Raw genomic sequence first — 57,671 nt, 5'->3', positions numbered from 1 at the left:
GATGAAACAAGCAGAAGACCTAGGGCTTACAGAGCTCAAGGTTAAACTAGAGGATTTGATTTCAGATGAAACACATCACAAAGAAGAAGTTGAACGTTTACTTGCTGATCCCAGATTTGCTTAATGCAAAAGCGGAAGCGAGGGAAGTCTCGCTAGGAAAACAGGCGCTGGAGCTGGACGTGATCTCTGCTGTCACAGGAATTGAATAGGATATTATAATACCTCCCCTCTTTAAAAGGGCAGCCGAATTGGCTGCCCTTTTTGTTGACTAATAAAATGTGTTTCATACTAACTTTGATTTAATGTAGCCATTGATAAAGGCAATACTAAACAAGCATCCAGCAACAATGAAAACAACAAATCCCAAGTATTCCTGGATCACGATAAATAGCAGCGCATAGATGATAACGTGTACGATACTTAACTGATGGATGATTTTCAGTACTGCATCCCTTTTTGTCGCTGAATCAACTGGATAAAGATCCAACCATATATTCGTTCGGAAATGCTGATATAATGGCATCATTTGGAAGCTACTTAAATAGATAAATAACAGACCAAATAGCACCTTCATCCATTCATTTGGTATCAGATAAATGAACACCCCACCAATTATGATTAATCGAATATACATACCTAAATAATCACCACTACGAATAAACGCTATTCGAAAAAGAAAATCATACGTATGCTTTTTAGCAAATGGAATGCGGTTGGATATTAGTGAAACAAGCCACTGTCGTTTCTTTGTTCGATTTCTTAGATGTGGCACTTCCGCAAACATATTGGCGAAACGATAGAAGGATTGCATTCGATTCTGATCCTTCTCCACAAGTAAGTCCCACGCTATTCCTGCTTGCTTATTAGATGTAGAGAAATCATACAGAAATAACAACACGAATAAAACAGTAATAATGCCGGCAAATAGTAAACTACCTTGAATAATGAAATAAAAAATAGCAATATTTAATACGGTCCGTGCAAATAAATCAATTTGTCTAATTCTCGTTTCCCTTACCTTGAGCATCCACCAATTTGCAATTAAATTTCCGACTTTAAATAAGAGCATAATTGCAAGTATGAGCAAGTATCCCATTCCAGTTCGTTCAGGAAAAGCCGCAAAGTATAGTGGACTGAATGCTGCAACTAATAATAGTATTAAATAAAGCTGGACAACAAAGCTATAAATAATGGAATTACGGAAATAGGCATTCATCTTATCCTCCGCAACGATAATGAATACTAAATCTGGCTCTTGAAGTAATGTTCGTACTGGGCTATAGCTTATTAGTAGTCCTAATGAAACTCCGATTACAAGTGCGGTTGGAAAGTTGTCTGGGAGCTGTTCAAGCCATTGTTGGTAATAAAATGCAGTTGCAGAGATTAGAAAGAACATAACGACAACCATATGACCATTTAAGATATAGCGCATATAGCGTCCTAATTCTTTCATATGTGCAGACAATCGTTTTTTATAAAATTCATGTGAATTAAACATGGCTATCTTCCTTAGTTAGCTGCAAATATAGATCATCCAATGTTGCGTTAGGCATGTTAAAGCTTGTACGTAATTCTCCAAGCGTTCCCATGGCTCGAATTTCCCCATCATGTAAAATGATGAAACGATCACAATAACGTTCTGCAGTCGCCAATATATGGGTAGACATTAGTACACCAGAACCTTTTTCTTTCATTCCTTCCATTAAATTCAAATACGACTGAATCCCTAATGGATCCAAGCCAACAAATGGCTCATCGACAATATATAATGGTGGTTCAATTAAGAACGCACACATAATCATCACCTTCTGCCGCATCCCTTTTGAAAAATGCACCGGAAACCAATTTAGTTTTTTCTCCATGCGAAACTCTTTCAAAAGTGGTGGCAACCGTTTTTCAAAAAGCACTTCAGATATTCCATATGCCATTGCAGTTAGGCGAAGATGCTCCTCAAGGGTTAGCTCATCATATAGGATTGGCATTTCTGGAATATAAGCTATTTGATTTCGATAGTTATTTGGATTTTCTTGGAATGTTTTTCCATTTACGGAGACTGTACCTTTTTTTGCTTGCATTAGACCGATAATATGTTTGATTGTTGTACTCTTACCTGCTCCATTTAAGCCAATAAGACCGACGATTTCCTTTGGATACACATCGAATGAAATTCCGTGCAACACGTTTTTGTGTGTATATCCGCCATAAAGATTATCTATATGTAACAATGTTTCCATCAGGTTACCTCCTCATTATCGTTTAATTTTACCATTTCTAGGGTCTGAAAGCCAAAGTATACTCCATCTGAAACTTTCGACAACATTTTTTGCGGTTTTATTACAAATTTTATTTATTATGCAACATTTGGTTGATAGTTTTTCCATACACGAGTACAACTGAAAAGGCGATAATAAATTAAAAATAATTTTTTTAAAATAAATGTGTATAAATCTTTAACATCTACACATAATAATTTTGAAGACGCAGGGATGCCTCACTACAAAAAATTCTGTGTCAAACATAAATGAGGTGTTAGTGATCGAATATCTAATGTAATTTCGTGTAAATTCACACAAAATGAGGTGTTAGACTTCGGTAATTCACTCTGAATTTAGTGGATAAAACACAAAATGAGGTGTTAGTGTTGGCATACTAATGACAAATAAAACCCTTTTGCCAGAACCCGTCTCATCTCAAATGAGATGCTGACAAAAAGGTTTTTGTAAACCAGCTCGTTGCGATAACGAAATGGTTTACAGTCCCCACATTAGCTTGCAGGCACCCTCGTCTTCTCAAAGCAGGCTAGTTCGCATCATTGCGAGCTAGACCTGCTTCTTAATTATAAAAAGTTATTTAAGCATTCTTAAATGGTATAGAGCGTTTTAGTATGACATACATCGAAAGGCTTTACATTCACCCCTATTCCTTTATACAATTGAGTTACATTAAAAAATAAAATGAGGAGTGGTGAGCAATGAGTCACGAGGATTGTGTTTTTTGCAAAATTATTAATGGAGAGTTACCATCAGCAAAGGTCTATGAGGATGAAGAAGTGTTAGCATTTCTTGATTTAACTCAAGTTACAAAAGGACATACGCTTGTGGTTCCAAAAACCCATACAAAGAATATTTACGAAACATCACCTGAAGTAGCAAAGGAGCTATTTTCCCGAATTCCAGTGATTGCCAATGCAATTAAAGATACATATAAACCTCTTGGAATGAACTTACTGAATAACAATGAGAAAGCGGCAGAGCAATCTGTATTCCATCTGCATGTTCATTTAATCCCGCGTTACGGAGATAGCGATGGCTACACACCAAATTGGACGACACATACGGATGAATACACATCAGAAGATCTACAACAAATCGCGAAAGAGATTCATGCTAATATCAAATAATCATATTATTTTTTCAGTTTCCTTGTAAACAACAAATAGAAAAGCGTGTTTTTGATAATTTTCTGTTCAAAAACACGCTTTTAATATGTTAATGTTTAGTATATGTTTTCAGATGCCTATAGCTCAATAGCTTTCCATCTGTATTGACAACAACTTCATCCTCCCCATCCATATTATGTGCACCATAATATGGATGAACCTTTAACTTGATCTTATACAATCCGCCAACCCCAAATACTTGTTTTATTTCCATGATATCCGTGTCATATGCAGCCCAAGTAAGACCATCTGGTGCATTTTTATCACCTCTATAGATTTCACTGACTGCTTTATTTACTGGTTTTCGGAGACTGCTTATTAGTGCATATTTTAGTGTTTCCGTTAATTCAGTATCCGCTTCATTGATTGTTTTTGCGTATACTACAGGGTTAGTGACAAACAAAAACAAACCTGCCATAAGTATTGCTGCTAACTTCTTCAAAATTATCACCTCATGTTAGCTTTCAGATAACGGAGAGGTTTTATTCAGATATCCTAGCAAATCAAAAAGCTTCTGAAGTTATATATCTATCTGAAAATTACCACTTTTTATTTTCGATGAAATCTGTTATAATGATTTTAGTATTCCGCAGCTGACAATGAGTGTACAGTTGGGAATTAAAAGCTGAGCTTGAGATGAGGAGAGGTAGAAATGAAGATTAGAGTTTTAATTATTTTATCGTTATTGGTGGGAATTGGCACCATCTTGCATGCTGCAATCCCAGGATTATCAATTGCTGGAGTAAAACCAGACCTACTACTGTCCATGATGTTTATCGGTATTTTCCTATTTCCTAAAGCAAAATATGTTTTACTTCTATCACTAGTATCTGGGATAATTTCTGCACTTACAACTAGTGCTCCAGGTGGTCAAATTGCGAATATCATTGATAAACCAATTACAGCCTTTGTTATCATGGCATTATTTTTATTAGTACAGAAAAAAGTAAACACGGCTATTAGTGCTCCTATATTAACCTTTATTGGTACGATCATAAGTGGTTCCATATTTGCTTTTGTCTTATCGTTTATTGCTAGTTTAGGTGAGGGTGGATTTATTGCATTATTCGTAACGGCTATCCTACCTGCCGCAGCATTAAACACGGTTATTATGGTTGTGATTTATCCAATTATCCAAGGGATTATCAAACGAACCAATTTAGTTACTATATCTTAACATTAAACCTGATATGTTATTACAGATAATCCTCTGGCACCACACTGTCAGAGGATTATTTTCTGCCTTCCTTTCTTCCAGTTTGCGTAATTTGTGAAAAATTTTACAAATTGAAAGATGTTTACTCGTAAGCTGAAAAGAGAAAGGGTATAATAAGAGTATAGAAAGGAGCGAATACATTATGGTAAAAGCAAAATCATTCGTGTTAGGTCTTGTCGTTGGGGGAACAGTTAGTGCAGCAGTTACATTATTAAGTGCGCCTTCATCTGGAAGAACTGTTCGTGACCAAGTTAAAGTTCAAGGATTGGAACTCAAACATTTACTAACCAACTTAAAAGCAAACGGATTGCGACTCAAAATGCAATTTAGAGAAAGCTCAAAAGAAGGAGCTGTCCTAATTAAGGAGCTTACGCAAGATATTAGAAAATCAGTGGAAGATTGGAAAGATACCGTTGAACCCCACCAGGAAAATATTCATAAATACCTAGAGCAAATTGAAACAAGTATTAAAGATTTAGAGGAAAAGGTAAAGAAACAATAAGATAAACAAACAGAGCTTTCTCATTTTGAGAAAGCTCTGTTTGTTGTGATTTCTAACTTATTTAACGCCTTCCGTCCATTCAGCAACACGTTCTGGATTTTCCTCAACCCAAGTTGCTGCCGCATCTATAGGATCTGCACCGTCTTGAATAGCTGTCATAACTTCTTCCATTTCTTCCGGTGTCCAATAGAAGTTATCTAGCACTTGATATGCTTCAGGCATATCCTCTTTTAAACCTTCACGAACCATTGTTTTAATAACTTCTTCTTCACCAAATGTACCTTTAGGATCTTCTAGATATTTTAAATCGTATTTTTGGAATTTCCAATGTGGATTCCATCCAGTGACAATAATTTCTTCCTCATTGTCGTACGCTTCACCTAAAGCAGTTGTCATCGCACCACCCGAAGAAGTTTGGACTGTCCATCCTTCTAGATTGTCATACTCTTCAACTGCGCGTTCTGCTCCTGCAACAACACCAGCACCTGGTTCAATTCCAGTAATCGTCATATCTGCTTCATCCGTTAAATCAGCAATTGAATTTACGTTCATATAGGATGGAACTACTAATCCAATTTTAGCACCTTCTAAATTCTCTCCCAGGTCAACTACACGGTCACCATACTCCTCAAATTGAGCAGCATGTGTACCTGGCATCCAAGCTGCAACCATTCCATCCGCTTCACCACTTGCTACAGCTTCCCACATGACAGCATTATCTAAAGGTGTTACTTTAACGTCATATCCTAAATCTTCCAATACTTTACCTACTACATGTGTAGAAGCTCGCTCTGTATCCCATTCAACGTACGCTAATGTTATTTCTTGATTATCTGCTACAGCATCTTCACCACTTCTTGAGTCTGATTCCTCATTTGATCCACAAGCTGCAATAAACAAAATCAATAACAGACCTGTTATCAATGCCACATATTTCCGATTGAACTTAAACATACAATCAATCTCCCCTTCAATAAATTATTTATATTAGAATTTTCCTTTAGGAAATTACCAATCATTAGTTTTTCTTCTTATTCAAATTTTGTGTAAAGCGATCAATAATAATCGCCAATATTACAATTCCTATACCAGCAACGAAACCTGGTCCTACTTGTGCACGTTGTAAGGATGATAGAACTTCTTTTCCTAGACCTGGTGCACCGATCATTGACGCAATTACAACCATCGATAACGCAAGCATTACCGTCTGATTTATTCCAGCCATGATCGTCGGTCCTGCCATTGGCAGTTCAACCTTGAATAATTTCTGAGTACCTGTACTACCAAATGCATCCGCCGCTTCAACTAAATCCTTCGATACTTGGCGAATACCTAAGTTCGTAAATCTCACTGTCGGTGGCGTTGCAAAAATTAAGGATGCAAATACCCCTGGTACCATACCAATTCCAAAAAACGCAACCGCGGGAATTAAATATACAAATGCAGGCATGGTTTGCATAAAATCTAAAATCGGCGTTATGATCGCATTTGCTATCTTACTTTTCGACATTAAGATGCCTATTGGAACACCGATAATTATCGATAATAAACTCGCTAGAATTACGAGTGTTACAGTATTCATTAAATCTTCCCAGTGACCTTGATTATAAATCAGCCAAAGCCCTACAATAGAAAAGGCTGCTAATCCAAATTTCTTTCCAGTTATTAAGAATGCAAGAATAGCAACAATCAAGATAAAAATAACGGGTGGAATGTTCATTAGTAAATCCTCTGAGACAAATTCCATAAAGTAACCAAAGTATTCCTTAATTGGATCAAATAAAAATGCAAACGTATCTGTTAACCATCTTGTGGTGCTTTTTGTCGCCTCAGCGATTGGTATCTTTGGTACGAAATCTAATAAGTTATCAAGCATTTTCTAAATTCACCTCACCGTCTCCAGAAAGTGCTGCAATGACAGCGCCACGTACAATAATTCCCAGAAGTTTACCATTTTCAACAACAGCAACTGGAACTTGCGAGTCATGAATAATTGCAAAAATATCATGTAGTGCTGTATCCTTTTCCACCTTTGGAATATCTGTTTTTATAATTTTTTTCAAATCACTAATGTCATTTTTGATTGCATTTGAAGCATCATCTGCCGTAATATACCCCTGTAAATTACGTCTATTATCAATAACAAAAATGCTTGATATCCCAGTCTCACGCATTCTTTCCAATGCAACACGTGGTCCGTGCTTTTCAATATAGATTGCCTCTGGACGCTTCATAATGTGCTGTGCCGTTAAGATTTTCGAACGATCAACATCTTCCACAAACTTCTCCACATAATCATTTGCCGGGTTAACAAGAATTTCTTCTGGTGTACCAATCTGAACGATGACACCATCCTTCATCAAAGCAATGCGATCACCAAGACGCAATGCCTCATCTAAATCATGAGAAATAAATAGAATTGTTTTTTGCATTGTTGATTGTAAATCGAGGAGTTCATCTTGCATATCTTTGCGAATAAGCGGATCTAACGCAGAAAATGCCTCATCCATTAATAATATTTTTGGATCATTTGCTAATGCTCGTGCAAGTCCTACACGTTGTTGCATTCCTCCTGAAAGTTGACCTGGCTTCTGATTAAGGTAACCACCTAGTCCAACTAACTCCAGTGCTTCTTTCGCCTTCTTCTGCCGTTCTTCTTTTGGAACACCTTGTATTTCCAATCCGTATTCCGCGTTTTCTTGGATTGTTCGATGTGGGAACAAAGCAAATTGCTGGAATACCATACTCAATTTTTGTCTTCGAACATTACGAAGTGCTTTTTTATCCATTTTTGATAAATCTTCACCATCGATTAAAATACTTCCCTCTGTTGGTTCAATTAATCGATTAATCAAGCGAATCAAGGTTGATTTACCGCTTCCAGACAAGCCCATTATGACAAATATCTCGCCTTCTTTAACACTAAATGTGGCCCGATTAACCCCAACACTATTTCCTGTTTCTTTTAATATGGCTTCCTTTGTTAAGCCTTTATCAAGAAGCCTTAGCGCTTGCTTCGTATTTTTCCCAAATACTTTTGTTAGATTTTTTACTTCTATTACTGCCACATTTTTTCACCTCTTTGATTATTATTTTCAAATGTGATAACCGGGATAAACAATCCACTTCATAAGTGTAAACTTTGTATATATTAATTTCAAACTTTATATTCGGTCATATACGTATGTATTTTACGTACAGTTTGAACTGTACGTAAAATACATACGTCATCCTTTGATTTCCTCACAAATGCTCCACTATTCGGCTTAATTGTCCATTTTTATTAAAATAAGAATTAGTGTACTCTTAATATAGATAAGATTGGGAGGATACTATGGTTACACCAGACAATACAAACATAACAGACACAATAATCATTGAATTTTCTAAGACAATAGAAATGTTTGGGTTAACTCCTCTAGAGGCACGTTTATTTACCTACCTCTATCTTTCAGGAGAGGCCTTAACATTGGATGAAATGAGTGAAGCATTAGGGAAGAGCAAGACTTCCATGAGTACAAATATCCGAAGTCTTTCGGAGCTAAATCTTGTTACACGCGTATGGAGGAAGGGAATAAGGAAGGATTTATATAAAGCAAATTCACAATTATTCAAGACATTTATGAATTCCTATATTAGTAGATGGCTTGAAGCGACAAATCAGCAGCATGATGGTCTCGAAGATATTAAACAACAGATTGAAGTAGAATGCAAAGAGAATTCTATTACCAGCGAACAAAAACAGTTAATCAATCGCTTGGATAATATTCTCTATTTTCATACACAAATAGAGAAGCTATTTAATGAAATGAATCAAAATATAAACAAATAATCTTTTATCCTCGTTTATATTTTGACTCATCACGTTCAATAATTTCAATAAAAGTATCCATTAAAGAAGGAAAGTACCCTTCTTTTTTTAATGCCTCAATGGTTTGATCCGGATTTAACTTTTCATTCAACATTCCCGCAAAGCGAACGAGTAGAATCGTGAAATCCATGAGCCCTTCTTCTTTCTGTTCTGCAAATTCCCTATTTAATTTATGTAGAAATGCCATCAATTCTTTATATTCTTCAAATGTAATATTATTCTCGATGATTAACTTGATAAATGGATACTCGTCCATATCAATAATTTTAGAAAGTAAATGAATATGAAATGAAGTTGGATCATTTTTCTTTATTTCTTTCAATCCAATCCCCCCAAAAAACCTAAATTAGTTTATTAATCTCGTTGTAAAACGCTTTATTTCTTGCTGCAGTGAACCTATTCTATATATGTACTAAATTTTACACGTAATTATTGAAAAAGCTATTGATTTTTACTCGCAAACGGACTATTATTCTTCAAGTGGCATTATTATATTTCATAAATTTTCGTGGAGGATCGTCATGAATTGCTGGAAATCAGTAAGCTCAACAAAAGAATTTGGACATAATCGTCTATTTATTTCATCATCATTAGTAGCTATCTTAACTTTTATGCTGCTCTACGTCCCATACTCCATTATTCATGGGGTACATTATGTGGACGAAGCTGGAACCATACCATTTATTATCACACTTTGCATGTTACCATTATTGCATATGTCTATGCATATTCTACCATTAATTGTAATGAAGAAACGAGTAAAACTTACTTTCAATCAATCAAAAGTAATCGGATTACCGATTAACTATTATGTAAAATCGTTTTTAACAAAGAAAACAGCCATTATCGTAGCAATTTCACCGACGATTTTCTTAACTTTACCAGGTCTTATTTCAAGTTTCTACTTTTCAGACTACTATGTATATATTTTGCTTGTTACCTGTCTCCATATCGGTATTTCTTTTATCGACTTTTGGTATATCAAGCAAATTATCCAAGCTCCAAAGACTGCCTATATCGAAAAGGGGCATGATGGGCTGGATATATTAATGAAGACTAACTAAGGATCTGGAGTATTTCAGATCTTTTTTTGTTGGCAGTTAACAAGTAGAAAAACTTTCTTGACGAATCAGGGCAACTTAGATTGCCGTGTAATAGCAGGTGATATTCAAGTTTTATAAGAGAATGTGGCAGAATAAAGGTATTTTTAAGGAAAACAGTATCTGACTATTTATTTTATATTAAAGTATGGTATATTAATCAGTGTGAAAATAGAAGTACGAAACAGATTAGGAGTGTTAATGGATGAAGAAACTAATTATCGCTGCAGCGTTATCAGCAAGTGTATTAACTTTAGGTGCTTGTAGTTCAAATGACGAAGTTGTCGTCGAAACAAGTGCTGGAAATATAACGCAGGATGAATTTTATAATGAATTAAAAACAAGATACGGTGAAGGCATGCTTCAAGAAATGGTTACCGTAAAAGTATTAGAAGATAATTATGAAGTAAAAGAAGAAGATATCGATAAAGAAATCCAAGCTATGAAAGATATGTACGGTGAACAGTATGATATGTTAATCACACAACAATTTGGTGATGAAGATACATTACGTAATATTATCAAGATATCTCTTCTACAAGAACAAGCAGCAGCTGAGGATGTTGAAGTAACGGATGAAGAACTACAAGAACTATATGATAAGAAGAATAAAGAAGTAGATGCATCCCATATACTAGTTGCAGATGAAGAAACAGCAAAAGAAGTAAAAGCAAAGCTTGATAAAGGCGGAGATTTTGCTGAACTTGCTGCAGAATATTCAACAGATGGCACAGCTGAGGATGGCGGTAACTTAGGTTATTTCTCTACAGGACAAATGGTTCCTGAATTTGAAGACGCGGCATTTAGTATGAAGCCTGGAGACATCAGTGATCCTGTTCAAACACAACACGGTTTCCATATTATTAAAGTAAATGACGTTCGTGAAAAAGAAGAGAGCATTGGCAAATTCGAAGATGTAAAAGATGAACTTCGTCGTGAGCTAGTTGCTGGTAAAGTAGATCAAACACAACTACAAGAAAAAGTAACAGGCTTAATTGAAGATGCAAATGTTGATGTAAAAATCGCAGAATTTAAAGATTTATTTAAACCTGCTGAAAAAGTAGAAACTGATAAAGATACTACTACTGAAGATGATGCAGCAAAAGATGCTGAAAGCTCAGATACTAGCGAGAAAGCAAATACTGATGAAAAAGCAGAGTAATAATTGAAAAATAAGAGGCCGTCCAATGGACGGCCTCTTATTTTTTGGTAGCTTATAGTTCAAAATTAGCTGTTTTTCCTTTTGAGATATCTTTCGCATCTTGATTTTTAAAAGGTCCAATTTCTATTTCAAACGCTTTATCTTTCCAAATCTTATCGTATTGTTCCTTATCCAAAGTATATATTTGCAATAACTCCCCAGATTTCCCTGCTTCAATTAAATCATCGTAGCTATAGTCAAGAAGCATTCCTTCCTCCAGCATATACTGTGCACCATCATTCACCGTTAACCTTGAAGGCGTAGAAGTTAAACCAATTGCTTCTGATCCTTTATTATCTAAATTAAACTTCACGGTTAAAAGTACAATTCCATTTGTAAAATTCTCAAATCGTGGAGCTTCTACTTCATTAGGAGTAAACTCTGTGAATTGATAGCCATCAAGAGTAACATTAACATCTCCTATAGCTTCACTTTTATTAATATCATCAGCTTCTTCCAGCATCGTTTTTTCACCCATATCTTCTGCTGTTACTCTATCTTGATAAAATGCAGCATTAGCAGCAACCTTTTCAGCACCAGCTTCATTTAAGCTTAATGTGAACTTACCAGCTTTCCCGAATGAAGTACTGAGGTCCCCTTTTTCTAATAGTGGTTCTGGAACCGCCACCGTTGCAGTAGAAACATCTAAAACAGTAGTTAAATCCTCTTTACCAAATGGATAAGTATAATACCCTGTAACAGATTCGCCGGCTTTCAATAAATAATCATTTTCTGGCGCTAACATTGTAGGTAGTTGTCCCTCAAGAGGTAATAAATCGCGATAATTATTATAATCCTTTGGTGCACCCGTAAAGGACATATATAATGCAGGCATGTAATATACATCCACGTCCTTATTATTTGTCACAGTATACTGGGCCATGATAACACCGCCATCTGTCTCATCATTAAATGGAATACTGAAATCGGTATGGAAATCATTTAGTTCAACTAATGTATATGCATCTAGCGAAACCGATACATCTTCCATTGTATGTATTTGAGGTTCAGCATTTTCAAACATCACGTTCGCTGTACCCTCCGTTTCTTTTTCCATATATGATATTAGTTCTGAGAAAACAGTTGTAGCTACCTCCGTACTACTAATCTCATCAGCCTGATCTTCCGAATCCTCTTTTACTTCTTCTAGTTCTTCAGCCAGCTCTTCTTCTGGTTCTTCCTCTGCCTGCGTTACCTTTTCTTTATTATCCGCTTCCGAAGCATTTGCTGGTTCTTTTTCCTTTTCACTTCCACAGGCACTTAAAATCAGTGCGGTTACTATCATTGTAGTAAGTAACATGATTAACTTTCTCAAAATTTCTCCCCCCATTTCTCAAAACTGTAATTATTCTAACATATTAAACAGTGTGCTAGTATCAGCTAAAAGTAGGAGAATGATTAGGTATAAATACTAGTTTAGGTATTTATATTCATATTATCCTTATATATTGCTAATTCGAGATATAATTTTCTCTTTATGAAGCTCGAACTAAGTACCTAGAAAGATCTCGGTCTCAGCATCTTCGTTGTTCCCGCGGAAAGCGTAGTGTATTTCTGGAGCGACTTGCCTGAGAGCACCCATCACTTCAACTAGCTCGCAGTTTATTTAAATTATGCAATTAATTATAAAAGAACCGCTGGACTTAATTTTCATTAGGTCCAGCGGTTCATAACTCATTATCTATTACACTAAATTCTATCAGTATTCGTTCCAAGCGAAATATTAATTCGATATTTCCCTTTTTCTATTTTCTCTTGCTTCCCGTTCACTTTCAATCCGTTCAATGTAGATTCTTCCCTCACGTTCAATGAATTGTTGTTCCAATCTACTTTCAGCAACTCTTGCCTTAAATGACATATATGCACTGACAAAAATTAATGCAACAACAACGATAACCCACCAAGGCATTCCAGCAATCATTCTCTAGCCTCCTTGTCCAACTATCTATACTAAACTATATGAACAAAGGATGAAAATTATCACTGTTGGTTAGTTTTCTTCGAAGGTTGGTTTATAGAATGCTCGATTATCCATCGCAAATAATCGTTCTGTAAACTCGCCTGGTTTCACTTTATTTAATGCCGAATTTAGCATATTCATTTTTGCATCAATTAAATCAATGAAGTGTAAGAGTTCTGCCTCACGAACGAGTGGTGGTGTCGGACTGCCCCACTCTGCTTTCCCATGATGGCTTAACACCAAATGTTGGAGAATTAATACTTCTTCTCCTTCAATTTTTAAATCTTTTGCCATCATCCCGATTTCCTCAACCATAATTGGAATATGACCAAGTAGTTTCCCTTCCAACGTATAGCTAGTGGAAACAATTCCTGATAGCTCTTTAATTTTGCCAATATCATGCAAGATAATTCCTGCATATAATAGATCCTTATTTATTTGCGGATATAGCTTATGTAACTCCCTAGCAATTTGCAGCATGCTAACAATATGGTGTGCCAGACCAGATGAGTATGCATGATGGTTTCTAGTTGCAGCAGGGTATACGAGTAGCTCTTCTTGATATTTTTTAATAAAAGCCCGAACAATCCGTTGTATCGTTGGGTTTTCCATTTCAAATACCGCTTCCGTTAGCTTCTCAGATAAAACCTCCTTATCAATCGGGGCTTTCTCAATAAAGTCAGAAACCTGGACACCATCTGTAACTTGCGCAGGTCGAATAGAGATAATTTTAAGCTGTAACCTTCCACGAAATTGATTTACGTCACCAGTTACTTTGATAATTTGCTCGGGTACGAATAATTCTTCATCCTCTTTCGATACATCCCAAAGCTTAGCTTCAATTTCTCCCGTAGCATCTCTTAATATCAACGTTAGAAATGCTTTCCCATTACTTGCTGTACCCTTTGTTGCATCCTTGATTAATATAAAATCATCGAAGGTTTCACCAATCGATGTATAACCTATGCCTTTCTTCATCCTTTTCCCCTCCCTATAGTGGAATTGAAATTAATAGCAATCAAGCTACAGTGCTTGTCGATTTCAATTCGGTATCCAATTATTGATTTTTAGGTATATAGTTAAAGATTTCTCCCGATGCCATAACCGTGATAAATTTCATTAACCAATCATAATAATTTTTAGCATAATGAAGTTTCTCTAAATCCTGCTTTATTCTGTTCTTTAATTGTTCATCCTCTGTTTCCTGAAGTAAATGCTCCAGCTTCTCAATCGATTCTTCCGCTTCATCAATATTCGTTTCAGTCTGCTTCCGCCAACGGTTGCCAAATAATGAAGTAAAGGATTTATACCAATCCTCTTCCGATTGATAAAGATCTTTGCGAATACCTTTTTTAAAAGTAGATTCCACCATTTTCATATCAGATAGTGTGCGTACACCTGTTGACATACTTGTTTTGCTCATCGATAATGCTTCACGCATATCATCTAATGTCATTGGATCTTCCGAAAAATATAAGACACCGTATAATCGTCCAATCGATGGTGTGATCCCATATAAGTTCATGTTTTTTGCAATTACTTGGATAAACCTGTCAATGGTTTCTTCATATAAATCCCAGTTTTCTTTTTCTTTGTTGTCTGGCAATTTGGTGCCCTCCACCTAATTATAATTTGCAAATAGTTTATCACTATTTGCGAGGAAATGCGAACATCAATCATGCATACCACAGCTACTAAGCAGGGTTCAGCTTATTTTAGATAACGGAATCATTGTAGTTACGTCAGAGGCTTTCACAACTTCCTGTTTGCACGTAAAGACAATTACCTGCTGTTCTGCCGCAATGGCTTCAATGATCCGCATCATTCGCTTCGTTCGTACCGAATCAAAATGGACAAATGCGTCATCAATAATAAATGGCAGCCGATGGTTTTCACTTAAAATCAAACTTGTTGCAAGTCTCAGGGCAACATATAATTGATCGATTGTCCCTTGTGATAGCTCATGAATCGAAAAGCGAATTCCACTCTCCTGTTCTACCTGAAACGGCTTGTCATCATTTGGTGCATATACGCGCCGATACGTGTTCCCTGTTAATTCTTGGAAGTAGAGCGAGGTCTTCTCGATTACTTTCGGCAAATATTTATTGCGGTATGCTTGTTTTGTCTCAACAAGCATTTCCTTTGCAATCTTTAATATCGACCATTCTTTTGCTAGTTTATTCAGCTGTTCCTTCTCCATCTCAAAATGATAGATGCTATCGGAATAGGATTCAGACGATTCCATAATTGCGATCGATGCCTGGATCGCTGCTAGTTCCTTGCGTGCAGTATCTATTTCTTGCTCGATATGTTTGATTCTTTCATTCGTCCTCACTCGTTCTACTTCTAGTGTGTGTACATCCTGATTGTCTTCAGCATATTGTTTCCATGCTTGCTTTGAGAAGATTAGTTGTAGTTGATTGATCGTCCTTTCGATTAACCGCTCGATTTCTGCCTTTTCTTTGCGTTGTGCAGCCTTTTGATAGAAGGCTTCTTCCGTCTTTACTCCAGAAACTTCAAATAATATCTCAATTTCCTTTTCATAGGTTGCTAGTTTTTGTAGCATCTCCTGTTGTTTCTCATCATTTTCTTTAAGTATATGATAATACTGTTTCATCTGCCTTGCTATTTCTTGTTCGCTTTCTATAAAGGACTCCAAGATTTCAAGTTTCGTTCGTAATGTATAATTAGTTTTCATTTCCCAATTATTTTCCGCAAAAAATTGATCGACTTCATCTTCAAACTTATGCAGATTATCATTTAGTTGTATATGCTTCTCTTCTGCTTGTCCATATTCCCTTACCATATTAAACAGATGCTTCAAGCTATGAAAGAGCTCTGGCCAATAGGCAATTTTAACTTGTCTAAGAAATGGATAGGCCACATATTCATCCTCGATACGATTACGGAATCTTGCTTCCTTATCCTCAAATGCACGCCTTCGATTAGCAAATTTCAAACGGTTGATTTCATTTTCCTTAGCCTTAGCTTCAAGTGATTCGATCTCTCTTAGAGCATTGTGGTGCATCGATAGTAGCTGTTCTGTCTCTACTCTTTCTTCTTCTGTATGCTGCCCACTTTCAGATGAATCGCTTTCGCCATTCATCAGCTGCTCGATTTCCTTCATCGTATACTTTCTAAATCCCCATTGTAAACCACCAATAAGAAGGAAAGTAAGCATGACATACATGGGCCACACACTATCCGTGATAACTCCAGTCACTGCCGCTAAACATGCAAGAACAACACAGACAAAGAGGAGATGGTTCATTTTCTTTGTCCTCACTTTCTTCGTCCGCTGCCATTCTTGTCGTTTTATATTTGAGTCGGTTCGTAACTTTTGTATTAAGTCGTTTTCTTTATGCGAATGAATGATGTGCTGTAGTTCATGAACCCTTTCTTCAGATAAGCGCTCACCTTCAAGCATTTGGAGTTGGTTTAATATATAGTTTCGTTCTTGTTTCAACTGAATTTCTTCTAAATGTAGCTGCTCTTTTTCGCCGATGAGCTGATTTACATTATTTTTTAGTTCTATCCATGTATTCTCAACATGAAATGGGAATGAGAATTGCGTGACTTCCTCCTGAGTGATGCCAATATTCAACCGGTTTATTTCCGCTTCTATTTGTGCAGTCAATTTTTGAAGATTGGCTTCGGTATCCTCTAACGCTTTGCCATATGCTAAGACAGATTCTCTATCCGCTAAAATCTCCTGTGCAGCTTGATATATAGCTTCTGATCTTTCTTGTTCGAGCTGCTGAAGCAACTGCTTATGTTGCATCTCATTTCCCTCTAATACTGCTTGTTGACTTTGTAATGGAAGCATCGCTTCTTTTACTTTTTCTAAACGTTCAATCCCTTTCTCTGGAAAAGTGATTTCCTCTGGATAGGAAGCAAATGTTGCTACATACTTTTGATAATCATTTATAATCGGCAATGCCTGCTGTTGTCTTTCGATGCTATATCGTTTGGCTTTCTCATCTTGTAAGGATGTTTGCAACTGTTCCATCTGCTCTGTTAATTGCTCAATCATGATTTTCTTATCGCGGTAAGTTTCCTCATTCGATTGAAAGCTTCGTAATGCATGCATTCGTGCGTCTAATGCTTCCAATTGCTTATTAATCGCAGGTTTCTTCCCTGTTGGCCTAAATAATTCTACCATCTTGCTTTCTAACTGCTTCTCCAGATTATGTATCGTAGCGGATCCCGTCAAACCAATACTTAAAAGCATATCGCTCAAGTCTGCTTCCTTCATTTCTTTAATTGCACTTAAATCGATTGCTGAAAATGAGAAAATCGACTGATACGTTTGAAGTGTCATCCCACTTAGTCTTTCCTGCAGCCATGCCTGATCATATTCTTCCCCATTCTCGGTATAGCAGATTGCCGCTCCATTTCTCACCGCATCCTGGCGCTCAATCGTATATTCTCCGATGTCAGCATCATATACCGTCAGTCTTCCTCCCATTTTCCCGCTATCTTTTGGCTGATAGAAAGAACGCTGCTTTGGTGGTAAACCAAATAACATAAATACGATAAAACGCTGAATTGTTGATTTCCCAGATTCATTCTCACCATAGATAATTGCGAGTTCCTTCGTGAAGTCAATCGAATAATCGACCCATTTTCCGAATCCATAAATCGTCGCATTGATGAATTTCAATCACTTCACCCCTTCAAAAGCTCATTCACTAATAATTGCTTTGCTTGTGATTTTAACCATTGATCCTCTTCATCTGATAGTGGATCTAAATATTTTCTAGCTTGCTTATGATGGTATAGCTCCTTTAGAAATGGATAGTTCTCTACTTCATCCGCATAGCGAAATAATTCACCGATAAAATGCTCCCCATCCTGAAAATCGGTTGCTTCTGAAGTGTACAGTGTTACAGATAGATTGAAAAAATAATACCAATTTCGTTGATTGATCATTGTTTCATTCATTAACTCGATTATTTCCTCTAATAGCTTATCACTTTCCCACTGCTTCACAATCGCTTGATTACTTGTTAGGTTTAAATCAATGAGCTGTGGTGTTGTTGCTACTCGTTGGTCTAGCTTTGCTTGTATAATCGTTTCGATTTGATCTATTGTCACGCACTCGGAAACATCAATCTTCATGGTAACAAATTCGATTGCATGTAGTGGGAGGAAAGACATTTCCGTATTCGACTCAGTTAGGACTACATGGTAGCAGCCCTTTTCCCCTGTTTCTTTGCGGTTTCTACCTTGAATATTTCCTGGATAGACAATGTTTGGCGCTTCCTTCAAGATTTCCCGTTTATGAATATGACCTAATGCCCAATAATCGAAGTTTTCCTCCCGCAAATCACCTAATTGAAATGGTGCATATACATCATGCTCTGTATTGCTTTGAATACTGCCATGGAGCATTGCAATATGAAATGGAATATGTGGATGATTAATTTTATACTCTGTTGCCTTGGAATCCAATACAGCCCGATTTTCATAACTGAACCCATATATTTCAGCAATTGATACCCCATCTTTTTCGTAGATGAAGGACGCTACCTTCTCATCCGGAAAAATATATACATTCTCAGGGTATTCAATCGGATAGCGATTCCCATTAATAAAATCATGATTTCCATAGGATAGGTAAACGTTTATACCATGATGATTCAATTTTTCAAACGCTCTCCTTAACCGAACTTGTGCCTTCAGACTTTGCTTTTCATTATCAAATAAATCACCAACAACAAGAACAAAGTCTACCTGTTTATCAATTGCGGCTGTCGCTAGACGTTCCATTGCAGTAAAGGTGCTTTCTCTAATCTCTTTAAAGATCCCCTCTGGTGTACTTGTTAATCCTTTAAATGGGCTATCTAAATGCAAATCCGCCGCATGTATGAATGATATTTGCCTTCCCATGCTTTCACCCTCAATCATATAAAACTGTTATCTCTATTTTAGCAAACTCATAGGTAGAATGCACGTTCTATTGGAAACAAATTGAAGCATTAGCTATCGTATACTAAAATGAATTTATCTAAATAATGCAATAAAATGGAATTATCCCTGATAAAATGAAGCTAATTATCATTATTATCCGTATAATTTAGAATAGGAACTCGATCATTACAATGGAGGTTTCAAAACGATGCAAACGAAATATAGAAAATTAATAGTGCTATTTATTATCCTTTTTATTGGCTTTGCTTTAGTTGGATGTCAAGAGGCAGCAGAAGATACTAATGAGGAATTAACATTAAACGAGAATGTCACCCTCAAGAATCTAGAAAAGATTGAATTAGGAGACCCAGATTCAGGTAATGGTGGAATGACATATGAGGAAGTCATGTCTCTAATGGGTGATATCTCACCTCAATTTCATTCAGAACTAGAGGAAAACGGGGTTACGAAGGTTGAAGCAAATTGGTGGCGATATAGTCGATCCCATAACTATGGCACTGATTTAATAGGCGTGAAATTTGTTGATGGAAAAGCAGTAAGCAAATTTCAAGAGGGTCTGGAATGAATACTAGATATGTAAAGCAAAACTTCTAATACTTTTGATTAGAGAGTTTTGCTTTTTTTATCTTCTAAGAAATAACAAAATTTGAATGCTGTGGGTATCTTAATTACTGAGAATAGCCAGCTCCAGCGCTAAAGCTGTAGCGAGAATTCCCTCACCTCCTAAAGGAAGCTCAGTTAAAAACGCGACATCCTGTGGGGCGCAGTCCGTACGCAGCTCAAACGGGCGCTTGCGCTTTTGTTCTTTATTGGATTAATTGATTAGAAAATCTTTGTAGTAAATGAAAGATGCTATTCCAGCGATTACTGTGTAGCTTAAAGCAACATAAAATGAAGTTGTAGGTCGGAAACTCCTTTTTTGTCTATCAATTTTTGTCCGCACTTCAATGGCAGCCCATTGTTCATCATTATTCGCACTTTGTAGCCTTGAATCAGCCAAATCGGACATAAATCCACCAGATGAGTTAAAGAAACCAATGAAAATTGTTGCTGCAAGTCCTGTTAAAAATGACCACTCGATAAAATTACTATTAAACATTATAGCTGAACTCCAATTTACTATAAGAATTATTCCTAAAGTAATGATAACCCAAACAATTTTCTTCATTAATGGTCATCTTCCTTCATTCAACATAATTAACTTATATCAAATATTTTTATGTTATTTCTATTTAACAACTAGACTAACTTATTGTATCCTTCCCATTATTTTTCCTTCTTCGATAATTGGATTGCCTTCATCATACTTTTTAATGGATTAGCACTGCTATACATTAGTACCCCACCCTTGTATACCCTGGCACCGAGTAATCCAAGGATAATTATCGTCGCAATTAAAATACCAATCGACATTGCAATCTCCCAAAATGGTACATCAAGCATCCCAACCCTTAACAGCATAACCATAGGAGTGAAAAATGGGATAAACGATGTAACCGTAATGAAGCTTGAATCCGGCATTGTTAGACCAAACATTGCAATTAAGAACGCAATCACAATTAACATCATTAATGGTGTGACTGCTTGGTTCGCTTCTTCTGATCGACTCACTAGAGATCCCAACATTGCCGCAAGGGTTGCGTACAATAAATAGCCAAGTAAAAAGAATAGAATTCCGTATACAATTAATGATGTCGGAGTATCTAGGAACCCGAACACATCTAAAAATCCACCTACTAATTCATCCTTTTGTGAGGAAATAACGCCGACTGCTACTGCAACGATAATTCCAATTTGAGTTAACCCTACCAGTGCGATTCCGATTATTTTTGCGAACATATGGGTTACTGGGGATGCACTCGATATTAATAATTCCATCACCCGAGAGGATTTTTCCGTTGCCACATCAGTTGCAATCATCGTTCCATACATTATAACAACGATATACATGAGAAATACCATAATGTATACAACACCTTGTGCTTGGAACATTTCTTCTAATGTTTTTGCGTTTTCATCAAGTGCAACCGTATGAAAGGATACTGCCTCATTAATCGATAATACGAGTGCTTCATCAAATCCTGCTTGTTCAATCGCAATTCCAACCTTTATTTGTTGTAGTTGTTCTTGGATTGCTTGCTGTAATCCCGTATTCGCAATATCATTCGTAAAATAAGTTGCATCTGGAAGACCCTCATCGTTTAATGATAATGTAAGTGCAGCTTCATATTCTCCATCTTGAACAGCTGTCTTTACGTCTTCTTCTGTACCATCATATGCAACGATTTCTACATCTTCATTTACATTCTCGATCCCTAATTTTAATGGTGCAAGTAAGCCTTCTGTTTGATCAATAACCGCTATCTGATTTTTACTTTCATCGGAGAATAGTGCAACAATGTTTTGAATATTAACTGACCCAATAACTAGTAATACAAAAAGTGCAGTTGTAATAATAAATGTTCTTGATTTAATTTTATTCAAATATGTGTGCGCAAATATAATCCAAAACTTATTCATAAGAAGCACCCACTTTCTCGATAAAAATATCATTTAATGAAGGTTCTTCAAGCTCAAATTTACGGATGAAACCTCGGCCTTGTAGTGCCTGTAAAATTTCCTGCGACACTTCTTCATCTTTGATTTGTAATTTACAGCCGTCCATCACTTTCTTATAACTTACGACACCCGGAAATTCCTTTAAGAAGTCTAATGATCCATCTGCATGTACAATTAAGTTTTTCTTGCCAAATGAGCGCTTAATTTCTCGTAATGCGCCTTGGACAACCGGTTTTCCCTTTTGTAAAATACATAAATGCTCACACATTTCCTCAACATGATCCATTTGATGTGAGGAGAACACAATTGATGTCCCACTATCTTTCACATCAAGGACCGCCTCTTTTAGCATTTCAACATTGACTGGATCAAGCCCAGAGAATGGTTCATCCAATATCAATAGCTTCGGTTTATGTATCACTGCAGAAATAAACTGGATTTTCTGCTGATTTCCTTTTGATAATTCTTCCACTTTCTTATCCATGTATTCCGGAACCTTAAACCGTTCTAGCCATTTTTCTAATTCCGATACGATTTCTTGCTTTCCCATGCCACGCAATCGACCTAAATAGATAATCTGTTCTTTGACCTTCAGCTTTGGATATAGCCCTCTTTCTTCAGGTAAGTAGCCAATCATATTACTTTTTCCATAATTAATTTGCTCCCCATTCCAAGAGATATTGCCTGCTGATTTATCCAACAGTCCAAGAATCATTCGAAAAGTTGTTGTCTTTCCAGCACCATTTCCTCCTAGAAAACCAAATATTTCCTTTCCCGGAATCTCAAGTGATAGATTATTAACCGCAGTATGTTCACCAAAGCGTTTCGTAACGTTTTCTAATAATAATGTCAAATTATTCTCCCCTTCCCATTAATTCATACGTTAGAACTGGTAAATAGTTTCATTTTATATTTATTATAACTTCGAGTTGAATAATATAAGTATACAATAAATATTCAAAACTAAATTTACAATATATTCCCATAATGGTCAAGTAACCTTAAATCCATTTCATTTCACTATATGTATTGTATGAATTATAATTATTAAATAAAGCGATTTCATTTTAGAGAGGAGCTAATATAATGGCAAAGTACTTTTTAACAGTATTCGATCAAACTGGAAAAAATTTATATGATGCTTCATTTACTGCTGCTAATAATATTGGAGCAAAGGAGATTGGCTTAAAGAAATTAGAGGAGCTAAATTATAGTAAGCATACCCATCGTTGTGTCACTGCAGATGGTAAATTAGTCTTGTTTCAACGCTAATGGAATGATTCATTTTGCGGCTGCCAATTGGGGCTCAAAATATAGAAAATCCGGAACAAAAGCGGAAGCGCCCGTTTGAGCTGTGTACGGACTGCGCCCCACAGGACGTGGGGTGGTTCGACGTTGCCACACGAAGTGGCGAACTTAGTCGAACTTCTCCTTGCCTTTTGAGATAAAGGAAACTCTTTGGGAGCGTAAGCGGTTGACTTAGATTACGGAGGTGAGGGAAGTCTCGCTAACGCTTAAGCGCTGGAGCTGGACGTGGCTATTCTCGGTAATTAAGTTATCCACAGCATCAAATTTTATTGTATCCTATGCGATAAAAAGGTGAGCGTAGCAACGAATGCTAAGCCCACCTTTTATTACTTTTACAAAATTGTTTGTCAAGGCACAATGAATAAGTGGGTAGTAAAAGAGCAATTTATTCTGCCTTGAACAAAAGGTGTAAATGCGAAAGAAAGTCGAATGAGAGTGTATGACGTGAACAAGTCCAATTTTGGAGTCTAGCATTAGACTACGCCCTTCTGTATTCATTTTGGCTTCTGCTATTTGAACCTTTATTGACATCATGTTAAGTAAAGAATTTCTATATGTTCTATTTCAGATTGATTAATTTAAATTATTTGGATTGCCATATAGATCTTCCAGTGGACTTGTAATAATTCTGCTAATTTCATTGATCAACTCATTTACATGCTGTTCTTCTGCCATTAACGTAGAAATATCTTGATTTGCTTGAACTTGCTCTACAACTTTACGAGCAGTTTCAATTTCTTCTTCCGTTATTTCTAAGCCTTGCATTTGTTTTTCTTGTAATCTAATTTGTGTATCGCGGAACTCATCAAACATTTGCTTTGTTTCAGAGTTTTTCATTACCGTTTCAAAAGCTGTTTTTAAATTCTGAAATTCTTCACTCTCGCGGATTGCTTTTTCTAAACTATGTGCATTATCATGAATATTAGACATGATCTTACCTCCTTGGTTTTAAACTATAGGTTTAATATAGCAAATGAAAGAAAATATGTATAGCGTTTGCTAAAAGTCCAAAGACGATAAAGGATGACAATAAACCAATTTTTACATGCATTTTCAGCTAAGAATCAGATTTCACGTACGTTTAACTTATGAAAAGGAGTTTTTCAATGATAAAAGATCTAAGGAAAATTTTTCCTAGTTTATTTACTCTTAAAGATAACATTATTGATATTCCAGATAATTACCAGTGGTTTATTACACCGGATCAGGAAATTATTGGGATTGATGTACAAGAACTGACGAAACACGACACAGCACTTTTATCAACGCTGCTATCTCCCTATACCATTACTATTCCAAAGCCAACTCCAGAGGAGCAGTTATGGATACATAGGCTAAAGAAAAATGAAAACGATGAGACTGTCTCACCATTTCGCCTCGTCTATTTCAAAATGACCAAAAACCAAATGAAACCGTTACAATTTAAGGAAGCAATCCAGGATTTCTTCACAAAATCAGTCCCCATCATCTGGGAAAACCAGCATGAAGGAATAATCATCGAAGAGCTCAGCGATACAATTGAGGAATTTATCTCCTATGAACAGATTATTGATATATTAATGAGTGATCTATATGTAAATATTAAATTTTTCGTTGGTCCTACTTTAGATAATCTTCAACATTTGCAGCAGTTGTATGCTAATTTTATCACAAGTAGTACGCAGGCATTTTCCTTTTCTGAAAAACCTGTTATTACCTATACTGACGCAATTATTCATGGCTTTATTGAGCAAACAGATAAACGCTTCCGCGATGAGATTATTATGGTAATTTTTAAAGATTTAGTTACGGATAAAGAGTTGCTTCATACGTTACAAACATTTATTGAAAATAATTTAAATGCGTCCGTTACCGCAAAAATATTACATATGCATCGCAATAGCCTGCAGTACCGATTAGATAAATTCAAAGATAAAACCGGAATCGATATTCGGCGATTTGACCAGGCAATCATCGTTTATTTAGGTTTATTGTCAATCATGCACAGTGATTAAGCATATATTTGTGCACCTTGTCCATTACCCATTTCCAAAATTTGATATACAATAAATAAAACGCTTACATAAATGGAGGGAATAGTAATGGCTGAGTTAGTTCTAGAGAATATCCAAAAAAGATACGATAAAGATGTAATTGCAGTAGATGATTTTAATTTACATATTCAGGATAAGGAGTTCATCGTTTTCGTTGGACCATCTGGATGTGGTAAATCAACAACCCTTAGAATGATTGCAGGGCTTGAGGAAATTTCCGATGGTGCATTATATATCGATGATAAGAAAATGAATGATGTCGCACCAAAGGACCGCGATATTGCGATGGTTTTCCAAAACTACGCACTCTATCCGCATATGAATGTTTATGATAACATGGCATTTGGATTAAAATTACGCAAATTCAAAAAAGAAGAAATCGATCAACGCGTAAATAATGCTGCAAAAATCTTAGGTCTTGAATCTTACTTAGATCGTAAACCAAAAGCCTTATCTGGTGGTCAACGTCAGCGTGTTGCACTTGGACGTGCCATTGTCCGGGACGCAAAAGTATTCTTAATGGATGAACCGTTATCTAACTTGGATGCAAAATTAAGGGTACAAATGCGCTCAGAAATTCAAAAACTTCATCAACGATTACAAACAACAACGATTTACGTAACCCATGATCAAACAGAAGCAATGACGATGGCCACAAGACTTGTTGTCATGAAGGATGGTTTAATTCAGCAAATTGGTGCACCAAAGGATGTCTACGATTTTCCAGATAATGTTTTTGTTGGCGGTTTCATCGGTTCCCCTTCCATGAACTTCTTAAATGGAAAACTTGATGAAAACCATTTTGTAATGGGTCAGATAAAAGTAGAAGTACCAGAAGGAAAATTAAAAGTCCTTCGCGCAAATGGATATATTGGCAAGGACATCATTTTAGGAATTCGTCCAGAGGATATTCATGATGAACAGCTGTTTATCGATGCGAATCCAGACACAAAAATAACGGCAAAGATTGATGTCGCCGAGCTAATGGGTGCAGAATCATATCTTTATACTTCTATTGATAGTCAAGATTTTATTGCAAGAGTGGATTCAAGATCCGATATTAAAGGTGGCGAGAATCTAGACCTTGCATTCGATATGAATAAAGTGCATTTCTTCGATTCCGAAACAGAGTTGCGAATTAAGTAATTGTTCGAGAGGCGGTAGTAACGACCGCCTCTTTTTCTACGTTTATATGTACATATTATTGAGGATAGGAACTGTGCCCTATCCTCTAAGCCATATTTATTTAGTATTGACCACCATTAAGTTGTTGTTGTGCAGTCGCTACTAGACGTTTCGTGATTTCTCCGCCTACAGATCCATTCGCACGAGAAGTTGAATCAGGACCTAAGTTAACACCAAATTCTTGAGCAATTTCATATTTCATTTGATCAAGTGCTTGTTGCACTCCTGGTACTAATAATTGGTTTGAATTACTATTAGCCATGTGTTTCTCACCTCCTTCTGTAATACTATTGTTCACCGTATAGAAAATCTTATTACTAAAAACTACTGGTAAATTGTAGATAGAATTCCAATTCGTTATCTAACAAAGCATGACGTTTCGGATTAGCGATTTAGAGAGGCGACATAAGCTCCACAGTATCTTTTGCTTTAGGATACGGTTGATCACCATCCTCATTTTATTATTTCTTAAACGCAAAGAAACTCACGAATTTTTCGCGAGTTTCTTTGTATATAGCTAGTAATGGCTTATTTTGGATAGGTCATTTCCTCTGGTTTCACGTATGCATCGAATTCTGCTTCTGTTAATAGTTCTAATTTTACTGCCGCTTCTTTTAATGTTGAGTTATCAATAAATGCCTTTTTCGCAATCTTAGCAGCATTTTCATAGCCAATATGCGGATTTAATGCTGTAACCAACATGAGTGATCCATGTAGATTTTTATCAATCTGTTCATAATTCGGTTCGATCCCCTGTGCACATCTTTCATCAAAAGAACGAATGCTATCCGCTAGTAATTGAGACGATTGTAGGAAGTTATACGCAATGACAGGCTTAAAGACGTTCAACTCAAAATTCCCTTGACTAGCCGCAAAGCCAATCGTTGCATCATTTCCCATTACTTGTGCAGCTACCATTGTCACGGCTTCACTTTGAGTAGGATTTACCTTCCCAGGCATGATAGAGCTACCTGGCTCATTGGCAGGAATCGTGATTTCGCCAATACCAGAACGTGGTCCACTTGCTAACCAACGAACATCATTCGCGATTTTCATCATGTCTGCTGCAAGAGCTTTTAGCGCACCATGTGCATATACTGATTCGTCATAGCTCGTTAGAGAGTGGAATTTATTCGCAGCAGAAATGAAATCTTTCTTAGTAAATTCACTAATTGCTTTGGCAACCAGATCAGAAAACTCTGGATGTGCATTTAATCCTGTACCAACCGCCGTTCCACCAAGCGCTAATTCCTTTAAGTGCTGTACACTTTCATTGATGTATAGCTCTGATTTTTCAAGCATTCGATGCCAGCCGCTAATTTCTTGCCCCAGTGTTAACGGTGTTGCATCTTGAAGATGTGTACGACCGATTTTCACTACATCCTGAAATGCATCGCATTTTTGCTTCAGCGTATTTCTTAATTCAGTGATCGCTGGTAACATGGTATCCTCAAGCTTTAGAACAAAGGCAATATGCATTGCCGTTGGGTACGTATCATTGGAGCTTTGTGATTTATTTACATCATCATTTGGATGAAGAACTAAATTACTTCCCTCTTCCTGTAACCATTTATTTCCTACGAAAGCTAATACTTCATTTACATTCATATTCGACTGTGTGCCGCTCCCTGTTTGCCAGACAACTAATGGAAAATGATCATTAAGTTTATTCGCTAATATTTGGTCAGCAGCGAAGGTAATCGCTTCAGCTTTTTTACTATCTAATAAACCTAGCTCCTGATTTACTTTTGCAGCACTTTTCTTAAGAATAGCAAACGCATCAATAATTTCTTTTGGCATTTTCTCATTGCCAATTGGAAAGTTCTGTTTGCTCCGTTCGGTTTGTGCCCCCCAAAACTTGTCAGCAGGTACATTTATTTCCCCTAATGTATCTCTTTCAACACGAAAATCCATTCTCTCTTCCTCCCCTATGTATCGGTAAACTACCTTTCCATTGTAACAAATTTCTCATAAAGTGAAACTTCATTAAGTGGGGTAATATCCGCCCCCACTTAATGTTAGTTGAACAGAATCGGGATTTTGACTTTCTGTTGATCCTCCACTTACAATTCTTGATTTTTCTCGTATTCTTGAAGGGGGGTCTTACAGCCAGTTAATTCGGATAAATATTGATCGAATTTCTATCCCATTTCACAAAAAGCCTCACCATAATAGTAAGGCTTACAAACCCTTGAACAATTACTCCCAGATATAGTTTCTGTATTCATCACTTAACTGTAGAAATGCCTCTTTATTACCATATTCGATCGCATGATCTATCTCTGTTATTAATTTTGCTTTATTCCAATTGAAACATAATTCATCTAGTATCATTCTAGATGTCAATATAATTTCAAATGGTATTTCACGTCTTGCATAAAGGACTTCACCATCATAGCGATAAAAACGGTAAACTAATTTCTCCTTTTTCATGGAACACAACCCCCTTTGTTCCTTTTTTCTATTATCGCTAACTTTTAGAACAATTGCAATTTAAATGATTTGATAATGGAAAAGTTAAGTTTTTCCCCCGCTAAACAAACTTAGCAATCGTCAATACATATACCTTCAACCTCTTATTTTTCTCTAGACCCACTAGCATTTCATTTGTTAGACTAGCAATACTGCTAATAAAAATTTAGCAAACATACCTTCTTACATACCAAAAAAATTAATTACAAGAGTGCTTGTTTGAACTTGAATTGGGGAACAGGTTTGCCTAAGCTAACAACATTAACGATAATCAAATAAGGTGGAGGAGCCATATGAATCATCGAGAGAATTTAAAAATGGGAGAGAAAGGTGCATGGATCAGCATTATTGCATATGTTTTCTTGTCTATAATGAAATTATTCATTGCACAGATCGGTAATTCAGATGCATTACGTGCAGATGGATTAAATAATGCAACAGATGTTGTTGCATCCATAGCTATATTAGTCGGATTAAAGATTTCCAGAAAGCCGCCTGATAAAGATCATCATTATGGACATTACCGTGCCGAGACAATTGCATCCTTATTTGCTGCATTTATTATGATGGTTGTAGGCATCCAAGTAATTATTGATACCTTCCAAAAAATCATTAGTGGCGAAGTTTCACAACCGAATTTATTAACCGCTTGGACGGCTTTAGGTGCTGCTCTTATTATGTTTGTTGTGTATCGATACAATCTAAATCTTTCTAAAAAGGTGGATAGCCGGGCATTATATGTAGCTGCCCAAGATAATCGTTCCGATGCGCTCGTAAGTATTGGTGCCTTTATCGGAATTATAGGTGCGCAGTTTGGCTTAAGTTGGTTGGACCCACTGGCTGGATTAATCGTTGGTGTGATTATCTGTATCACCGCTTGGGATATTTTCAAAGAGGCAACCTATGCACTTACAGATGGTTTCGACGAAAAGCAAATTGATAAGATTACAGAAAGTATTCTCAAAGATCGAGATGTGAAAGAGGTAGTCGATGTGAAAGGAAGGCTTCATGGAAACCAAACTTTAGTTGATGTGACGATCCTAGTTGAGCCATCCCTGAATGTTGAAGAGAGCCATGAAATTACAGAACGAATTGAAAATCATTTAGCAAATAAACATAATATATATCATGCACAAATCCATATTGAGCCATATTCGCAACATAAAAGCTGAGCATGCTCGGCTTTTTTAACGTTATTCTGCAATAAATGCATAAGTAGATAAAGGTGGTATCTTGTATAATAATGAAGCTTCCAACAATTGAATAGACAATATTTCAATAAATATGCTGTTGACAAATAAAGTGATGTGGTTGTATAGTCTATACTAACATATTATTACATAGTGAAATCCAAGAATGCATAGTAGATTATTTTTGAGCAGCGGTTAGAGACAAAGTAGTTGGTGAAAGCTTTGGCAGAAGATAATTGAATTACACATTTCGTTTGATGGATTGTATCGATAAGTGGGTGAAAAGGTTGCTTTTCATCAACTAGGGTGGTAACGCGGAGTTAAGCTTCGTCCCTTTTCATAGGGGCGAGGCTTTTTTATTGCTTAGGAAACTATAAAATTGCACGCTATGGATAACTTAATTGCCGAGAACAGCCACGTCCAGCTCCAGCGCTAAAGCTGTAGCGAGACTTCCGCTTTTGTTCTGTACATATTATCTAATTTTTAGAGGAGGTTCATTCATGTTTCCAATTAAACCAAAACATCATCCAGAAGTAAGTGAGTCCTTAATATTCTTTATCATCATCGTTGGTTTAATTAGTTATTTCATCATTGGCTTGGAGGCTGTTCCACATATTCCAATATTACTAGGAATCCTCCTGTTAATTGCTTATGGCGTTATGCGCAAAATTTCGTTTAAAGCTTTAGAAGAAGCAATGGTTGCTGGGGCAAGCTCTGGTATGGGGGCTGTTTTTCTCTTCTTTCTGATTGGTGTGCTCATTAGTAGCTGGATGATTAGTGGGACTGTTCCTGCCTTAATAAATGCTGGCTTTTCCATCATTGGTGGGACATGGTTTTACGGCATTGTTTTTGCGACGACTGCAATTATTGGCATTTCGCTAGGAAGCTCGTTGACAACAACAGCAACGGTAGGAGTCGCTTTTATCGGTATTGCGAATGCAATGGATGCTTCACTTGCTATAACGGCGGGTGCCATTGTATCTGGTGCATTTTTCGGTGATAAAATGTCACCATTATCTGATACAACGAGCCTTGCTTCCAATATCGTTGGTGTTGATTTATTTGAACACATTAAACATATTAGCTTGACAACGATTCCTGCATTCATTATTTCATTTATTATTTATGTCATCCTTTCACCAGATCAAACGGCATCGCCGCAAAGTGTGCAAGAATATCAGGATGCATTGCTCTCAACCAATTTAATTAATTGGACGTCATGGACTCCATTACTCATTCTCGTATGCTGTACCATTTTCAAATTATCTGGCTTTATCTCGTTAGCGATTAGCAGCTTATCAGCAACGATTCTGGCTTGGAGTGTGAATGGATTTAGTTGGCCAGAAATCTGGTCCATTTGGTTTAATGGCTATGTTGGTATAACAGATTTCCAACCCGTTAATGAGCTGCTGACCAAAGGTGGTATAAGTAGCATGCTCTTTACCATTTCACTTGTCATATTAGCACTAGGATTTGGTGGATTATTATTTGTTACGGGAATCATCCCAAGCATCCTTTCTTCCTTCCATGAGAAGCTGAGAAAGGTACGATCGATTATTATTTCAACGGCAGCAACAGCAATTGGGATTAATGTGTTGATTGGGGAGCAATATTTGTCGATCTTATTGACAGGTGAAACGTATAAAGGAATTTATGAGAAGGCCGGGCTTCCAAATAAAGCATTGTCACGAACCTTAGAGGATGCTGGAACTGTAATTAATCCGCTTGTTCCTTGGAGTGTCTGTGGCGTATTCATTGCCGATGTGCTTGGTATTGCAGTACTGGATTACTTACCTTTTGCTTTCTTCTGCTTATTGAGTCCAGTGATTACAATATTATTTGGTGGAAGAAAGGCTAGTAAATAATGGCTCATTTCGGTAAATATATCTTGCTGCTGAATTAAATTATGTCCAGGAACCATTACTACTTAATAAAAGGAGGCTATCTTAACCGGATAGCCTCCTTTTACCTTGTTCTTTATTCTTTATCTTGGTCAGTAATAATCAATGGACCGTCTTTTGTTATCGCAATTTGATGTTCATATTGTGCAGAACGTCCTTTGTCGATTGTTCTTGCTGTCCAGCCATTATCGTCCATTTTACTTTCCCATGCACCTTCATTAATCATCGGTTCAATTGTGATAACCATACCCTCTTTCAAGCGCAATCCTTTATTCGGTAATCCATAATGAGGAATATGTGGATCTTCATGGATGGTTGGTCCGATTCCATGACCAGTGAAATCACGAACAACGGAGAACCCTTCTCCCTCTGCATATGTTTGAATTGCATGGCCAATGTCGCCAATCCGATTGCCAATTTGTGCTTGCTCAATTCCTTTATACAGTGATTTCTTTGTTACTTCCATTAACCGTTTACCAGCATCATCAATCTCACCTACAGCATATGTCCAAGCAGAGTCTGCAAGACCGCCATGTAAATTGACAACAATATCAATGGTTACTAAATCCCCATCTTTTAAATGTTCATCACGGGGAAAACCGTGGCATATTTCATCATTTATCGATGCACATATTGAACCTGGGAAACCATTATACCCCTTTTGTTCAGGGATTGCATTATGCTTTGCTAGAAATTCCTCAACAAATGCATCAATTTCCATTGTTGTAATACCTGGTTTAATCATCTTTGCAATTTCTTTATGGCATTTTACAAGTAAATCTCCTGCCGCAAGCATTTGATCAATCTCACGTTTACTCTTTCGTGTAATCATCTAATTACTTCCTTTCCATTACTCAGAAAACTAGGATTTAGCCCAACCATTCATTTTGCTTATGCAGTGAGAAGGTGATATTACATTTCCCCTTTGCTAAACAGAAAAACCTATACCCTTTATTCTATGTCCATTTCATTAATTCATTAATAGCCACCCTTAAGTTTATCATATTTTAACCTTTAATGCAGAGATGGAAGGTCGAGTTCGCTTTTAGAAGACTTGGTTGCACTTATGTAGTGAGAAATGATGACATATGAAAGAAGCAGCGGAGATTACCCCACTGCTTCTTTGTTACATATTAATAATATCCCCCACCGTAACCGCCTGTATAAGCAGTTCCGATGATAATTAACAAAATAAACAATACGACTAAAAGCGCAAAGCCACCTGAGCCGTAACCTACACCACCATCTTTACCCATTACATTCCCTCCTTATTATAAAGGCTACTTTACTCTATTCCAACAGGAGGGAATTGGGAAGGGCGTTTTGCTCATATATTTCTTGCAGTACAGTACTCGGAATTTTTATATCGGTTAGATTTTTTTATCTACCGGGATAGATCACGCCTAGCGCAAGCTCTAAAAAGTTAGTGGGTCTTACCTCGCTAAACGGGCGCTTCCGTTATTGTTCTTTTATTTATTCACCATTTGCCAGTAATATACTAATGTTTCCATCCCTTTATCAAAGCTGTCTAGTGGGAAGCTTTCATTTGGTGAATGTAAACGATCCTCAGGTGTACCGAAACCTAATAATACAATTGGAATATCATAAATTGCTTCGATCCATTCAACTACAGGAATCGAACCACCCATACGGATATAGATTGTTTCCTTGCCAAATGCTTTTGTATAGCTTTCTGCTGCTTTTGTAATTAATGGATGATTTGGTTCAACTTTATATGCTTTTGATGAGAGCTTTTCTTTCTTCACATTAACTGTTACTCCTGCTGGCGCAACCTTGTTTACATGTGTTTCCAATAAATCCTGAATTTTCTCTGGATCTTGTCCTGGAACAAGACGACATGTGATTTTCGCTATTGCAGAAGATGGGATAATTGTTTTCGTTCCTTCTCCTTGGTAACCGCCGTAAATACCATTAACTTCAAATGTTGGGCGCCCCATAGTATGTTCCTTTGCAGTGTAGCCCTTTTCAGATACGGTTGCAGGTGCACCAGTTGATGCTACGAAATCCTCGCCAGGCGCTTGCTCCATTAATTTTCTTTCCTCATCTGTAATTGGTTCGACATCATCATAAAAACCATCAACAGTAATCACTTCATCTTCATTCTTCATTGATGCAAGAATTTGACTTAAAGCCATAATCGGATTACGAATCGCGCCACCATACATTCCTGAATGCAAGTCATGATCTGGGCCTGTAACTGTAATTTCAATTCCTGTAAAGCCTTTTAGTCCATAAAGGATTGTCGGCTGATTCGTTTCAGCCATACCAGAATCAGAAATCACTGCAAAGTCGGCCTTGAATTGCTCCTTCTTATCATGCAAAATGTCATATAAATTTTCACTGCCAATTTCTTCTTCCCCTTCAATACAAACCTTGACATTAAGTGGAAGCTTTCCTTCTGTTTTCATATAGGCTTCAAATACTGCAAGATGCATAAATACTTGTCCCTTGTCATCACTTGTCCCACGTCCATAAAGTCTGCCATCTCTTACTTCTGGTTTAAATGGATCACTTACCCACTCGTTAATCGGATCAGCAGGCTGCACATCATAATGGCCGTAGAATAAAACGGTTGGTGCATCCGGTCCTGCTTGATTATATTCTGCATATACGAGCGGATGTCCAGCAGTTGCTTGTTTCTCAACATTTTCAAATCCAATGTCATTTAAATATGTAACAATAAAATCTGCAGCAGCTTGTACATCTTGTTTATTTGCACTATCCGTACTTACACTTGGAATCGATAGGAATTCCGTTAGTTTTGCTAACAGTTCCTCTCTATTATCTTTCAAATATGCTAATGCTTTTTCACTCATTTAGTCTACCTCCAATTTGAATTGTAATTAAATTTCCTATTTAGCTTTGAAGAATCATATCTCGCTCCACTAATTGTTACTTTTCTTTTTTTCAGTATAGCATAAAGTGTAACATCATTCAGAATGGAGGATTTCTAATATTCCTCACTTAAATATCATTATATTCTGGTGTGAAGTTGCTCGGTTTAATTTTTCTGTCACTCGATTTATTGTTTTGTCGCTCGATATGAAATTTTTCTACCAAAAGAAAAAGGACCGCTAGCAGCCGTCCTTTCCTTTGTTTATCTTAATGCTTGCTCTAAGTCCTCAATTAAATCGTCTACATCCTCAATTCCAACAGAAACACGGATAAGGCCATCCGTAATTCCTAGCTCTTTTCTTCTATCTTCAGGGATTGATGCATGCGTCATTTTTGCTGGAACAGAGATTAGACTTTCAACGGCACCAAGACTTTCTGCTAAAATAAAATAATTCACTTTACCAAGTACTTGTTCTGCCATTTCCTCACTACCAACATCGAAAGAAATCATTCCACCAAATCCGGATGCTTGTCTTTTCGCAAGCTCATGCCCTGCATGGCTTTCGAGTCCAGGGTAATAAATCTTTGAGACCTTCTTATGCCCTTGTAAAAATTCTACAATTTTCTTTGTATTAGCTTCAATTGCTTCCATTCGTAATGCTAATGTCTTAATCCCACGCATTAATAACCAAGAGTCCTGTGGCCCTAAGACAGCACCTACAGAATTCTGGATGAAATGGACTTTTTCGGCTAGCTCTTTTGATTTGACGACAACTAAACCAGAAACAACATCACTATGTCCACCAATATATTTCGTTGCACTGTGCAACACAATATCTGCCCCGTGATCTAATGGCTGTTGCCAGTATGGAGTTGCAAATGTATTATCAACAATTAACAATAAATCATGCTGCTTCGCTATCGTTGCCATCTTCTCTAAATCGGTTATTTTCAATAAAGGGTTTGTTGGTGTCTCAATATAAATTGCCTTCGTATTTTCTTGTATCGCCGCTTCCACTGTCTCCGGATTACTTGTATCAACAAAAGTATGGTCAAGGTGATATCGATTTAACACCTTCGTCATTAATCGGTAGGACCCACCATATACATCATCTGTCATCACTACATGATCATGTGAATTAAGCAGCATCATTACCGATGTAATTGCTGCCATTCCTGAACCAAATGCAAATCCAGCTTCCCCATTTTCCAAGTCCGCTATGACTGTCTCAAGTGCATGTCTTGTCGGGTTACCTGTCCGTGAATATTCATATCCGCGATGGTTTCCCACACCATCTTGTTTGTACGTACTTACTTGATAAATCGGCACGGATACTGCACCTGTTTTTTCATCATTCGTAATTCCACCATGAATCATTTTTGTCTTTGCTCGCATCTTGGGTTCCCTCCACTTTTCTATCCATAGATATTTTTGCTTAAATAACGATCACTGCCATCAGGAAAAATCGTTACGACTGTAGTACCTGGTTTTGAATTTCTTGCCTCTTGCAATGCTGCAAACATAGCCGATCCTGAAGAGCTACCAACAAGCAATCCTTCTTTTTCAGCTAATTGCTTTACGAATTGAAATGCATCCATATCGGCAACAGTGTAAATCCCATCAAATAAAGTTTGATCCACAAAGTCTGGGATAAATTCCATGCCAATTCCCTCCGTACGATGGGGACCTGCTTCACCACCCGCGATAATCGATCCCTCTGGCTCGACAATAACTGTCCGGATAGCTGGATTTTTTTCCTTCAAAAATGCAGCAGTTCCAGTGAACGTTCCACCAGACCCCGCACCAGCAACAAAAATATCGACTTCTCCTGCTAAATCATCCCAAATTTCTGGCCCTAAGGTTTTATAATATGTCCTTGGATTTGCCGGATTTGCAAACTGCTGCGGTGAGAAACTATTCGGAATCTCCTGCAGTAATTGCGTTGTTTTTTTAATTGCTCCAACCATCCCCTCTACTTTTGGAGTATGCACAATTGTTGCACCAAGCGCTTTCATGATTTGCTGCTTTTCCAAACTAAATTGCTCTGGTACGCAAAAGAGCACATTTACGTTTTTATCTAAGGCAGCTAACGCTAATCCAATCCCAGTATTTCCAGCTGTCGGCTCGATTATCGTTCCCCCTTCTTTTAGCTTGCCGCTTGCTAATGCATCATTGATTAGCTCTGCACCAAGTCGATCCTTCACACTGCCACCAGGATTTAAATATTCAAGTTTCGCAAGTAAACGGACCCCAGCTGGAAGTGAGAATTTCGTTATTTCCAATAATGGAGTATTACCAATTAACGCATGTATCGAATTATATATGGCCATCCCATATCCCCTCTTTACATTTTAAAACTATTCGTTCATTTTTTTTATTGCTGTCAAAATCCATACAAAGTTATTCATCTGTTTGAACGCCACATCAAAACCATGTGTTGAAAATATTGTCTCCATTGTATTGATGATGGGATAATATTCCCGTTGTAAATCTTCTGCTAATGCAGAAAATCCCTTATCCTCCGCATCACGAATCATTGCTTGCTTAGATTGTTCCGATGCAAACATCGTATCTCCAAAGACAACTCTTCCATTATGCTGAAGCACTTCTTGGAATTGTCTAACAGCAGTTGCCTTTTCATCATCTGTTAAATGATGAAATGCGTACGTACTTACAATTGTATTGATCGGCACCTCAACAGCTGGATAGGTTAGAAAGTCACCTTCCAATAATGTAAGTTCCGGCAGTTTTCGCTTTGCAATATCAAGCATTGCTCTTGATGGCTCGATACCAATAACATCCAAGCCCGCTTGCATTAGTTTTTCAGATAAATTACCTGTGCCAACACCGAATTCAAGAACTGTACCTGTCGATTGTGCTACAACTTGATTTAAAATTCCATCATAGTTCAAAAAAACCTCGCTATATTGTGGGTCCAAGCCAGCTACACTTTCATCATAATCCTTTGCCCAATCTTCAAAGATCTCAATAAATTCTCGTCCCATTTTCTTTCAACTCCATTCATATTATAACCTTAGTAAATAGCTTTGATTAATATGAATTATATGTATTACCATACCATATGTTCCAATTTTTGACTAGAAAAATTATTGTATTTATCGAGTAAACGTTTGGGATTGGGGAGATATTTTTTCCGAAGTAAAATTGCGTATTCTGTGGTTCTGCTAATAGAAATAGATTTTTTTGGTGAATTATTTATGTCCTGATAATAGAAGTATTCTTTAGCTAATATTTCTGTGCTCCTGGTGATATTTCTGTTCTACCGTTGATACCCATTTTCTCGGAGCAATATCCATGCTTTCCCAAGAAATCGACATTCCGAACAAAAAAGAGCGCCCCCATATTGAGGGCACCCTTCCTATCTTATCGTTTGTTTTGTGGAAATAGTCGTTCAACCATATTACCAAATTGATCAAAGAATCCTTCAACAGGATGTCCATTTCTTACATCTTCCGCATATCTATTCGTTAGGTCAAAGAAATCTGGATCTGTGGAAACATATACATTGTCAATATTCTTATCAACAGATTTAACGATTTTACTTATTTCATGCTTCACATCATCTGTCAATTCGGCACCATCATTACGATGATTACGATCATTATTAATATTGTTGTTAACATTTTTGTTAATATTGGTATTTTTTAAGCCTGCAGCAACATATGCAGTACGATCTGATGTGAATACATATGCACGATCGATTTCCTTGACATCTTTAACGATTTTATCTGCTGCCTCTTTTGCTACATGGTAGCGAGTTTCATTATGATTAGTGTTGTGATTGATGTTTTCACCTGTTCGATTATTTATATTTCTGTAATAATCATCATTCACATTATTACGATTGTTGTAACCATCATTCGTGTAATTACGAACATTAGTCATTCCCTCTCCAGCATTATTGTAGTACCTTGTCTGTTCTACTGGATTTCCATCCCTATTTAATGCACCTTCGTGTGTTCCATTTGTATTTGAGCAACCAACCAAAGCCAATGCAATCACTGCAACAGTACTATATTTTTTCCATGTCATTGTTTTTCCTCCTTAACTGTTTGCTAGTAGTATGTTTCGCTAAGGCTGATTTATGCTTTATATTACTTAACCTTTTATTGGTAATCACACCAGCTTTGGTCCTGACATTTAATATTAAATTAGGGGATAATATATGGTGTAAGCAATTGAAAAAATATAAGGAAAGGCTCTTAACCCTTATCTAAGGAGGGGGAAAAATGGTTCCAGATTATGACAAGGCTCTTTACTTCACACTTTGGGGACAATGGGATGATTTACTTGTTCTAATGGTCCGTACCAACGATGATATATTGTCAAAAAGGATTCATCACTTTCTACACGCTTACAATTACTCATTAGATGAGCAAAAGATTATTGAATCTCACGACAATCTTCTTTACTATATAGACCATGCGATGAAGCATATTCCTGCATTAACGATGGAAATTTAAAGTAAAACTTCATCAAGTGGAAGTCTTAATACTAGTTAATTCGGGATAAAATGAGGCGAAGCTCTTTTTATTAAGAGCTTCGCCTCTCCATTTCATTTATCACGCTTTCGTTTGTTTCATTAATTTTTTCTCTTATCCACATCCTTAAGATAATCCTTTAAGTAAATAAAATCCTCACTTAAAATAATAAAAATCGCTAAAATAAACTTTCTATTTCGTTCCAACGTTTTCTTACTAACCTCTACTTTATTTACTAAATCTTTAATTGGCAGTTTCCGCTTTCTATAAACGTATTCACTTAACTTCGGATCCTCATAAAGAATTCTTGCTGTTCTTATTGCAGACTCCCTTGCATCTTTATGCTTCGGTGAAACCCTGATAAGTTCCGAAAACGTCAATTTATATTGATGTAATTTCTCTTTATACTCCATAATTTCTTCTCTACAACGAATCCTATCTTGCTCAAATTGGTATAACTTCTTTGTAACAATCACTTCAACCGGATTCTCCATCTGTTCCTCATCATATTTTTCATCCAATGAAATGGGATGTGGTCTTCGACTATTGACGCGAATATAATCTATAATTTTCCGCTTTATTACAATTTTTGCAAAGGACAGGAAGGTACTTCCACGGCTAGCACAATAAGAAAACATCGCATCGTTAAATCCAGATAGACCAATACTGTACTCGTCATCACGCTTTGGATTAATATAACGTTTACAAACCTCAGATGCACATTTCGCAATAAAAGGCTGATAAGACTGCAATAAATAATTCTGTGCATCAATATCACCGTTCTGAACAGAATTAATCATTTCTTCCAGGGGTATCTCTTCCATCAGGCTACTTGCTAGCATACTATTCGACCCCCAAACGTCATATCATTCGTTTTAAAATAAGTATTTTTGGCTGTATTTTTATGTTCTAGTTTATATGTTATTACTATCATAAATCCACCATTTCTATTTTTTATTCATATGGTTTCTGCTCTATGTATTAGCATACTTCACTCTACTATATACTTCATCTTATCTCACTGTTGTATCAGTTGCTATCACAAACCAATTACAATTCGTTTAAATATCCATGACTTAATGCAAAAGGATTGTAATATTAGTAAACTTAGGTGCACTTATATAGTAAGAAAATCGCTATAATTTATTATTTACTAAAAAACGCCCTCTGTATCAACTAAATTACAGAGGGCATTGGCTTATACTTTTATTGGTGAACAGTGTTTAAAATTTGCTTTTTATTTTCGAATATTTTATTCGGGTTCAAAGCTTCTACCGTATCTTTGACATAAATATCCTTCTCTAGCCAATCAATCGAGTTTATATCGTCAATATGATATACATGGTATTTAATTTCAACGAAGTGCGTACTACGAACAACGAGATACGGTATCTTCCAATATTCATCATCGTAAATTAAGTCAACAATCTCGCCAATTTTGCCATCACTGCCATGAACCTTCAGGCCAATCGCTTCCTCTACACTTCGTAAATCTAACGAATTCATTTCCTCTTGCGTATTATCATAAGCTATCGGCTCTTCCTCTGGTCTCGCATCCTTAAAGCTTGCTAAAGGGATCTTATCTGCACTCCACAGAACTTCTCCAGCCCAGTATCTTCCCCAGCCATAATAATCAAAGAGAGAATCTTCTACATCTCTAGTCAAAATTGTATCTTCATGAACAGGTGGACTATTCCGCACTTTCTCTTTATCATATTCGATTTCAACATTTTCACTCAATTCGTTTACCATAACAAATGACGCTGGTGATAAAAGCACCTTTCTTCCCGGTAGCCATTTTCTAGTATCAACTGCTGCATAGCGAATTTGCCATTTATTATCGTCAAAATATAGATCTCTTATTTTTCCCATTTCCCCGTCTGTTGCCTCAATATTATAGGTCTTTAATTTTGATGTGTAATGTAACATGAATATCGCCTCCAAAGTCGATTACATGTTATATACCCATAATGGATTTATTTAAAACCAAGCCCGCTTTTTAGAGGATTGTTGCTATTTTAAAAATACAGGCTGTCACCTTGTTTCAAAGTAACAGCCCTAATCGCGCTAATCTAGTTAGAAAGCCTTACTATATTTATCATCAAAGTGCTTACTTGATGTAAAGTGCGGACTAGTTTAATGTGCTTAAGGGTTCTCAGTCCAGTCGCTCCAGAAATACACAAAGCTTTGCGCCTAACTTAGTCCGCAGTTTATCAAATAAAGAAAAAAAAGATATGAAACGAGCGAAGGATAATCACTCCGAATGGTATTGATAGTAAAGGCTAATTGGTATGAAGAGCCCTACCCTTCCATATGTATCATGATTCAATGTAGCGAAAATTATGCCAATTACTTCCCCATCTTGATTTAAAATTGGACTTCCACTATTCCCTCTATATACTGGCGCTTCTATCATGATAACCGCTTCATCCCAACTGGATAATTGCATATAGTGGATAATATTTCCCTCGTTTGCGATTCCATTAAATTTTAAAGGATTACCAATAAAGGAGATTGCCTTTCCTGATTCATACGTTGGATTTTTTGCTAAAGGTAAGTAAGGCAAATCCTCTCCATCTACTTCTATCACCGCTAAATCAATCGTTGGGTAGGTTTCGATTACTTTCGCTTGAAAGAGACCATCTTCAGGAAATGCGACCGTCAGTGCATTTTTGTCTTCAATCACATGATAATTCGTTAGGATGATGCCATCACTGGAAATTGCAAAACCTGTCCCTTTGCTATTTTCAGTCTCGATTACAACAACAGCCTGCTTTTGTTGTTGGACAGTTTCACTTGTGGATAATGCTGCTGATGTTTTTAAGAATTCAATCGCAGGAATGGAAAAGGTTTGCGGCAGTAGTGCAAATACATTAAAGAACATTGCAATAGCAATAAGCCAAAACGCCCATTTAGGAAATGGCCGTTTTGGTTTTTTCTCTTTATCATTTTTTTCTTTTAATAGTACTTTCTGGCGTTCTGCTTCAACAAGTTCATAGAGCTCTTCATCATCGAATTCTTCATATAGATCATTATCAATCATATCGTGTTTATCTTGTTCATTTTTGTCCATCCGACATGTCACCTCATAAGTCGATAATCCTTTAATCTATACAGCCGCTTTTACTTTTCCTTGTTGCATCTTATACATTTGATAATATAATCCTTTTTCTGTAATAAGCTGTTCGTGATTACCCTGTTCTTTAATTGTACCATGTTCAAGGACAAAAATAGTATCTGCTTGTTGAATTGTTGATAAACGATGGGCAATCACAAGTGTCGTTCTTCCTTGCTTTAATACGTCTAATGCACGTTGGATCACCATTTCCGTTTCGGTATCAATATTTGCCGTTGCCTCATCTAAAATTAAAATAGCTGGATTAAATGCTAGTGCACGAGCGAACGAGATTAATTGTCTCTCCCCTAACGAGTATGTTGTCCCGCCTTCTGTAACAACCTCTTCGTAAGATTTCGGGAGCTTTTCAATAAATCGGTCAGCACCAACAGCCTTTAATGCTTCGATTGCTCTTTCCTTTGAAATCTTTGGATCATTCATTGTTACATTGGAAAGAATCGTACCAGAGAAGAGAAACGGATCCTGCAGGACAATCCCCATGTAACTCCTAACCTGCTGCCGTGACCATTCCTTCGTGCTAAATCCGTCAATTGTAATTTTCCCTTTTTGCGGGTCATAAAATCGGAATAGTATATTCATGATCGAACTTTTTCCTGAGCCTGTATGACCAACAAATGCGACCGTTTCGCCTGATTTAATTTCAAAGGAGATATCCTTTAGAACATACTCGTCTTCCTTATATGCAAATGATACATGATCAAAAATAATATTTCCTTCGTACTTATTAACCTTATCTAGAACAACTTCTTCACCGTCCATATCCATTAATTCAAATACACGGTTTCCTGCAACTCTAGCCTGCTCCAGTAATGGCAATTGATTAACAATATCTGTTACTGGTTCAAATAAGCGGGTGATATAATCCACGAATGCATAAAGCATTCCAATAGAAATTACACTTGTTAAATCTAATGAAGCACCACCAAAGTACCAAATAAAGCCGACAAAAGTTAAATTTCGAATAACAGTAACTAAGTTATACTGTGTGAGTGCTTGTAATTTCAGCAGCTTCCTTTGATACTTATAATGACGTTCATTCAAGATTTCAAATTCCTCTTGCGTTTTCTTTTCACGATTGAATGCTTGAATAATCGGCATTCCTTGAATCGCTTCATTAATGTTCCCATTAATTTCACTATTTGTTGCGCGAATTACTGTATTATACTTCGTTCCGAAATTTTTATAGACTTTCATCCAAATATAGAGCAAAGGAATAATTGCCAAGCACATTACAGCAAGCTTTATATCTAGAATAAAGAGTGCGACAAATATTCCCGCCATATAGACGGCACTTGTGACAATGATCGATAATACACGTTCATATAGATCTCGTATTGCCTCCGTATCATTCGTAATTCTAGCTAAAATTGTTCCTGCTGGACGGTCAACAAAATAATCTATTGGCACGCGCTGGGTATGGGCGAACAAATCATTTCGCATCTTCTTCACAATCTGGTTAGCAGATTTTTGTAATAAAAACGTTTTGAAGAATTGAAAAAAACCTGCAATTACAATCAAGAACATATATAAGCCCAGCAATAATAAAATAGGCAGTTGCTCTGGTTTATAAAAGGCTGTAACTTCAGATAGAGAGAGTCTTTCCCCACCGAAAGTCAGCGTTTCGTTACCGGTATCAATCGAAATGACACCATCTGCCACACTACGTTTTCCCTCTAATGGGACTTCCTCATCAATTAAATAATAGGTCATACCGATTTGTAAAAGAGTGCTAGCACTTCCTAAATTTCCTTCCTCTGGCGTTAGGCGATCTACACGCTTATACAACAATTCATGATACGAAACCGCGTCTTTGTTTTCTGTGCCAGACACTTCCTGCCAATAACCTTCCACCCCAAGAATGTGATCATCAATGATAGTCTTCGCAATTAATGGACCAGCAAGCTCCAGTGCTACAGCAACCATTAAACAGATTAAACCAATGATGATTCCTTTTTTAAATTGTAATGCATATTGAAATAGTCGTTTTTCTGTTGTCGGCTTCATTCGCTCGCCACCTCCCCATCTTCAAGCTGTTGTGCATTGTATTGCTCTTTATACCACCCATTAAACGCAATTAATGCTTCATGGGTACCTTCTTCGATAATTTTCCCATTTTCCAGCACAATTATATGATCTGCATGCGTAACTGCCGACAATCGATGTGAGGCAATGAAGGTCGTTTTATTTTTACGTTCCCTTCTTAAATGTTCAATTATTTTGGCTTCCGTTTTTCCGTCAACGGCAGACATGGAATCATCTAAAATTAGTATTTCAGGATTTTTAATAAATGCTCTTGCCAGTGCAACTCGTTGCTTCTGTCCGCCAGATAATGTAATTCCCGTTTCTCCAACTTGTGTATCAAGACCATTTGGCAATTGTTTAATATCATCAAGAAAATGCGCGAGATCCATCACTCGGAAAATTTCTTCATCCGTTGCCTCCGTTTTTCCGAACTGAATATTTTCCCGTATTGTTTTTGAAAACATGATTTGATCCTGTGGTACATACCCAATCCAAGATCTGATTTGTTCTAAGCTGATATTCAATAAATCAACATTAGAAATGCTAATTTGACCTGTTAGGCCTGCATACTGTCTGAGTAATAATTTAAATAATGTTGACTTTCCTGCACCCGTTTTTCCAACGATACCAATTGTTTGCCCCTTCTTTACCAACAATGATATATCTGTCAATTGGTTCATCTCTGTACCTGGATAAGAGAAGTTGACATGCGCAAACTGAATAGAGTCAACCTTATTTACGGTTTGAAGTTTCTCAGCATCTTTCACATCTGCTTCGTAATCTAATGTATTATTAACACGATCCAGTGAAGCATTTCCTCGCTGTAAAATATTTATTAATTCCCCAACAGCAAACATTGGCCAAATTAACATCCCAAGGTACACATTAAATGTCACCAAATCACCTAGAGTAATCTTATTTCCAAAGACGAGGAAAGCACCATATCCCAGTCCAATTGCATAGGATAGCCCAACAAGGATTTTCATTGTTGGTTCAAAAAGTGCATCAATCTTAGCAACTTCAATGTTCTTGCTATAGACATTCTCAGTCATATTTTCAAATCTTTCGGCATCCTGTTTCTCCTGAACAAATGCACGAATTACTCGGACACCACGAATCGATTCGAGTACCTCATTATTCATCTCACCAAAGGCTGCTTGTGCTTTAGTAAATCGCGAATGGATTGCTGCACCATATTTATTCATCACAACAGCCATGATTGGTAAAGGAATTAACGCTGCTATCGTCAATTGCCAACTAATGGTGAAGCCCATCACCAGTATGATCATCAACATAAAAATACTTGAATCCACAAGAGTTAATACACCATACCCTGCAGTAAGATTGATTGCTTTAAGATCATTGGTTGATCTTGCCATTAAATCTCCAGTTCGATATTTCCCATAAAAGGTTGGTGTCATTTTTAGAAAGTGGGACATTAAATTGCTTCGAACCCATTTTTCTAAAATTACAGCACCACCGAAAAGCGTGTAATCCCATAAAAACGATATGGTGTAATGAACAACGATAAGTGCTAAATACCCGAGTATTATGCTGGTTAAAAATTGAGTTGTTAGCGAATTAAATTGGATTTGGTCGATTGTAAATCCAACAAGTTTTGGCGGAATTAGCCCAATCGCACTCGCCGTAATAAGTGCTAGTATTGCAAATGTATATCGCTTCCAATAATGTTTAAAAAACCAATCCAATTTCTTAAAAACCTGAAACACTTACCCCACCTTCTCTCTCTGTTTATTTTAAGCACAAAAAAAAGCACACGTCTCTAACGTATGCAATCAAAAAATAGGCTATTCCAAAACCCCTATTTCTCCCAATTACAAAAAGTCACAGACAATTGTGACCTGAAAAGGAAGAAGAATTATCTCTAGTAGAGAATGTCATTCTTACCGATCGAGGTCACACTATTTATGAAATTAATTATCTGAATACGATATACCTTTTCCATAGTAGTAACCTCCCTTCTTTTTATGCTTCTCAATTATTATAGTATTTAGAAAACGGAGAGTCAATAATTTTTTGCAAATTGCTTTACAAATTCTTACAACTAGCCGAATATAATACTATAGTCCTGATCTTATTAAATTACCGGGGGAAGAAAAATGCGAAAAGCAAATAAAATAAAAACACTTGAAGAACAGTTGCATGTAGCACAACAGAAAATAGCTTTATTGGAGCAAGAAAAGTTAAATATCAAACAAGAGCATCAACAATTTCTAAGTGAATTTGAAACAAATTTATTACATACGATTAAGCAACAAGAGCAGGTAAATGGGCAACATCATAATTTAGAGGATCTCGTGATACAGATAAAACATCAATTTGAAGAGATTCAATCCCTTGGTGAACAATCCAATCAACATTCTGAGGAGTTAGTTGTGAAGGGCAATGAAATTGTAAACAATTATGAGAAACTAGCTTCACATACGGGATATTACCTACAAATTGTCGAGCAAAATAAATTATTAATGGATAACCTTGAATTACAAATGGGCAATACTGCAGCAAGGATGCGGGAGCTTGGTGAACATTCCAAGACGATTAGGGAGATTGTTCAAGTTATTAGTGACATTGCGAATCAAACAAACCTACTCGCATTGAATGCTTCCATTGAAGCTGCCCGTGCTGGTGAACATGGAAAAGGCTTTGCGGTGGTTGCTGCTGAGGTTGGTAAGCTTGCGGAAAGCACGAGAGAGAGTACATCAACGATTGATGAAGTTGCAACTACGATTCAAGAACAGATTAAAGATGCAGAACAAGGAACAATTGAGAATCAAGAAACCGTACAAAACTCTACAACATTTAATAATAAGACCGTCGAAATGCTAAGTGAAATGAATACAATTGTAGAAAATTCGAAGGAAATCACAATTAATGTATTAGAGGATATTACGAGTCAGAATAATCTTACAAGTAAAATGGTCAATGAAATCAATCGTACAAATGATTCTTTTGCAACCATTAAACAAACATTACTTCAACATATTAATGACGCTAAAATAGTCGATCAACAATTAGCAGCGGGTATTACTGGAATTAATGAGAAGGTTCATTAATTCTGGCATGCATGCCTTGTTCCGCCATTTACCAAATAGAAGAGAACATGCATCTGGTACAAGTTATTCTCTTCTATTTATCCATATTCAATAGAAGAACAACGTCAATATGTCACATCTTCTATATTTCTTTTGTAACTGTGTCCCAAGTCTACTAGCTTTGCTACCTTTTCAATCGGAACACTAGTGAATTGTGCTATCTCTTCAATTGAAACAAGAGGATTTTTATAAATGAAATTTTGAACATTATTGTTATCATTTAAACATGTAGGACACATGCTAAATGGGCTACTATTCATTGGTAGTTCACATAAACGACAATTCCGAACAAAATCTTCCATTTCTATTCCCCCTTCTTAAAACTGTAATGCTATTATATGCTAAAATTTTGATCGAATCAATAATACTTTTGAATTATTTAGAAAATTTAACAAGCCGTGACTCTTCTCCCATTATACATCTCTTTTCTATCAAAAAACGGGAAATTTTTCTCTATAACACACTTAAGAATACCTAACTATTTAGTCGTAATTTGTCAATAACCTTTCATTTTTTACAATCTTTTGATATAGTTTTTAGATAATATAAAAAAGGAGTTGGTTAGATGCATTTAGAAGAAATGCTGGCATTTAATGAAAAATTTGTTGAGGATAAGCAGTATGAGCAATACAAAACAGATAAATATCCAAATAAAAAAATGGTCATCTTTACTTGTATGGAATCGCGATTAGTTGAATTATTGCAGCGCGCATTAAATATCCGAAATGGTGACGTTAAAATGGTTAAAAATGCTGGTGCAATTATTAGAAAACCTTTCGACAGCATCATGAAGAGTATTCTTGTTGCAGTGTTTACACTAAAAGCTGACGAGGTTGTTGTAATCGGTCATCATGATTGCGGTATGTCACATGTTGATACAGACTCATTAACTGTCAGTATGACTGAGCGTGGAATCCCTCAAGAAACAATTGATACCCTCACACATGGCGGTATTAATTTACATGAAGAATTTCATGGATTTGATACGGTGGAAGAATCAATCATGCAAAGCTTACAAATCATCCGCAATCATCCACTCCTTCCAAAAGAAATCAAAGTTCATGGCCTCGTTATTGATCCTGGCACTGGAAAAGTTGATATCGTTTCAAAAGAAGATTAAAGATTCTCCTTAAATGGTGAATCTTTTTTTTGTAGATAAGAAAATTGTGCTGAAATACTTCTTATGCTGAAACAGCCACATCCAGCTCCAGCACCGTGCTTCTAGCGAGAAATACTTCTTCTCTTGACAATCTAAATCAACAATACACATTCTATCTTCTCATTTCGAAAATAAATAATCTCTCTTAACATACATAATCTTCCACATTATCAACCATAATAATCGTAACTGGTTGAGTATACATGGAGGTTCATATGCGAAAGAGATTTAGATCGAATAAACAAAGCGATAATGTATTTCCGATAGCTATTGATGAACTTAAACAGTTAGTACAAGATAACTTTCCAAATAATCCTGATTTGGCATTTTCTATATATCATCATAACGGAAAGAAAATGGCTGTATTTTTTATTTCATACATGGTTGAAAATGACAAAATTGAAAAATACATATTGGGACCATCATTAACAATGGAAAAGGAATGGTCCACACAAACGCTATTAAACGAAATTCCTTTAAGCGTAGGAAAGACAAGTACCTCAATCGAGGATGTATTATATGGCTTATTATTAGGAAAGGTATTCATTTACATTGAGCAAGAGAAAGAGATTATTGAATATATTTTGCTAAATAAAGAGAAACGCAGTCTAGAAAAGGCGGAAACAGAGTCACTTGTACTTGGTCCCAAAATCGCATTTACAGAATCGCTCATCACGAATCTGAATATTATTCGCTGGCGTATCCGTTCTACCGATTTAGTATTAGAGGAAATTATGGTTGGGAAATCAATCAAACGTGAAGTCCGAATGATTTATATGAAATCCATCGCAAATGAAACAGATGTCAATACAATGCGACAGCGATTACTGGATTTAGATGTGGATGAAGTTGAGGATAGTGCGGTATTAAGTCAATATATTGAAGACTCTTCATCTAATTTATTTCCACAATTTGATACTACAGAATTACCGGATCGATTCACATATGCGATTACAAAGGGTAAAGTCGGATTGCTCCTTGAAAATAGTCCATCTGGCATCATTGCTCCAGCGTCATTATTTAGCTTCTTAGAATCGACCGAAGATTTGTATATGAGATGGCAAACGGGATCCTTTTTACGACTTGCCCGTTTTCTAGCAATGTTTTTCTCAATGATAGTTACTCCTACATATGTTGCAGTCATTACGTATCACTTTGAGATTATCCCTACTCAATTATTACTATCGGTTGGTGAATCCCGTGCTTCAGTCCCCTTTCCACCACTAATAGAAGCCCTCTTGATCGAGTTTATGCTTGAATTATTACGTGAAGCTGGTGCAAGGCTACCAACGAAGGTTGGGCAAACCATGGGTATTGTAGGTGGTATCGTCATTGGACAGGCAGCAGTGCAGGCAGGAATAACGAGTAATATTCTCATTATTGTAGCGGCAATGAGTTCACTTGCTTCTTTTACTGCACCAAGCTACTTGCTAGGAACGACCGTTCGACTTATCCGCTTTCCATTAATATTATTATCCGGCATTCTTGGATTTATTGGCTTGATGTTCGGAATTTGTCTATTAATTATTCATCTATTACGCTTAACATCATTAGGCACACCTTATCTTGCCCCACTGTATCCTTTAAGTTTACAAGACTTTAATAATGTTTTTTATCGTCTCCCATTTAATATGGAGAACAACCGAGCGAAATTCAATCGACCAAAAGATTTAGTTCGATATAGTGCAAAGGAAGCGAGAAAAAAACAAGATATTGATGAATAGGTGATCACATGGAAATAAACAGCAATGTAAAATCTCGCTTGCAGTTCCCTGCTTTTTATTTATTTTTTATTATGTATGGTGCGCAAACCGGAGTTGGCATAATGGGGGTTCCAAAATATATCTTTAAAGAGGCTAAGCAAGATTCATGGATCTCGATTTTACTGGCATATATTTTGTTAATAACGATTGTGTCTGTTATGCTTGTCATTTTAAAACAGTATGAGAATGCTGATATTTTTGGTATACAAGTAGATATATTTGGAAAATGGATTGGAAAATTATTTGGAACCATTTATATCCTATATTTCTTTTTTACCCTACTATCTATTTTATTGAATTACATTGAAGTAATCAAAGTCTATCTATTCCCTACTATCTCCTCCTTTTCTATGGGGTTATTATTTATCATCTTAATCATCTATTGTGTGCTCGGTGGTATTCGAACGATTGTCGGCCTAACCTTTTTTTTCGTTATATTATCCTCATGGATACTGTTCCCACTATATGATCCGATTACAAGAATGGATTGGGATCATTTCGTCCCGATGTTCCATGCTACTGTTCCTGAACTTTTAAAGGGAACGAAAGCAACAACCTATTCTATTACTGGGTTTGAACTGTTATTCGTTATATATCCATTCATTCAAAACAAAGAAAAAATAAAACTGCCTTTGTTTCTAGGACTAGGTTATACCATTATTAGTATCCTAATCGTGACAGTAATTTCTATTGGTTATTTCAGTCCATTGGATCTTGCAGACATCGACTGGGCAACATTAAACTTATTCAAAAATGTTTCCTACTCATTTATTGAGCGATTGGATAATCTGATTATCTTTGAGTGGATGATGGTCATTTTACCAAATCTAGTTCTGCACATGTGGGGAATGACCTATGGAATGAAGAGACTTTATAAAATTTCACAAAAGACCACATTATATACTGCTTCTATTATCACCCTGATTTTCATTAGTTTTATTAAACATGATAAGGATGTCACCATGCTTACCGATTCAATTGCACAAATTGGATTTTGGCTACTTTTTGTTTATCCATTAATCCTTCTACCAATTGTACTGGTTAAGAAGAAGATGCGAAGACCACGAGCGGAGGTTAAGAAATGAAATTAATTCAATGTTCGCTATTAATCATGGTTAGCCTAACCCTTGTTAGTTGTATTCCTACTAAGGAAATCGAGAGAATAGGGGTAATTACGAGTCGTGGCACCGATCAGATAGAAGATGGTGAAATCGAAACTACACTGATGATTTACCAGTTTACAAAGAAAAATGGTATGGTTGCAATGCCTGTATTTGGAAAAGGAACAACAATAAAAGGCGCACTAGAGAATGCAAAACTAGAATCAAATTTTGATTTAGTTGAAGGGAAAATACAACTAGAATTATATGGAATGGAACTAGCAAAGAAGGGAATTTTTCCGTATCTTGATACATTGAATCGAGACGCAAGACTCCCTGATTCCATGTATTTAGCAATTAGTGTTCCCACCGCAAAAGAAATATTAACGAAAGATGAACAAAGTATTTCAAATAACGTTGGCGAACATTTACATGGAATAATAGAAGAGAATGCACCTGACCATCCAATTCCCCCTCGCATAACGTTACAAAGCTTCTTAACTAAATATTATGATATTGGTATTGATCCTACCTTACCAATTATTGGAATAGAAGATAATATACCTAAAATAAAATCAATTGCAATTTTTCGTAATGATAAATTGGTCGGGGAAATTGAATCGAAATATCTTTTACTTTTTAAAATACTAGAACAAACGGTTAAAAACGATAAGTTTCAATTGTCACTACCAATGAAACCATTTGAAAAATATCTAAAGGGCTATAGAAAACCATCGCAAATTAAAGATGGATTACATATTGCCTTAGGGTTAGTTAAATCGAAAGAACACTCATCATTAGTTGATAAGCAAAATAAACTCTTTCAGACGAATATTACTTTAGATGTAAATCTATTAGAAATATCAGAGTCAATAGATTTAAGTGATGAGAAATCTCTGACATTATTAGAAAAAGAAATGGGTAAGAAAATTGAAAAGCGTGCGCAGGAAATTTTTGCTCGGCTTCAAGAAATGAATGCAGATTCATTTGGATACGGAAAAATCTATCGCATGAAGCAAAAGAATGGAAAGCTAACAGAAAAAGAATGGCGTGAAATATATCCAAACATCAAGGTAGAGTTCAACGTAAAAACCACAATTTCACGACATGGTTCCGTTGACTGAGGATATTTGTTGAATGATTGCTTGTAAACTTTTGAAAATCCCATTGCATCCTAAAAACAATGGGATTTTCCACATAGCAATTATTTGCCAATTTCTTCTAATATCTCGATGACACGGTCACGGGATTTCTCACTTTTGTATGCTTTCATATGATCGGTCATCATCGGTGCATATTCCTTTAGTTGTATAAGTTCGTGAATCAATGTTTCCTTTGTTAATCCTTCTTCCTGTAATACACGTGCATAACGCTTTTCAACAAAAGAGTTCGCATTAATGATTTGATCACCACGACTCGCTTCCTTCGATAACGGAATTAGCAGCATTGGAATACGTAGTGCAAGGAATTCGAAAATTGCATTCGAACCCGCTCGTGACAGAACATAATCGGTTGCAGCAAATATATCCTTCAGTTCTTCATTAACATACTCAAATTGGACATAGCCTTTTTCATGGATAGACGTGTCGACCTTATCCTTTCCACAAATATGAATGATTTGGAATGATGATAAAAGCTCCGGCAAACTGGCCCTAACCGTTTCATTCATTTTATAGGAGCCACCACTTCCACCCATGACTAGCAGTACGGGTTTTTCTTTAGTCAAACCGGAAATTGCTAACCCCTTCTCTTTCTTTCCTTGAAAAAGTTCATCCCGAATAACAGCACCAACATATTCTGCTTTCTTCTCTGGTAAGAAGTTCATCGTTTCAGGGAATGTTGCGAGTACCTTTTTCGCAAATGGAATCGAAAGTTTATTGGCAAGTCCTGGTGTATAGTCTGACTCATGAATAGCTACTGGAACACCACGTAGTTTCGCGGCCATCACAACAGGAACCGACACAAATCCGCCTTTTGAAAAGATGATGGATGGTTTACGTTTTCCTATAATCCGAAACGCTTGCATCGTTCCCTTCATCACTTTAAACGGATCCTTCAGATTTTCCTTTGATAAATACCGACGGAGCTTCCCAGTTGAAATCGGGTGATATGTAACATCATCAAACTGACCAATTAGCTCCCGTTCAATTCCATTATGTGAACCGATATAATCAATTTCCCAACCTTTTTTTTGATAGACTGGTATTAATGCGAGGTTAACGATAACATGGCCTGCTGTTCCACCACCAGTGAAGAGAATTCGTTTCTTTTTCATAAGTTAAACTTCCTTTCTATCACAAATCCTATATTATTAGAAATAATAATCTTTATGCTAATGGATTGCTCTCTCTATCCTATTAGAAAATAATAAAAAAAGGAAGAGCATTATGTACGAAACTGTGGGGATCAAAAGAAATTGCTTTACTATAGAGAATGATCTACATACAGAAAAAATTGAAGCAACCATGACAATATTCCACGCAACCTGATATGTTGCAGAAAAAGCGAGGGATCATCTCCCTCGCTTTTTTCATTTTATAGGAAAAGTCCTACAATTGTAGCAGATAAAATTGATGTCAGTATCCCGCTAATTAGCAGTTTCAAGCCAAATCCTGATACAATCCCTGCTTTCTTATCATCAATCCCCTTCACTGTGCCTGCGATAATTCCAATTGATGAAAAGTTAGCAAAGCTCGTTAAGAATACCGTTAAAATCCCAATTGTTTTTTCAGACAATGTATCAAGTAATGGTTGGAGCTCAAGCATTGCAACAAACTCGTTTGTCACAATTTTTGTCCCCATAATGGAACCAGCTTGTAATACTTCATTAGGAGCAATCCCCATTAACAAACCAAACGGCGCAAAGATATAGCCGAGGATTTGCTGTAATGTTACACCAGCGAACACAAGCTGAATTAGCCAGTTTACCAATTCTAACGATGCAATAAACGCGATGAGCATCGCGGCAACAATTAGTGCAATTTTTCCACCTTCAAGCGCACCATTCCCCATTGCTTCAAAGAGACTCTTATCATTTGAAACATCACTAATATCTACTTCGTCCTCTTCTTTTGGTACCCGAACTGGCGCGATTACGGATGCAACCATCAAAGCACTAAACATATTTAATGGTAATGCCACTAAAATATAGTTTGCAGGTAACATTTGCAAATAAGAACCAACAATAGAGGCTGAAACTGAGTTCATTGCCGACGCACTTACAATGAATAATCGATTGGCATTTAAGTGATGAAACTGGGACTGGATGGCAATCATTGCCTCCGATTGTCCAAAGAAAATACTATTAACCCCATTAAATGATTCGATTTTCGGTAAACCTGTAATTTTTGAAACAAGTCCACCGATATACTTAATAACCAACGGGAGAATTTTCAAATACGTTAATACGGAAAGCAGTGTGGCAAAGAAGATAATCAACAGCAGTACATTGAAGAAAAACACGCCGCCTTCATTTGTGACAACTCCTCCGAGTACAAAGTCAATCCCTACTCTGCCAAACTCAATTAATTTATTAAATAATGCGGAAATACCGTTTATAATTGTTTGTCCAATCGTTGTTGAAAACATAAACCATGTAATTAATAGCTGCAATACCAGCATGATTCCAAGACTTTTAAAGTTAACATTTTTCTTGTCATTTGAGAGCAAATACGCAATTGCTAATGTGACAATTATCGCTAGTGCTCCTAATAGAATACCCAAGCATTTAGCCTCCCTGTATTTCGAACATAGATTCAATTCAAGTGTTATGTAATGTAGTTTAGTTATACCCTATTCAGCCAATTATTAACATAAGGATGATTCATTTAGCTCATCGGGAAGAAAATCATTTGAATGATAAAAATGATTGCAAATATATATAATATCCAGTGTACTTCTTTCCCTCTTCCAGTTACTAATTTCAATATTGGATAGGTGATAAATCCAAGAGCAATTCCTGTTGAAATACTAGAAGTAAGCGGCATAGTAAGGATAACAATAAAAGCAGGAAACGCTTCATCAAATGCTTTCCAATTAATTTTGGCTAAGCCTTGCATCATAAAGCTACCGACAATAATTAGAACTGGTGCTGTAATTGCTGGTACATTTGCAATTACACTAATAATTGGCGTGAAGAAAATCGAAAGTCCGAATAGAACCGCGACTACTACAGAGGTTAATCCTGTTCTACCACCGGCTGCAACACCTGATGTCGATTCAATATATGCAGTAGATGGGCTAGTACCAAACATTGAACCAACTGTAGTTGCAGTTGCATCTGCAAGTAATGCCTGTTTCGCACGTGGCATTTTGCCATCCTTCATATATCCAGCTTGTTCAGCTACACCAATCATCGTCCCTGTCGTATCAAATAAAGTGACTAATAAAAAGGCGATAATAACGGTATATAGTCCATTTGTGAACACGCCAGCAATATCCATATCAAAGAAAACAGGCGCTGGTGGTGTTGAAACAATACCATCAAAGTGAAGCTGTCCAGTGAAGAGGGCAATAATCGCTGTTACAAGCATTCCGAAAAATAATGCTCCTTTAATGTTTAACACATATAAGATTAACGTAATAAATAGGCCAACAATCGTGAGGACGATCATCGGATCTGTGATAGCACCTAAACCAACAATATTTGCTTCATTCGGAACGACTAATCCTGAATTTTTTAATCCAACAAAGGCAATAAATAAACCAATTCCAGCCGTAATCCCATATTTGAGTGATGCAGGAATAGAAAGGATAAGCAACTCCCGTAATTTAGTAAAACTTAATAATAAAAATATAACCCCTGCTAGAAAAACCGCTCCTAAAACAACTTGATAAGAGAGACCTTGTGCAGCAACAACACTTGCAAAATATGCATTCAAGCCCATACCTGGAGCAATCGCGATTGGATAATTTGCGAATAACCCCATCATTAATGTTCCAACAACAGCAGAAATAACGGTTGCCATAAATACTTGGTCAAATGGAACACCCGCACCAGACAATATTGCTGGGTTAACGAAAACAATATACACCATTGTCATAAATGTAGTTAGCCCCGCTGTAAGTTCTGTTCGGATATTCGTATTATTTTCTTTTAATTTAAAGAATTCTTTCATGTTAAACACCATGCTTTCCGAATTAAAATAATCAACCTTATCTATATTATTCGTTTTACTTATGTTTTGCAATGGAAGAGTTTTTAAATCAGGAAATTACTTTTGCAATTTTACAGCTAAGCTAAGGTTGAAGTATCTTTCGTTAGGAGCAATGCATCTGAAAGGTGATTTATCTAGGAAAAGGCAAATAAAAAGAGAACCTCAATTTGTATCTTGCAAATTGAGGTTCTCTCATATTGGCTAATTATTAACCTTCTAATAATAAATCGGTAGGGTCTTCTAGCATTTGCTTAATTCGTACTAAGAAACTAACTGCTTCTTTTCCATCAACAATTCGGTGGTCATACGAAACTGCCAAGTACATCATCGGACGTACTTCGATAGAGTCATCTGGCATTACGACTGCTCGTTTGACAATATTATGCATTCCAAGAATCCCAACCTGTGGTGCATTTAAAATTGGTGTAGACATCATTGATCCAAATGTACCACCATTAGTAATCGTAAATGACCCACCTTGTAAATCACTTAATGCAAGTTTATTATCACGGGCTTTTTCACCGAGGGTAGCGATTTCCTTCTCTACACCAGCGAATGTAAGACGATCTGCATCACGTACTACTGGGACAACTAAACCATCATCCGTTGATACCGCAATCCCAATATCATAGAATTTCTTAATGACTAGCTCCGAACCTTGAATTTCGGCATTAAGAAGTGGGAATTCTTTCAGTGCGCCCACAACCGCTTTTGTAAAGAAGGACATAAATCCAAGCTTCACACCATGTTTTTTGGTGAAATTCTCTTTTCTCTCACTACGTAACTTCATGATTGCCGACATATCTACTTCATTAAAAGTTGTTAGCATCGCAGCCTCTTGTTGTACACTTACTAAGTTCTTCGCGATGGTTTGACGTCTACGTGTCATTTTCACGCGTTCAACAGGCTTTTCGAATTCTGTACGTGCGGGATTCGCTTCTTCCTTTTTAACTTGCTTCGTTTCTTTTTTATTACTTGCAGCAGATGCATGT

Annotated in this window: 56 protein-coding genes (2 of these 56 running past the window's edge); 19 read left to right on the top strand and 37 right to left on the bottom strand. The window is 36.6% G+C overall.

Annotated features, from left to right (window positions below; all coding sequences use genetic code 11):
- A protein-coding gene (locus CWR48_RS11500) for a ferritin-like domain-containing protein (RefSeq protein WP_115773378.1) crosses the window boundary here: on the top strand, window positions 1-124 show its final stretch. 311 nt of this gene lie to the left of the window's left edge; 124 of the gene's 435 nt are visible here — the last part of the coding sequence; its start codon lies beyond the left edge, outside the window; it ends in the stop codon at window positions 122-124.
- A 159-nt stretch (window positions 125-283) separates the two neighbouring features.
- Here the strand turns inward: CWR48_RS11500 and CWR48_RS11495 are convergent, their stop codons facing one another.
- Window positions 284-1,498 (bottom strand): ABC transporter permease, encoded by a 1,215-nt coding sequence (locus CWR48_RS11495; protein ID WP_115773377.1) that lies wholly within the window; start codon window positions 1,496-1,498, stop codon window positions 284-286.
- Window positions 1,491-2,234 carry an ABC transporter ATP-binding protein gene (locus CWR48_RS11490; protein ID WP_115773376.1) on the bottom strand — a complete coding sequence of 248 codons (744 nt, stop codon included), beginning with the start codon at window positions 2,232-2,234 and terminating at the stop codon, window positions 1,491-1,493. Before CWR48_RS11490 ends, CWR48_RS11495 begins: the two co-directional genes overlap by 8 nt.
- Before the next feature lie 737 nt (window positions 2,235-2,971).
- On the opposite strand from CWR48_RS11490, the gene CWR48_RS11485 reads away from it, so the two are divergent.
- On the top strand, window positions 2,972-3,400 hold the full coding sequence (locus CWR48_RS11485; protein ID WP_115773375.1) for an HIT family protein: 429 nt from the start codon (window positions 2,972-2,974) through the stop codon (window positions 3,398-3,400).
- An 88-nt stretch (window positions 3,401-3,488) separates the two neighbouring features.
- On the opposite strand, the gene CWR48_RS11480 is transcribed toward CWR48_RS11485, so the two are convergent.
- The gene (locus CWR48_RS11480) at window positions 3,489-3,881 is read right to left on the bottom strand and encodes a DUF3888 domain-containing protein (protein ID WP_115773374.1); all 393 of its coding nucleotides are present in this window, start codon (window positions 3,879-3,881) and stop codon (window positions 3,489-3,491) included.
- Between the two features lie 210 nt (window positions 3,882-4,091).
- On the opposite strand from CWR48_RS11480, the gene CWR48_RS11475 reads away from it, so the two are divergent.
- Together CWR48_RS11475 and CWR48_RS11470 are read left to right on the top strand one after the other, a co-directional pair.
- Entirely contained in the window at window positions 4,092-4,616 is a 525-nt protein-coding gene (locus CWR48_RS11475; RefSeq protein ID WP_115773373.1) for a tryptophan transporter, read from the top strand.
- A 181-nt stretch (window positions 4,617-4,797) separates the two neighbouring features.
- Window positions 4,798-5,157: a YtxH domain-containing protein gene (locus tag CWR48_RS11470; RefSeq protein ID WP_115773372.1), complete on the top strand. Its 360-nt coding sequence runs from the start codon at window positions 4,798-4,800 to the stop codon at window positions 5,155-5,157.
- 57 nt (window positions 5,158-5,214) lie between these two features.
- Here CWR48_RS11470 and CWR48_RS11465 read toward each other — a convergent pair whose 3' ends face one another.
- From CWR48_RS11465 to CWR48_RS11455, 3 genes are all read right to left on the bottom strand, one after another.
- Complete coding sequence (locus CWR48_RS11465) at window positions 5,215-6,111, bottom strand: glycine betaine ABC transporter substrate-binding protein (RefSeq protein WP_115773371.1); 897 nt, start codon at window positions 6,109-6,111, stop codon at window positions 5,215-5,217.
- 64 nt (window positions 6,112-6,175) lie between these two features.
- Window positions 6,176-7,033 (bottom strand): ABC transporter permease, encoded by an 858-nt coding sequence (locus CWR48_RS11460; protein ID WP_115773370.1) that lies wholly within the window; start codon window positions 7,031-7,033, stop codon window positions 6,176-6,178.
- The gene (locus CWR48_RS11455; protein ID WP_115773369.1) at window positions 7,026-8,225 is read right to left on the bottom strand and encodes a quaternary amine ABC transporter ATP-binding protein; all 1,200 of its coding nucleotides are present in this window, start codon (window positions 8,223-8,225) and stop codon (window positions 7,026-7,028) included. Before CWR48_RS11455 ends, CWR48_RS11460 begins: the two co-directional genes overlap by 8 nt.
- Before the next feature lie 266 nt (window positions 8,226-8,491).
- Between CWR48_RS11455 and CWR48_RS11450 the strand changes: the two genes are divergently transcribed.
- Window positions 8,492-8,989, top strand: coding sequence for a GbsR/MarR family transcriptional regulator (locus CWR48_RS11450; RefSeq protein WP_115773368.1), 498 nt, complete (start codon window positions 8,492-8,494; stop codon window positions 8,987-8,989).
- Between the two features lie 4 nt (window positions 8,990-8,993).
- On the opposite strand, the gene CWR48_RS11445 is transcribed toward CWR48_RS11450, so the two are convergent.
- The gene (locus tag CWR48_RS11445) at window positions 8,994-9,350 is read right to left on the bottom strand and encodes a DUF1878 family protein (protein WP_245976788.1); all 357 of its coding nucleotides are present in this window, start codon (window positions 9,348-9,350) and stop codon (window positions 8,994-8,996) included.
- A 199-nt stretch (window positions 9,351-9,549) separates the two neighbouring features.
- Here CWR48_RS11445 and CWR48_RS11440 point away from each other — a divergent pair, with 199 nt between their 5' ends.
- On the top strand, window positions 9,550-10,092 hold the full coding sequence (locus tag CWR48_RS11440) for a DUF3267 domain-containing protein (protein ID WP_115773367.1): 543 nt from the start codon (window positions 9,550-9,552) through the stop codon (window positions 10,090-10,092).
- 241 nt (window positions 10,093-10,333) lie between these two features.
- On the top strand, window positions 10,334-11,290 hold the full coding sequence (locus CWR48_RS11435) for a peptidylprolyl isomerase (RefSeq protein WP_115773366.1): 957 nt from the start codon (window positions 10,334-10,336) through the stop codon (window positions 11,288-11,290).
- Window positions 11,291-11,342: 52 nt separating this feature from the next.
- Here CWR48_RS11435 and CWR48_RS11430 read toward each other — a convergent pair whose 3' ends face one another.
- The 6 genes from CWR48_RS11430 to CWR48_RS11405 form a co-directional block, all read right to left on the bottom strand.
- Window positions 11,343-12,647, bottom strand: coding sequence for a DUF5068 domain-containing protein (locus tag CWR48_RS11430; RefSeq protein WP_115773684.1), 1,305 nt, complete (start codon window positions 12,645-12,647; stop codon window positions 11,343-11,345).
- 405 nt (window positions 12,648-13,052) lie between these two features.
- A complete protein-coding gene (locus tag CWR48_RS11425) occupies window positions 13,053-13,250 on the bottom strand; it encodes a sporulation YhaL family protein (RefSeq protein ID WP_115773365.1) in 198 nt (65 codons plus the stop codon).
- 69 nt (window positions 13,251-13,319) lie between these two features.
- Complete coding sequence (gene yhaM, locus CWR48_RS11420; RefSeq protein ID WP_115773364.1) at window positions 13,320-14,267, bottom strand: 3'-5' exoribonuclease YhaM; 948 nt, start codon at window positions 14,265-14,267, stop codon at window positions 13,320-13,322.
- A 79-nt stretch (window positions 14,268-14,346) separates the two neighbouring features.
- On the bottom strand, window positions 14,347-14,895 hold the full coding sequence (locus tag CWR48_RS11415) for a GbsR/MarR family transcriptional regulator (protein ID WP_115773363.1): 549 nt from the start codon (window positions 14,893-14,895) through the stop codon (window positions 14,347-14,349).
- 99 nt (window positions 14,896-14,994) lie between these two features.
- A complete protein-coding gene (locus CWR48_RS11410) occupies window positions 14,995-17,952 on the bottom strand; it encodes an ATP-binding protein (RefSeq protein WP_115773362.1) in 2,958 nt (985 codons plus the stop codon).
- Between the two features lie 5 nt (window positions 17,953-17,957).
- Entirely contained in the window at window positions 17,958-19,181 is a 1,224-nt protein-coding gene (locus CWR48_RS11405; RefSeq protein WP_115773361.1) for a metallophosphoesterase family protein, read from the bottom strand.
- Window positions 19,182-19,410: 229 nt separating this feature from the next.
- Between CWR48_RS11405 and CWR48_RS11400 the strand changes: the two genes are divergently transcribed.
- The gene (locus CWR48_RS11400; protein WP_115773360.1) at window positions 19,411-19,788 is read left to right on the top strand and encodes a hypothetical protein; all 378 of its coding nucleotides are present in this window, start codon (window positions 19,411-19,413) and stop codon (window positions 19,786-19,788) included.
- Window positions 19,789-20,037: 249 nt separating this feature from the next.
- Here the strand turns inward: CWR48_RS11400 and CWR48_RS11395 are convergent, their stop codons facing one another.
- From CWR48_RS11395 to CWR48_RS11385, 3 genes are all read right to left on the bottom strand, one after another.
- Window positions 20,038-20,322: a hypothetical protein gene (locus CWR48_RS11395; RefSeq protein ID WP_147294884.1), complete on the bottom strand. Its 285-nt coding sequence runs from the start codon at window positions 20,320-20,322 to the stop codon at window positions 20,038-20,040.
- 167 nt (window positions 20,323-20,489) lie between these two features.
- Complete coding sequence (locus CWR48_RS11390) at window positions 20,490-21,743, bottom strand: ABC transporter permease (protein WP_115773358.1); 1,254 nt, start codon at window positions 21,741-21,743, stop codon at window positions 20,490-20,492.
- Window positions 21,736-22,635, bottom strand: coding sequence for an ABC transporter ATP-binding protein (locus CWR48_RS11385; RefSeq protein WP_115773357.1), 900 nt, complete (start codon window positions 22,633-22,635; stop codon window positions 21,736-21,738). Before CWR48_RS11385 ends, CWR48_RS11390 begins: the two co-directional genes overlap by 8 nt.
- A gap of 233 nt (window positions 22,636-22,868) precedes the next feature.
- Between CWR48_RS11385 and CWR48_RS11380 the strand changes: the two genes are divergently transcribed.
- The gene (locus CWR48_RS11380) at window positions 22,869-23,054 is read left to right on the top strand and encodes a YhzD family protein (RefSeq protein WP_115773356.1); all 186 of its coding nucleotides are present in this window, start codon (window positions 22,869-22,871) and stop codon (window positions 23,052-23,054) included.
- A gap of 609 nt (window positions 23,055-23,663) precedes the next feature.
- Here the strand turns inward: CWR48_RS11380 and CWR48_RS11375 are convergent.
- Complete coding sequence (locus CWR48_RS11375; protein WP_115773355.1) at window positions 23,664-24,020, bottom strand: YlbF/YmcA family competence regulator; 357 nt, start codon at window positions 24,018-24,020, stop codon at window positions 23,664-23,666.
- 176 nt (window positions 24,021-24,196) lie between these two features.
- On the opposite strand from CWR48_RS11375, the gene CWR48_RS11370 reads away from it, so the two are divergent.
- Both CWR48_RS11370 and CWR48_RS11365 read left to right on the top strand, forming a co-directional pair.
- The gene (locus CWR48_RS11370) at window positions 24,197-25,084 is read left to right on the top strand and encodes a PucR family transcriptional regulator (RefSeq protein WP_170140749.1); all 888 of its coding nucleotides are present in this window, start codon (window positions 24,197-24,199) and stop codon (window positions 25,082-25,084) included.
- An 87-nt stretch (window positions 25,085-25,171) separates the two neighbouring features.
- Window positions 25,172-26,269, top strand: coding sequence for an ABC transporter ATP-binding protein (locus CWR48_RS11365; RefSeq protein ID WP_115773353.1), 1,098 nt, complete (start codon window positions 25,172-25,174; stop codon window positions 26,267-26,269).
- Window positions 26,270-26,369: 100 nt separating this feature from the next.
- Here the strand turns inward: CWR48_RS11365 and CWR48_RS11360 are convergent, their stop codons facing one another.
- From CWR48_RS11360 to CWR48_RS11350, 3 genes are all read right to left on the bottom strand, one after another.
- Window positions 26,370-26,570 carry an alpha/beta-type small acid-soluble spore protein gene (locus CWR48_RS11360; RefSeq protein ID WP_115773352.1) on the bottom strand — a complete coding sequence of 67 codons (201 nt, stop codon included), beginning with the start codon at window positions 26,568-26,570 and terminating at the stop codon, window positions 26,370-26,372.
- Between the two features lie 266 nt (window positions 26,571-26,836).
- Complete coding sequence (gene fumC, locus CWR48_RS11355; RefSeq protein ID WP_115773351.1) at window positions 26,837-28,222, bottom strand: class II fumarate hydratase; 1,386 nt, start codon at window positions 28,220-28,222, stop codon at window positions 26,837-26,839.
- 285 nt (window positions 28,223-28,507) lie between these two features.
- Entirely contained in the window at window positions 28,508-28,741 is a 234-nt protein-coding gene (locus tag CWR48_RS11350) for an IDEAL domain-containing protein (protein WP_115773350.1), read from the bottom strand.
- A gap of 332 nt (window positions 28,742-29,073) precedes the next feature.
- Here CWR48_RS11350 and CWR48_RS11345 point away from each other — a divergent pair, with 332 nt between their 5' ends.
- Together CWR48_RS11345 and nhaC are read left to right on the top strand one after the other, a co-directional pair.
- Window positions 29,074-29,952: a cation diffusion facilitator family transporter gene (locus tag CWR48_RS11345; protein WP_115773349.1), complete on the top strand. Its 879-nt coding sequence runs from the start codon at window positions 29,074-29,076 to the stop codon at window positions 29,950-29,952.
- A gap of 518 nt (window positions 29,953-30,470) precedes the next feature.
- On the top strand, window positions 30,471-31,835 hold the full coding sequence (nhaC, locus tag CWR48_RS11340; RefSeq protein ID WP_115773348.1) for a Na+/H+ antiporter NhaC: 1,365 nt from the start codon (window positions 30,471-30,473) through the stop codon (window positions 31,833-31,835).
- Window positions 31,836-31,947: 112 nt separating this feature from the next.
- On the opposite strand, the gene map is transcribed toward nhaC, so the two are convergent.
- From map to CWR48_RS11305, 7 genes are all read right to left on the bottom strand, one after another.
- Window positions 31,948-32,703: a type I methionyl aminopeptidase gene (map, locus tag CWR48_RS11335; RefSeq protein WP_115773347.1), complete on the bottom strand. Its 756-nt coding sequence runs from the start codon at window positions 32,701-32,703 to the stop codon at window positions 31,948-31,950.
- 301 nt (window positions 32,704-33,004) lie between these two features.
- Window positions 33,005-33,127 (bottom strand): YjcZ family sporulation protein, encoded by a 123-nt coding sequence (locus tag CWR48_RS11330; protein WP_115773346.1) that lies wholly within the window; start codon window positions 33,125-33,127, stop codon window positions 33,005-33,007.
- 213 nt (window positions 33,128-33,340) lie between these two features.
- Window positions 33,341-34,708 (bottom strand): dipeptidase, encoded by a 1,368-nt coding sequence (locus CWR48_RS11325; protein ID WP_115773345.1) that lies wholly within the window; start codon window positions 34,706-34,708, stop codon window positions 33,341-33,343.
- A gap of 281 nt (window positions 34,709-34,989) precedes the next feature.
- Window positions 34,990-36,123, bottom strand: coding sequence for a bifunctional cystathionine gamma-lyase/homocysteine desulfhydrase (locus CWR48_RS11320; protein ID WP_115773344.1), 1,134 nt, complete (start codon window positions 36,121-36,123; stop codon window positions 34,990-34,992).
- 20 nt (window positions 36,124-36,143) lie between these two features.
- Window positions 36,144-37,058: a PLP-dependent cysteine synthase family protein gene (locus CWR48_RS11315; protein ID WP_115773343.1), complete on the bottom strand. Its 915-nt coding sequence runs from the start codon at window positions 37,056-37,058 to the stop codon at window positions 36,144-36,146.
- 27 nt (window positions 37,059-37,085) lie between these two features.
- Window positions 37,086-37,733: a class I SAM-dependent DNA methyltransferase gene (locus CWR48_RS11310; protein ID WP_115773342.1), complete on the bottom strand. Its 648-nt coding sequence runs from the start codon at window positions 37,731-37,733 to the stop codon at window positions 37,086-37,088.
- 379 nt (window positions 37,734-38,112) lie between these two features.
- On the bottom strand, window positions 38,113-38,781 hold the full coding sequence (locus CWR48_RS11305; RefSeq protein WP_115773341.1) for a YhcN/YlaJ family sporulation lipoprotein: 669 nt from the start codon (window positions 38,779-38,781) through the stop codon (window positions 38,113-38,115).
- A 197-nt stretch (window positions 38,782-38,978) separates the two neighbouring features.
- On the opposite strand from CWR48_RS11305, the gene CWR48_RS11300 reads away from it, so the two are divergent.
- Window positions 38,979-39,212: a YhdB family protein gene (locus CWR48_RS11300; RefSeq protein WP_115773340.1), complete on the top strand. Its 234-nt coding sequence runs from the start codon at window positions 38,979-38,981 to the stop codon at window positions 39,210-39,212.
- Window positions 39,213-39,331: 119 nt separating this feature from the next.
- Here the strand turns inward: CWR48_RS11300 and sigI are convergent, their stop codons facing one another.
- From sigI to CWR48_RS11275, 5 genes are all read right to left on the bottom strand, one after another.
- Window positions 39,332-40,072, bottom strand: coding sequence for an RNA polymerase sigma-I factor (sigI, locus tag CWR48_RS11295; protein ID WP_115773339.1), 741 nt, complete (start codon window positions 40,070-40,072; stop codon window positions 39,332-39,334).
- Between the two features lie 364 nt (window positions 40,073-40,436).
- Window positions 40,437-41,159 (bottom strand): PRC-barrel domain-containing protein, encoded by a 723-nt coding sequence (locus CWR48_RS11290; protein WP_115773338.1) that lies wholly within the window; start codon window positions 41,157-41,159, stop codon window positions 40,437-40,439.
- 325 nt (window positions 41,160-41,484) lie between these two features.
- Window positions 41,485-42,303, bottom strand: a complete 819-nt coding sequence (locus CWR48_RS11285) for a S1C family serine protease (protein WP_115773337.1) — start codon at window positions 42,301-42,303, stop codon at window positions 41,485-41,487.
- A gap of 36 nt (window positions 42,304-42,339) precedes the next feature.
- A complete protein-coding gene (locus CWR48_RS11280) occupies window positions 42,340-44,370 on the bottom strand; it encodes an ABC transporter ATP-binding protein (protein WP_115773336.1) in 2,031 nt (676 codons plus the stop codon).
- Window positions 44,367-46,118, bottom strand: coding sequence for an ABC transporter ATP-binding protein (locus tag CWR48_RS11275; RefSeq protein WP_115773335.1), 1,752 nt, complete (start codon window positions 46,116-46,118; stop codon window positions 44,367-44,369). The genes CWR48_RS11280 and CWR48_RS11275 overlap by 4 nt, the downstream gene beginning before the upstream one ends.
- A 390-nt stretch (window positions 46,119-46,508) precedes the next feature.
- Here CWR48_RS11275 and CWR48_RS21000 point away from each other — a divergent pair, with 390 nt between their 5' ends.
- Window positions 46,509-47,462: a methyl-accepting chemotaxis protein gene (locus tag CWR48_RS21000; RefSeq protein ID WP_115773334.1), complete on the top strand. Its 954-nt coding sequence runs from the start codon at window positions 46,509-46,511 to the stop codon at window positions 47,460-47,462.
- 104 nt (window positions 47,463-47,566) lie between these two features.
- Here CWR48_RS21000 and CWR48_RS11265 read toward each other — a convergent pair whose 3' ends face one another.
- Window positions 47,567-47,803 carry a hypothetical protein gene (locus CWR48_RS11265; protein ID WP_115773333.1) on the bottom strand — a complete coding sequence of 79 codons (237 nt, stop codon included), beginning with the start codon at window positions 47,801-47,803 and terminating at the stop codon, window positions 47,567-47,569.
- 263 nt (window positions 47,804-48,066) lie between these two features.
- On the opposite strand from CWR48_RS11265, the gene CWR48_RS11260 reads away from it, so the two are divergent.
- The 4 genes from CWR48_RS11260 (at window position 48,067) to CWR48_RS11245 (ending at window position 52,647) form a co-directional block, all read left to right on the top strand.
- Window positions 48,067-48,621, top strand: a complete 555-nt coding sequence (locus CWR48_RS11260; protein WP_115773332.1) for a beta-class carbonic anhydrase — start codon at window positions 48,067-48,069, stop codon at window positions 48,619-48,621.
- A 254-nt stretch (window positions 48,622-48,875) separates the two neighbouring features.
- Entirely contained in the window at window positions 48,876-50,384 is a 1,509-nt protein-coding gene (locus tag CWR48_RS11255) for a spore germination protein (protein ID WP_115773331.1), read from the top strand.
- Window positions 50,385-50,392: 8 nt separating this feature from the next.
- Entirely contained in the window at window positions 50,393-51,508 is a 1,116-nt protein-coding gene (locus CWR48_RS11250; protein WP_115773330.1) for a GerAB/ArcD/ProY family transporter, read from the top strand.
- Window positions 51,505-52,647: a Ger(x)C family spore germination protein gene (locus CWR48_RS11245; protein WP_115773329.1), complete on the top strand. Its 1,143-nt coding sequence runs from the start codon at window positions 51,505-51,507 to the stop codon at window positions 52,645-52,647. The genes CWR48_RS11250 and CWR48_RS11245 overlap by 4 nt, the downstream gene beginning before the upstream one ends.
- An 80-nt stretch (window positions 52,648-52,727) precedes the next feature.
- Here CWR48_RS11245 and CWR48_RS11240 read toward each other — a convergent pair whose 3' ends face one another.
- The 4 genes from CWR48_RS11240 to odhB form a co-directional block, all read right to left on the bottom strand.
- On the bottom strand, window positions 52,728-53,798 hold the full coding sequence (locus CWR48_RS11240) for an undecaprenyldiphospho-muramoylpentapeptide beta-N-acetylglucosaminyltransferase (RefSeq protein WP_115773328.1): 1,071 nt from the start codon (window positions 53,796-53,798) through the stop codon (window positions 52,728-52,730).
- A gap of 260 nt (window positions 53,799-54,058) precedes the next feature.
- Window positions 54,059-55,246 (bottom strand): NupC/NupG family nucleoside CNT transporter, encoded by a 1,188-nt coding sequence (locus CWR48_RS11235; RefSeq protein ID WP_115773327.1) that lies wholly within the window; start codon window positions 55,244-55,246, stop codon window positions 54,059-54,061.
- A gap of 104 nt (window positions 55,247-55,350) precedes the next feature.
- Window positions 55,351-56,640, bottom strand: coding sequence for an NCS2 family permease (locus CWR48_RS11230; protein WP_115773326.1), 1,290 nt, complete (start codon window positions 56,638-56,640; stop codon window positions 55,351-55,353).
- A gap of 247 nt (window positions 56,641-56,887) precedes the next feature.
- Window positions 56,888-57,671: the 3' portion of a 2-oxoglutarate dehydrogenase complex dihydrolipoyllysine-residue succinyltransferase gene (gene odhB / locus CWR48_RS11225; protein ID WP_115773325.1), read on the bottom strand. 458 nt of this gene lie beyond the right edge of the window; only the last 784 of its 1,242 coding nucleotides appear in the window; its start codon lies beyond the right edge, outside the window; its stop codon occupies window positions 56,888-56,890.

The sequence above is a fragment of the Oceanobacillus arenosus genome (assembly GCF_003369575.1).
GTDB classification, from domain to species: Bacteria; Bacillota; Bacilli; order Bacillales; family Amphibacillaceae; genus Oceanobacillus; species Oceanobacillus arenosus.
The sequence above is the reverse complement of the archived record's forward strand: the minus strand, read 5'-3'. Positions and strand labels throughout refer to the sequence as shown.

What these genes read in the sequence shown, in the direction of transcription:
- CWR48_RS11495 (WP_115773377.1), bottom strand. Translation starts at nt 1,498, where the DNA reads ATGTTTAATTCACATGAATTTTATAAAAAACGATTGTCTGCACATATG.
- CWR48_RS11490 (WP_115773376.1), bottom strand. Translation starts at nt 2,234, where the DNA reads ATGGAAACATTGTTACATATAGATAATCTTTATGGCGGATATACACAC.
- CWR48_RS11485 (WP_115773375.1), top strand. Translation starts at nt 2,972, where the DNA reads ATGAGTCACGAGGATTGTGTTTTTTGCAAAATTATTAATGGAGAGTTA.
- CWR48_RS11475 (WP_115773373.1), top strand. Translation starts at nt 4,092, where the DNA reads ATGAAGATTAGAGTTTTAATTATTTTATCGTTATTGGTGGGAATTGGC.
- CWR48_RS11470 (WP_115773372.1), top strand. Translation starts at nt 4,798, where the DNA reads ATGGTAAAAGCAAAATCATTCGTGTTAGGTCTTGTCGTTGGGGGAACA.
- CWR48_RS11465 (WP_115773371.1), bottom strand. Translation starts at nt 6,111, where the DNA reads ATGTTTAAGTTCAATCGGAAATATGTGGCATTGATAACAGGTCTGTTA.
- CWR48_RS11460 (WP_115773370.1), bottom strand. Translation starts at nt 7,033, where the DNA reads ATGCTTGATAACTTATTAGATTTCGTACCAAAGATACCAATCGCTGAG.
- CWR48_RS11450 (WP_115773368.1), top strand. Translation starts at nt 8,492, where the DNA reads ATGGTTACACCAGACAATACAAACATAACAGACACAATAATCATTGAA.
- CWR48_RS11440 (WP_115773367.1), top strand. Translation starts at nt 9,550, where the DNA reads ATGAATTGCTGGAAATCAGTAAGCTCAACAAAAGAATTTGGACATAAT.
- CWR48_RS11435 (WP_115773366.1), top strand. Translation starts at nt 10,334, where the DNA reads ATGAAGAAACTAATTATCGCTGCAGCGTTATCAGCAAGTGTATTAACT.
- CWR48_RS11425 (WP_115773365.1), bottom strand. Translation starts at nt 13,250, where the DNA reads ATGATTGCTGGAATGCCTTGGTGGGTTATCGTTGTTGTTGCATTAATT.
- yhaM (WP_115773364.1), bottom strand. Translation starts at nt 14,267, where the DNA reads ATGAAGAAAGGCATAGGTTATACATCGATTGGTGAAACCTTCGATGAT.
- CWR48_RS11405 (WP_115773361.1), bottom strand. Translation starts at nt 19,181, where the DNA reads ATGGGAAGGCAAATATCATTCATACATGCGGCGGATTTGCATTTAGAT.
- CWR48_RS11400 (WP_115773360.1), top strand. Translation starts at nt 19,411, where the DNA reads ATGCAAACGAAATATAGAAAATTAATAGTGCTATTTATTATCCTTTTT.
- CWR48_RS11395 (WP_147294884.1), bottom strand. Translation starts at nt 20,322, where the DNA reads ATGTTTAATAGTAATTTTATCGAGTGGTCATTTTTAACAGGACTTGCA.
- CWR48_RS11390 (WP_115773358.1), bottom strand. Translation starts at nt 21,743, where the DNA reads ATGAATAAGTTTTGGATTATATTTGCGCACACATATTTGAATAAAATT.
- CWR48_RS11380 (WP_115773356.1), top strand. Translation starts at nt 22,869, where the DNA reads ATGGCAAAGTACTTTTTAACAGTATTCGATCAAACTGGAAAAAATTTA.
- CWR48_RS11375 (WP_115773355.1), bottom strand. Translation starts at nt 24,020, where the DNA reads ATGTCTAATATTCATGATAATGCACATAGTTTAGAAAAAGCAATCCGC.
- CWR48_RS11370 (WP_170140749.1), top strand. Translation starts at nt 24,197, where the DNA reads ATGATAAAAGATCTAAGGAAAATTTTTCCTAGTTTATTTACTCTTAAA.
- CWR48_RS11365 (WP_115773353.1), top strand. Translation starts at nt 25,172, where the DNA reads ATGGCTGAGTTAGTTCTAGAGAATATCCAAAAAAGATACGATAAAGAT.
- CWR48_RS11360 (WP_115773352.1), bottom strand. Translation starts at nt 26,570, where the DNA reads ATGGCTAATAGTAATTCAAACCAATTATTAGTACCAGGAGTGCAACAA.
- fumC (WP_115773351.1), bottom strand. Translation starts at nt 28,222, where the DNA reads ATGGATTTTCGTGTTGAAAGAGATACATTAGGGGAAATAAATGTACCT.
- CWR48_RS11350 (WP_115773350.1), bottom strand. Translation starts at nt 28,741, where the DNA reads ATGAAAAAGGAGAAATTAGTTTACCGTTTTTATCGCTATGATGGTGAA.
- CWR48_RS11345 (WP_115773349.1), top strand. Translation starts at nt 29,074, where the DNA reads ATGAATCATCGAGAGAATTTAAAAATGGGAGAGAAAGGTGCATGGATC.
- nhaC (WP_115773348.1), top strand. Translation starts at nt 30,471, where the DNA reads ATGTTTCCAATTAAACCAAAACATCATCCAGAAGTAAGTGAGTCCTTA.
- map (WP_115773347.1), bottom strand. Translation starts at nt 32,703, where the DNA reads ATGATTACACGAAAGAGTAAACGTGAGATTGATCAAATGCTTGCGGCA.
- CWR48_RS11330 (WP_115773346.1), bottom strand. Translation starts at nt 33,127, where the DNA reads ATGGGTAAAGATGGTGGTGTAGGTTACGGCTCAGGTGGCTTTGCGCTT.
- CWR48_RS11325 (WP_115773345.1), bottom strand. Translation starts at nt 34,708, where the DNA reads ATGAGTGAAAAAGCATTAGCATATTTGAAAGATAATAGAGAGGAACTG.
- CWR48_RS11320 (WP_115773344.1), bottom strand. Translation starts at nt 36,123, where the DNA reads ATGCGAGCAAAGACAAAAATGATTCATGGTGGAATTACGAATGATGAA.
- CWR48_RS11315 (WP_115773343.1), bottom strand. Translation starts at nt 37,058, where the DNA reads ATGGCCATATATAATTCGATACATGCGTTAATTGGTAATACTCCATTA.
- CWR48_RS11310 (WP_115773342.1), bottom strand. Translation starts at nt 37,733, where the DNA reads ATGGGACGAGAATTTATTGAGATCTTTGAAGATTGGGCAAAGGATTAT.
- CWR48_RS11305 (WP_115773341.1), bottom strand. Translation starts at nt 38,781, where the DNA reads ATGACATGGAAAAAATATAGTACTGTTGCAGTGATTGCATTGGCTTTG.
- CWR48_RS11300 (WP_115773340.1), top strand. Translation starts at nt 38,979, where the DNA reads ATGGTTCCAGATTATGACAAGGCTCTTTACTTCACACTTTGGGGACAA.
- sigI (WP_115773339.1), bottom strand. Translation starts at nt 40,072, where the DNA reads ATGCTAGCAAGTAGCCTGATGGAAGAGATACCCCTGGAAGAAATGATT.
- CWR48_RS11290 (WP_115773338.1), bottom strand. Translation starts at nt 41,159, where the DNA reads ATGTTACATTACACATCAAAATTAAAGACCTATAATATTGAGGCAACA.
- CWR48_RS11285 (WP_115773337.1), bottom strand. Translation starts at nt 42,303, where the DNA reads ATGGACAAAAATGAACAAGATAAACACGATATGATTGATAATGATCTA.
- CWR48_RS11280 (WP_115773336.1), bottom strand. Translation starts at nt 44,370, where the DNA reads ATGAAGCCGACAACAGAAAAACGACTATTTCAATATGCATTACAATTT.
- CWR48_RS21000 (WP_115773334.1), top strand. Translation starts at nt 46,509, where the DNA reads ATGCGAAAAGCAAATAAAATAAAAACACTTGAAGAACAGTTGCATGTA.
- CWR48_RS11265 (WP_115773333.1), bottom strand. Translation starts at nt 47,803, where the DNA reads ATGGAAGATTTTGTTCGGAATTGTCGTTTATGTGAACTACCAATGAAT.
- CWR48_RS11260 (WP_115773332.1), top strand. Translation starts at nt 48,067, where the DNA reads ATGCATTTAGAAGAAATGCTGGCATTTAATGAAAAATTTGTTGAGGAT.
- CWR48_RS11255 (WP_115773331.1), top strand. Translation starts at nt 48,876, where the DNA reads ATGCGAAAGAGATTTAGATCGAATAAACAAAGCGATAATGTATTTCCG.
- CWR48_RS11250 (WP_115773330.1), top strand. Translation starts at nt 50,393, where the DNA reads ATGGAAATAAACAGCAATGTAAAATCTCGCTTGCAGTTCCCTGCTTTT.
- CWR48_RS11245 (WP_115773329.1), top strand. Translation starts at nt 51,505, where the DNA reads ATGAAATTAATTCAATGTTCGCTATTAATCATGGTTAGCCTAACCCTT.
- CWR48_RS11240 (WP_115773328.1), bottom strand. Translation starts at nt 53,798, where the DNA reads ATGAAAAAGAAACGAATTCTCTTCACTGGTGGTGGAACAGCAGGCCAT.
- CWR48_RS11230 (WP_115773326.1), bottom strand. Translation starts at nt 56,640, where the DNA reads ATGAAAGAATTCTTTAAATTAAAAGAAAATAATACGAATATCCGAACA.